This window comes from Collinsella sp. TM05-37 (assembly GCF_003436455.1).
GTDB lineage: Bacteria > Actinomycetota > Coriobacteriia > Coriobacteriales > Coriobacteriaceae > Collinsella.
Window position 1 is genome coordinate 1 of the sequence record NZ_QSPN01000002.1, and the last position, 57671, is coordinate 57671.

At 61.4% G+C, this 57671-nt stretch carries 56 protein-coding genes and 2 pseudogenes (1 of these 58 running past the window's edge); 7 read left to right on the forward strand and 51 right to left on the reverse strand.

The window, feature by feature from the left end:
• The first annotated feature begins 370 nt into the window (after positions 1–370).
• Positions 371–607 carry a DegV family protein gene (locus DXD48_RS01710; protein WP_117563753.1) on the forward strand — a complete coding sequence of 79 codons (237 nt, stop codon included), beginning with the start codon at positions 371–373 and terminating at the stop codon, positions 605–607.
• A gap of 116 nt (positions 608–723) precedes the next feature.
• On the opposite strand, the gene DXD48_RS01715 is transcribed toward DXD48_RS01710, so the two are convergent.
• From DXD48_RS01715 to DXD48_RS01750, 8 genes are all read right to left on the reverse strand, one after another.
• Positions 724–1608, reverse strand: a complete 885-nt coding sequence (locus DXD48_RS01715; protein WP_199407873.1) for an ROK family protein — start codon at positions 1606–1608, stop codon at positions 724–726.
• Positions 1609–1687: 79 nt separating this feature from the next.
• The gene (locus DXD48_RS01720) at positions 1688–2812 is read right to left on the reverse strand and encodes a glycoside hydrolase family 172 protein (protein ID WP_172676343.1); all 1125 of its coding nucleotides are present in this window, start codon (positions 2810–2812) and stop codon (positions 1688–1690) included.
• Positions 2813–2824: 12 nt separating this feature from the next.
• Positions 2825–3223 carry a PTS sugar transporter subunit IIA gene (locus tag DXD48_RS01725; RefSeq protein ID WP_089572475.1) on the reverse strand — a complete coding sequence of 133 codons (399 nt, stop codon included), beginning with the start codon at positions 3221–3223 and terminating at the stop codon, positions 2825–2827.
• Positions 3224–3249: 26 nt separating this feature from the next.
• Positions 3250–4083 (reverse strand): PTS system mannose/fructose/sorbose family transporter subunit IID, encoded by an 834-nt coding sequence (locus tag DXD48_RS01730; protein ID WP_117563754.1) that lies wholly within the window; start codon positions 4081–4083, stop codon positions 3250–3252.
• Positions 4084–4085: 2 nt separating this feature from the next.
• Entirely contained in the window at positions 4086–4871 is a 786-nt protein-coding gene (locus DXD48_RS01735; protein WP_117563755.1) for a PTS sugar transporter subunit IIC, read from the reverse strand.
• Between the two features lie 9 nt (positions 4872–4880).
• Positions 4881–5354 (reverse strand): PTS sugar transporter subunit IIB, encoded by a 474-nt coding sequence (locus tag DXD48_RS01740; RefSeq protein WP_117563756.1) that lies wholly within the window; start codon positions 5352–5354, stop codon positions 4881–4883.
• A 123-nt stretch (positions 5355–5477) separates the two neighbouring features.
• A complete protein-coding gene (locus tag DXD48_RS01745) occupies positions 5478–8219 on the reverse strand; it encodes a PRD domain-containing protein (RefSeq protein ID WP_117563757.1) in 2742 nt (913 codons plus the stop codon).
• Between the two features lie 193 nt (positions 8220–8412).
• Positions 8413–8730, reverse strand: a complete 318-nt coding sequence (locus tag DXD48_RS01750; RefSeq protein ID WP_158548906.1) for a hypothetical protein — start codon at positions 8728–8730, stop codon at positions 8413–8415.
• Here DXD48_RS01750 and DXD48_RS10210 point away from each other — a divergent pair.
• Both DXD48_RS10210 and DXD48_RS10215 read left to right on the forward strand, forming a co-directional pair.
• Positions 8687–8794: pseudogene (locus DXD48_RS10210) on the forward strand (hypothetical protein); the annotation flags it as partial. The gene DXD48_RS01750 and the pseudogene DXD48_RS10210 overlap by 44 nt on opposite strands.
• A gap of 292 nt (positions 8795–9086) precedes the next feature.
• Positions 9087–9188: an IS3 family transposase gene (locus tag DXD48_RS10215; RefSeq protein ID WP_231501554.1), complete on the forward strand. Its 102-nt coding sequence runs from the start codon at positions 9087–9089 to the stop codon at positions 9186–9188.
• 767 nt (positions 9189–9955) lie between these two features.
• Here the strand turns inward: DXD48_RS10215 and rplX are convergent.
• The 25 genes and pseudogenes from rplX to DXD48_RS01880 all read right to left on the reverse strand — a co-directional run bounded on the left by rplX (position 9956) and on the right by DXD48_RS01880 (position 28598).
• Entirely contained in the window at positions 9956–10261 is a 306-nt protein-coding gene (rplX, locus tag DXD48_RS01760) for a 50S ribosomal protein L24 (RefSeq protein WP_006235043.1), read from the reverse strand.
• Between the two features lie 13 nt (positions 10262–10274).
• A complete protein-coding gene (gene rplN / locus DXD48_RS01765) occupies positions 10275–10643 on the reverse strand; it encodes a 50S ribosomal protein L14 (protein ID WP_006235041.1) in 369 nt (122 codons plus the stop codon).
• Positions 10644–10761: 118 nt separating this feature from the next.
• Entirely contained in the window at positions 10762–11022 is a 261-nt protein-coding gene (rpsQ, locus tag DXD48_RS01770; RefSeq protein WP_006235040.1) for a 30S ribosomal protein S17, read from the reverse strand.
• Between the two features lie 16 nt (positions 11023–11038).
• Complete coding sequence (gene rpmC / locus DXD48_RS01775; RefSeq protein ID WP_006235039.1) at positions 11039–11254, reverse strand: 50S ribosomal protein L29; 216 nt, start codon at positions 11252–11254, stop codon at positions 11039–11041.
• A gap of 107 nt (positions 11255–11361) precedes the next feature.
• Positions 11362–11757: pseudogene (gene rplP, locus DXD48_RS01780) on the reverse strand (50S ribosomal protein L16); the annotation flags it as partial.
• Positions 11757–12467, reverse strand: a complete 711-nt coding sequence (gene rpsC, locus DXD48_RS01785) for a 30S ribosomal protein S3 (protein ID WP_006235037.1) — start codon at positions 12465–12467, stop codon at positions 11757–11759. The gene rpsC and the pseudogene rplP, both read right to left, overlap by 1 nt.
• A gap of 6 nt (positions 12468–12473) precedes the next feature.
• Positions 12474–12845 carry a 50S ribosomal protein L22 gene (gene rplV, locus DXD48_RS01790; RefSeq protein WP_006235036.1) on the reverse strand — a complete coding sequence of 124 codons (372 nt, stop codon included), beginning with the start codon at positions 12843–12845 and terminating at the stop codon, positions 12474–12476.
• Between the two features lie 14 nt (positions 12846–12859).
• Positions 12860–13120, reverse strand: a complete 261-nt coding sequence (gene rpsS, locus DXD48_RS01795) for a 30S ribosomal protein S19 (protein ID WP_006235035.1) — start codon at positions 13118–13120, stop codon at positions 12860–12862.
• 32 nt (positions 13121–13152) lie between these two features.
• Complete coding sequence (gene rplB / locus DXD48_RS01800; RefSeq protein ID WP_055250219.1) at positions 13153–13983, reverse strand: 50S ribosomal protein L2; 831 nt, start codon at positions 13981–13983, stop codon at positions 13153–13155.
• 179 nt (positions 13984–14162) lie between these two features.
• Positions 14163–14450, reverse strand: coding sequence for a 50S ribosomal protein L23 (gene rplW, locus DXD48_RS01805; protein WP_022094197.1), 288 nt, complete (start codon positions 14448–14450; stop codon positions 14163–14165).
• A complete protein-coding gene (gene rplD / locus DXD48_RS01810; protein WP_006235032.1) occupies positions 14451–15077 on the reverse strand; it encodes a 50S ribosomal protein L4 in 627 nt (208 codons plus the stop codon).
• A gap of 46 nt (positions 15078–15123) precedes the next feature.
• Complete coding sequence (gene rplC / locus DXD48_RS01815) at positions 15124–15744, reverse strand: 50S ribosomal protein L3 (RefSeq protein WP_035137484.1); 621 nt, start codon at positions 15742–15744, stop codon at positions 15124–15126.
• A 459-nt stretch (positions 15745–16203) separates the two neighbouring features.
• Positions 16204–16824: a histidine phosphatase family protein gene (locus tag DXD48_RS01820; protein ID WP_117563758.1), complete on the reverse strand. Its 621-nt coding sequence runs from the start codon at positions 16822–16824 to the stop codon at positions 16204–16206.
• Between the two features lie 39 nt (positions 16825–16863).
• Positions 16864–18018, reverse strand: a complete 1155-nt coding sequence (locus tag DXD48_RS01825) for a cation diffusion facilitator family transporter (protein WP_233514953.1) — start codon at positions 18016–18018, stop codon at positions 16864–16866.
• Between the two features lie 150 nt (positions 18019–18168).
• On the reverse strand, positions 18169–19383 hold the full coding sequence (locus DXD48_RS01830; RefSeq protein WP_147324128.1) for a PTS transporter subunit EIIC: 1215 nt from the start codon (positions 19381–19383) through the stop codon (positions 18169–18171).
• 40 nt (positions 19384–19423) lie between these two features.
• The gene (accD, locus tag DXD48_RS01835; RefSeq protein WP_117563761.1) at positions 19424–21148 is read right to left on the reverse strand and encodes an acetyl-CoA carboxylase, carboxyltransferase subunit beta; all 1725 of its coding nucleotides are present in this window, start codon (positions 21146–21148) and stop codon (positions 19424–19426) included.
• Positions 21135–22478, reverse strand: coding sequence for an acetyl/propionyl/methylcrotonyl-CoA carboxylase subunit alpha (locus tag DXD48_RS01840; RefSeq protein WP_117563762.1), 1344 nt, complete (start codon positions 22476–22478; stop codon positions 21135–21137). The genes accD and DXD48_RS01840 overlap by 14 nt, the downstream gene beginning before the upstream one ends.
• Positions 22479–22488: 10 nt before the next feature.
• Entirely contained in the window at positions 22489–22911 is a 423-nt protein-coding gene (fabZ, locus tag DXD48_RS01845; RefSeq protein WP_117563763.1) for a 3-hydroxyacyl-ACP dehydratase FabZ, read from the reverse strand.
• Between the two features lie 9 nt (positions 22912–22920).
• A complete protein-coding gene (gene accB, locus DXD48_RS01850; protein WP_117563764.1) occupies positions 22921–23394 on the reverse strand; it encodes an acetyl-CoA carboxylase biotin carboxyl carrier protein in 474 nt (157 codons plus the stop codon).
• Positions 23395–23397: 3 nt separating this feature from the next.
• Positions 23398–24645 carry a beta-ketoacyl-ACP synthase II gene (gene fabF / locus DXD48_RS01855; RefSeq protein WP_117563765.1) on the reverse strand — a complete coding sequence of 416 codons (1248 nt, stop codon included), beginning with the start codon at positions 24643–24645 and terminating at the stop codon, positions 23398–23400.
• 39 nt (positions 24646–24684) lie between these two features.
• A complete protein-coding gene (fabG, locus tag DXD48_RS01860; protein ID WP_117563766.1) occupies positions 24685–25458 on the reverse strand; it encodes a 3-oxoacyl-[acyl-carrier-protein] reductase in 774 nt (257 codons plus the stop codon).
• A 30-nt stretch (positions 25459–25488) separates the two neighbouring features.
• A complete protein-coding gene (locus DXD48_RS01865; RefSeq protein ID WP_117563767.1) occupies positions 25489–26415 on the reverse strand; it encodes an ACP S-malonyltransferase in 927 nt (308 codons plus the stop codon).
• Positions 26403–27347 carry an enoyl-[acyl-carrier-protein] reductase FabK gene (fabK, locus tag DXD48_RS01870; RefSeq protein ID WP_117563768.1) on the reverse strand — a complete coding sequence of 315 codons (945 nt, stop codon included), beginning with the start codon at positions 27345–27347 and terminating at the stop codon, positions 26403–26405. Before fabK ends, DXD48_RS01865 begins: the two co-directional genes overlap by 13 nt.
• 2 nt (positions 27348–27349) lie before the next feature.
• Positions 27350–27586 carry an acyl carrier protein gene (locus DXD48_RS01875; protein ID WP_006235019.1) on the reverse strand — a complete coding sequence of 79 codons (237 nt, stop codon included), beginning with the start codon at positions 27584–27586 and terminating at the stop codon, positions 27350–27352.
• Between the two features lie 52 nt (positions 27587–27638).
• The gene (locus DXD48_RS01880) at positions 27639–28598 is read right to left on the reverse strand and encodes a beta-ketoacyl-ACP synthase III (RefSeq protein ID WP_117563769.1); all 960 of its coding nucleotides are present in this window, start codon (positions 28596–28598) and stop codon (positions 27639–27641) included.
• A 174-nt stretch (positions 28599–28772) separates the two neighbouring features.
• Between DXD48_RS01880 and DXD48_RS01885 the strand changes: the two genes are divergently transcribed.
• The gene (locus tag DXD48_RS01885; RefSeq protein ID WP_117563770.1) at positions 28773–29549 is read left to right on the forward strand and encodes a biotin--[acetyl-CoA-carboxylase] ligase; all 777 of its coding nucleotides are present in this window, start codon (positions 28773–28775) and stop codon (positions 29547–29549) included.
• Positions 29550–29665: 116 nt separating this feature from the next.
• On the opposite strand, the gene rpsJ is transcribed toward DXD48_RS01885, so the two are convergent.
• The 12 genes from rpsJ to DXD48_RS01945 all read right to left on the reverse strand — a co-directional run bounded on the left by rpsJ (position 29666) and on the right by DXD48_RS01945 (position 47331).
• Positions 29666–29974: a 30S ribosomal protein S10 gene (rpsJ, locus tag DXD48_RS01890; protein ID WP_022094184.1), complete on the reverse strand. Its 309-nt coding sequence runs from the start codon at positions 29972–29974 to the stop codon at positions 29666–29668.
• A gap of 61 nt (positions 29975–30035) precedes the next feature.
• Positions 30036–32135 (reverse strand): elongation factor G, encoded by a 2100-nt coding sequence (gene fusA / locus DXD48_RS01895; RefSeq protein ID WP_022094183.1) that lies wholly within the window; start codon positions 32133–32135, stop codon positions 30036–30038.
• Positions 32136–32154: 19 nt separating this feature from the next.
• Entirely contained in the window at positions 32155–32628 is a 474-nt protein-coding gene (gene rpsG / locus DXD48_RS01900) for a 30S ribosomal protein S7 (protein WP_006235013.1), read from the reverse strand.
• A 73-nt stretch (positions 32629–32701) separates the two neighbouring features.
• Positions 32702–33079, reverse strand: coding sequence for a 30S ribosomal protein S12 (rpsL, locus tag DXD48_RS01905; protein WP_006235012.1), 378 nt, complete (start codon positions 33077–33079; stop codon positions 32702–32704).
• A gap of 270 nt (positions 33080–33349) precedes the next feature.
• Positions 33350–34426, reverse strand: coding sequence for a DUF4179 domain-containing protein (locus DXD48_RS01910; RefSeq protein WP_117563771.1), 1077 nt, complete (start codon positions 34424–34426; stop codon positions 33350–33352).
• A complete protein-coding gene (locus DXD48_RS01915) occupies positions 34377–35051 on the reverse strand; it encodes an RNA polymerase sigma factor (RefSeq protein WP_233509083.1) in 675 nt (224 codons plus the stop codon). Before DXD48_RS01915 ends, DXD48_RS01910 begins: the two co-directional genes overlap by 50 nt.
• A 154-nt stretch (positions 35052–35205) precedes the next feature.
• Positions 35206–39681: a DNA-directed RNA polymerase subunit beta' gene (locus DXD48_RS01920; protein WP_187361807.1), complete on the reverse strand. Its 4476-nt coding sequence runs from the start codon at positions 39679–39681 to the stop codon at positions 35206–35208.
• Between the two features lie 6 nt (positions 39682–39687).
• Positions 39688–43116, reverse strand: a complete 3429-nt coding sequence (locus DXD48_RS01925; protein WP_233503781.1) for a DNA-directed RNA polymerase subunit beta — start codon at positions 43114–43116, stop codon at positions 39688–39690.
• A 350-nt stretch (positions 43117–43466) separates the two neighbouring features.
• Positions 43467–44375, reverse strand: a complete 909-nt coding sequence (locus tag DXD48_RS01930; protein WP_055250255.1) for a UTP--glucose-1-phosphate uridylyltransferase — start codon at positions 44373–44375, stop codon at positions 43467–43469.
• 314 nt (positions 44376–44689) lie between these two features.
• Positions 44690–45067, reverse strand: a complete 378-nt coding sequence (gene rplL, locus DXD48_RS01935) for a 50S ribosomal protein L7/L12 (protein ID WP_006235005.1) — start codon at positions 45065–45067, stop codon at positions 44690–44692.
• A 102-nt stretch (positions 45068–45169) separates the two neighbouring features.
• Complete coding sequence (rplJ, locus tag DXD48_RS01940; RefSeq protein ID WP_089572500.1) at positions 45170–45691, reverse strand: 50S ribosomal protein L10; 522 nt, start codon at positions 45689–45691, stop codon at positions 45170–45172.
• Positions 45692–46194: 503 nt separating this feature from the next.
• The gene (locus DXD48_RS01945) at positions 46195–47331 is read right to left on the reverse strand and encodes a pyridoxal phosphate-dependent aminotransferase (RefSeq protein ID WP_117563774.1); all 1137 of its coding nucleotides are present in this window, start codon (positions 47329–47331) and stop codon (positions 46195–46197) included.
• Positions 47332–47424: 93 nt separating this feature from the next.
• Here DXD48_RS01945 and DXD48_RS01950 point away from each other — a divergent pair, with 93 nt between their 5' ends.
• Positions 47425–48087, forward strand: coding sequence for a hypothetical protein (locus DXD48_RS01950; RefSeq protein ID WP_117563775.1), 663 nt, complete (start codon positions 47425–47427; stop codon positions 48085–48087).
• A 1-nt stretch (position 48088) separates the two neighbouring features.
• On the opposite strand, the gene DXD48_RS01955 is transcribed toward DXD48_RS01950, so the two are convergent.
• From DXD48_RS01955 to DXD48_RS01980, 6 genes are all read right to left on the reverse strand, one after another.
• On the reverse strand, positions 48089–48652 hold the full coding sequence (locus DXD48_RS01955) for a uracil-DNA glycosylase family protein (RefSeq protein ID WP_117563776.1): 564 nt from the start codon (positions 48650–48652) through the stop codon (positions 48089–48091).
• A gap of 3 nt (positions 48653–48655) precedes the next feature.
• Complete coding sequence (locus DXD48_RS01960) at positions 48656–50032, reverse strand: alpha-amylase family glycosyl hydrolase (protein WP_117563777.1); 1377 nt, start codon at positions 50030–50032, stop codon at positions 48656–48658.
• A 182-nt stretch (positions 50033–50214) separates the two neighbouring features.
• Positions 50215–51411: an MFS transporter gene (locus tag DXD48_RS01965; protein ID WP_117563778.1), complete on the reverse strand. Its 1197-nt coding sequence runs from the start codon at positions 51409–51411 to the stop codon at positions 50215–50217.
• Between the two features lie 124 nt (positions 51412–51535).
• Complete coding sequence (feoB, locus tag DXD48_RS01970) at positions 51536–53896, reverse strand: ferrous iron transport protein B (protein ID WP_117563779.1); 2361 nt, start codon at positions 53894–53896, stop codon at positions 51536–51538.
• Positions 53897–54017: 121 nt separating this feature from the next.
• The gene (locus tag DXD48_RS01975; protein WP_117563780.1) at positions 54018–54338 is read right to left on the reverse strand and encodes a hypothetical protein; all 321 of its coding nucleotides are present in this window, start codon (positions 54336–54338) and stop codon (positions 54018–54020) included.
• Positions 54339–54385: 47 nt separating this feature from the next.
• The gene (locus DXD48_RS01980) at positions 54386–55285 is read right to left on the reverse strand and encodes an alpha/beta hydrolase (protein WP_117563781.1); all 900 of its coding nucleotides are present in this window, start codon (positions 55283–55285) and stop codon (positions 54386–54388) included.
• 246 nt (positions 55286–55531) lie between these two features.
• Here DXD48_RS01980 and DXD48_RS01985 point away from each other — a divergent pair, with 246 nt between their 5' ends.
• Both DXD48_RS01985 and asnS read left to right on the forward strand, forming a co-directional pair.
• Positions 55532–56095 (forward strand): PTS glucose transporter subunit IIA, encoded by a 564-nt coding sequence (locus tag DXD48_RS01985; protein ID WP_117563782.1) that lies wholly within the window; start codon positions 55532–55534, stop codon positions 56093–56095.
• 180 nt (positions 56096–56275) lie between these two features.
• Positions 56276–57671: the 5' portion of an asparagine--tRNA ligase gene (gene asnS, locus DXD48_RS01990; protein WP_117563868.1), read on the forward strand. Its footprint extends 8 nt past the window's final position; the window shows 1396 of its 1404 coding nt (coding positions 1–1396); it begins with the start codon at positions 56276–56278; its stop codon lies beyond the right edge, outside the window.

Here is a 57671-nt window from a genome sequence, read left to right on the forward strand (position 1 = left end):
CCCGATTTTGCCTCTTGACAATGTCCTGCTCATATTAAAAGGAACGTTCCAAACTGCAGACAGAAAAGAACGTCCCCAGGCGCCGGCATTTCAAGAGCACTCATTTAAGTCTGTCCCCAATGAGTGGGAGTAATCAGAGACCCTTTGCGAGGGAGGCCGGACGTGGCCTTCCTCGTTTTTATTCATGGACTTTAGTCCGTGCCGCGCGGCACGCGCGGCATAGAAAGCCACCCGCTCAGCGGGTGGAGGCCAATTTCCGCTACGCGACAAAAACCTTCCCCCTAGCATGAGGATTGTTCAGGTCATCATACTAGGGGGAGGTGATTGCTGTGGCCCAGAAAGCCAACAGCCTCGCGTACACGAAATGGCTGTGCAAGTACCGCATCGCACCGAGGTCAAGCTCATCGCCGCCATCGTCGAGAAGCACCCCAAGGTGCGCTTTGCCGCGAGCCGCACCTCGGCCCACGCCGACCTCTACGACCGCATGGAGCAGGCCCTGTGCGAGTGCGTGGCCAACGCGGTGGAGGTCGTCCGCTCCGACATCAGCCCCGCGCTTCTTGTCCACACCGGTCCAAACCTCGTGGGTGTGGCGGTCCAGGGACTCTAGCGGAGGCGGGGCGTCCTGCCCCAAAAACAAATGCAAAAGACGAGCACTTCTTGCCGCTCAATTGGCAAGAAGCGCTCGTCTTTTCTTAACGCGTTGTATGGCGGAGAGAGCGCAAGTTACGCGAGCGCCCTTCTTGCCAGCTCGGCCGCGCCGAGGATTCCTTGGTCGCCGCCGCAGCCCGGGGCGCAGATGTAGCTCTCCATGTCCTTAAGCTCGGCGGTCTGGATGTAGCCACCCAGATATTCGAGGGTCTTCTTGCGGACGATGCCGTAGAGCTGCTCCTGGTGCATCACGCCGCCGCCGAGGACGATGCGGCGAGGCGAGTACATGAGCACGAGGTTCGCGCACATCTGCCCCAGATAATCCCCCTCGAGCGCCCACACCTCATCGTTGTCCGCGAGCTCGGCCGCGGGCTTTCCCCAGCGCGCGGCGATGGCGGGGCCGGAGGCGAGCCCCTCGAGACAGCTCGCGTGGCTCGGGCAGACGCAGCGTCCCTCCTCGGTGGGACGGGTCCTTACCAGCATGTGACCGGCCTCGGGGTGCAGCATGCCGTGAAGGAGTCTGCCCGCGCACATGACGCCCGCGCCCACGCCGGTGCCGATGGTCACGTAGACGGCGTCCTCGAGCCCCTTGCAGCAGCCGAAGACCACTTCGCCGAGGCAGGCAACGTTCACGTCCGTGTCGTAGGCCACCGGAATCCCGAGGGCGTCGGCGAACGCGGCGCGAAGACCATGGCCTCGCCACGCGAGCTTGGGCGTCTGGAGAATGGAGCCGTAGCGCTCGTCGTTGGGGTCGACGCAGGTCGGGCCGAAGGCGCCGATGCCCAACGCGTCCACATCGCGGGCGGTGAACCACTCGATCATCTGCGGGACGGTCTCGGCGGGCGTAAGCGTCGGGGTCTCCATACGGTCGAGGACCTCGCCGTCGCCGGACACCACGGCACAGACCATCTTGGTCCCGCCGGCTTCGAGGGCGCCGAGCCTCATTTGCTTTTCGCTCATGTGATCCTCCTTACAAAGGGACGCCCGCAGTCATGGTCAACCGCGGGCGCCCATAACGTTGGCTTGTTTCGAGGCGACCCTACCTGGGCACGCGGTCCTGCCTTGCGGCAAACGGGGCGAGCACGGCGTGCGGCTCGCTTTGGTACCAGTAGGCGACGGTGGAGATGTCGTCCTCGCGCTCGTAGAGCTTGATGTCGTCGTTGCCGAGGTCCTGGAACGTCACACGCAGGTCCTCCTTGAACGAGATCGGGTCGGGAAGGTGCCACCTGTAGAGGCCGTGCCTGGGCAGCGCGTCGTCGTTAGTCGCGAGCATCGGATTCGGGTTCGGCTTGCCCGCGCTGAAGCGGTCGCGCGTGGCGTCGCGCGTCGAGCGGTACGGGTAGCCGGCGAACAGCGTGTTGAAGCACTGCGCCTCGGGCAACGCGTGGGGCGGCCTGTCGAGGAAGGCCCAGGCACCGCCGAAGTAGTCCTCGGCTCCCGTCGAGGTGACCGTGGGGAACTCCTCGTCGCCGTCGAGGAAGAACTTCATCTCGCCCTCGCCCCACCAATAGCGCTCCAGGGCGCACAGGGCCATGTAGGTGCCGACGTAGTAGCCCTTGCCGCGCACGCCGTCGAGCACGGTGTAGTCGACGCCCCTGCGGGTGCTGCGCTCGCGGTTAAAGCGGGCGTGGAAGTACATGGCGTCGTCCGGCACGTCGGTGAGCGCGTAGTTGAACGTGTAGAAGATGTACTTAATGAACCCGGGGTGCTCGCTCGTAAGCGTGACCTTGGCGTGCTTCCTGAAGGGCATCTCGAAGTAGCAGTTCATGCCGCCCGTCGGGTTCACGCAGATGGGCATCGAGTTGACGATGGCGCGCTCACCGAAGCCGTTGCAGAAGAAGTCGCCGACAGGGCACTCGACCGAGGGGGTCTCCTCGTCGTCCCAGTAGAAGCGCAGCACGAGGTCACGCATGACGAAGCTGCCGGCGGCGGTCTTGTCGGGGACGGTCATCCAGATGTGGCGGATGATGCCGGGGCCCTCGATGTCCGCGAGCGTGATGGTCTCGCCGGACTCAAGGGGCACGCAGCACGAGCCCTTGCGGCCGACGCCGAGGTGGCTGGCCGACATGGCGGCGCGGCCCTTCTCGCCCGTGATGTTCTCGGGGGTGATGGCGCGGCTTTCCTCACCGCCGTGCATCCACACGTCCTTAAGGAACTCTCTCATCGTCGACCTCCTCTATTCGTCGTCGTCGCACTCGGCGGAACTGGCACCGTTCACGTAGATGATCTGCTGGCGCGCCTCGTTGACGAGGGCGTCGAAGTCGAGTTTCTCGTCGGGGCGCGCGAGCGCGACCGTCATGGCGAGCGGGAGGTTGACACCCGCGATCACGTGGATCCGGTCGGAGGCGAAGCGGGAAAAGCGCTGGTTCACGCTGCCGCCGTACGCGTCGGTGAGGACGACGACCTCGTCAGTGCCCGAAAGAGCCGCCTCGACCGCCGCGTCGAGCCCCTCGCCGTTGTCGTTCACGTAGGCGCACACGGCGTTGACGGCGTCGCCCTTACCCGTAAGGAACTCGAGGGTGTCCTTGAAGCCCTGGGCGAGAAGGGAATGGCTCGCCACAACTATCTTTCTCATTGATTCACCAATCTCTTGGGTCGAAGCTAGGCGAGGATGCCGGCGGCGGAGGCGACCATCGCGAGGACGATCACCACGAGGATGAGGGCCGTCATGCTCGCGTTCTTCTTGGTAAGAAGGTAATACGCGCTTCCCGTGATGGCGGCGGGGATCATGGCAGGCAGGATCTTGTCGAGCAGCGGCTGAATCTCCATCGCGACGTCGCCGAAGCTGAAGCTAATCGGGCAGGTGACGCCGATGACCGAGGCGATGAGGCAGCCGACCACGGTGAGGCCGAGCACGGAGGCGGCGGCAGTGAGGTTGGGAAGCTTCTCGCTGAAGTCGGTGACGAGCTTCACGCCCTGCTTGTAGCCGAACTCGAGGGCGTGCATGCGGACCCAGAAGATGGCCAGGATGAGCGCGAACCAGATGCCGGCTCCCACGGGGTTGCCCTCGATGGCCATGTAGGCGGCGATGGAGCCCATGATGGTCGGGATCATGGTCATGAGCAGGGAGTCGCCAACGCCGGCGAGCGGTCCCATGGTGCCGATCTTCAGGTCTTGGACGGCGTCCGCCGCCGCTAGGCCGTCGCGCTCCTCCATGGCCACGCAGGCGCCAAGGATGATGGCGGCGAGCCAAGGCTGGGTGTTGTAGTAGCGGAAGTGGTTGTTGAGCGCTTGCTTATAGTCCTCGTCGTTCGTGTAGATCTTCCTCAGGACCGGCGAGAGGGCGTAGGCGACTGAGGCGCCCTGCTGGGTCTGGTAGTTGAAGGTGCACACGCTCATGAGCCAGCGCCAGTTCGCGTTGCGCAGGTCCTTCTTGGTGACCTTGTAGCCGGAGGGCTTGCCCTTGGCGACGGCGGTGATGTTCTCGTTTTCCATGGTTACTCATCCTCTCCGATGAAGGCGTCTGCGGAAGCGTGGGCGGCGAGCTCGGTGTCCCTCTCGGCGCGCTGGTAGAACGCGATCGCGAGGGCAAAGCCGACGATGGCGGCGCCGATGATGGGCACGTTCAGGAAGGCCGAGAGGAAGAAGCCGGCGAGCAGGTACTGGAAGTACTTGCCGGTGGGCATGTAACGCAGCAGCATCGCGATTCCGACGGCCGGGAGCATCTTGCCGGCGAGGGTGAGGCCGGAAAGGAACCACTGGGGCATAACCTCGAGGAGCCAGTTGACGGCGGGCTGGCCGAGGGTCACGGAGACAAAGACGGGCAGGGCGGCGCACAGGCCGAAGAGCACGGGGCAGACCCACAGGATGGCGTTCATCTGCTTGAACTTGCCCTCGTCGCAGAACTTCTGGGACTTCTCGACGACGAAGCCGTTGAGGATCTTGACGATGACGTCGAGCTGGATGCCGAGCATGCCGACCGGCAGGCCGATGGCGAGGCCCGTGTCCGCGCCCAGGGTCACGCCGTAGGCTGTGGCGATGATGGCCATCGTGCCGTAGTCGGGAATCGACGAGCCGCCGAAGCCCGCGACGCCGAGCTGCATGAGCTGGATGGTGCCGCCGATGACGAGGCCGGTCTGCCAGTCGCCCATGACGACACCGGTGATAAGGCCCCAGAAGACGGCATAGTTGACGAAGATCATCGGGATGCCGTAGTAGTCCACGTGCTTGATGAAGGCCAGCAGGGTCAAAAGGACGACCTGCAGGATAGTGAAGTTGACCATGATCCCTCCTTAGATGAGGTCGGCGACGGAGACGGGCTTGTCGGCGGGCACGAACTGTGCCGTCACCTTGACGCCGTGGGCGATGAGCGCCTTGTAGCTCTGGACGTTCTCGGCGGAGGCATAGGCGCGCTGGGTGAGCTGGACGCCGCCCTCCTTGACAAGAGAGCCGCCGACGATCAGCGACGGGAGCTCGATGCCCGACTCGACCAGGTGAAGGATCGTCTCGGGCTCCTTGGCGATGACAAAGACCTTCTCGCGGTCGTACTTGCCCGCCGCGAAGTTCTTGAGCGCGGTCTGCTCGGAGATGATCGAGACGGCCATGCCCGCGGGGCGCGCCATCCTCATGGTGGACTTCAGGACCTCGTCGCCGGCGACCTTGTCGTCGATGACCATGACTCGGGTAGCGCCCGACACCGGGGCCCACTGCGTCACGATGATGCCGTGAAGCAGGCGATTGTCGATTCGTGCCATAACAACACTCATGTTTGCTCCTATCAAATGAAGTTTTACGTTCGGTACTGCCTCGGCGCTATCCGGATTCGCGCCGGGCAAGGGGTTATCGGATTATTGAGGACGCGCGGTCAGCTTGCGGCGGCGCGGGGAAGGTCACTCGTCGAGCAGGAGGTCCGAGGAGCCGAGGCGCTCTTCTCGCGCCGGGGCGGCGCTCACGCTTATGTAGTCGAAGACATATGCGATCTCGCTTACGGGAACCTCTACGCGATAGCGCGTCGAGATGCTCGAGAAGCTCTGCCTGAAGGACTCGATGAAATCGGCGCGTTCCTCCTCGAAGCGGTCCTGGCCAACGTAGGTCTCAATGGGGTTTCTGGTAACAAGGCGCTCGACGAGACAGCAGAGGTGAACGTAGAGCCCAATGATGGCGTTGCTGCCGATCTTCTCGCCTGTCCTGCGCTGAAGCTCGTGCACGGCGCTCTCGATCTCATGGAATAGCCGCTCCGGGTCGAGGATGGTGATGGAGCGGATGACGTTCTGCAGCGTCATGTTCGAGAGCAGCTTCTCGTGGAAAGAAGAGAGCTCGGAAGCGTCAAGCCACCTGCCGAACACGGCATCAACCTTAGAGGCGGACGCCGTCGACATGATGTCCTCGAGGGCGACGAAGGGGACGGAGGCGACCCCGGGGTCTCCCGTGCCGATGACGGCGCAGACGCGGTGCTCGGAGAAAACGGCGTCGTTCGACCCGTTCGCGACGAGCTGCTTGAAGGGCCTCGTGAGCAGGCGCGCGCCTATGGTGCGCGGGAGGCTCTGCGAGACGAGCTGGCGTATCCTCTCCGCGGCGTCGACCCCGGACTCGGAGCAGAAGACGATGGCGTCCTCACGGTTGACGCGCTCGATCACCTTGCAGTGCGTCACGCACGCGGCGGTCGCATCGCCAAGAACCTCGGCGATGGACTTGCCGCCGAGCAGCCCGACCCCGATCTCGAGCGCAAGACCGGTAGAGACGTTGTTCACCACGCCGATAGTGGAGTCGGTAACGTTCTCGAGGGCCTTATAGGCCTCCTCCAAGGAGCCCATGTCGACGAGGAACACGACCCCGGTGCAGTAGGAATGGCGGTCGACGAGGCGCTGGAGCGGACCGACGATGTCCTTCAGCTGCTGGTCGTAGGGCATGTCGACAGCCTCGTACACATGCATGCCGAGCATACGGTTCGCCGCGTCGGCGATGCTCGTCGCCGTTGAGTAGCCGTGGGACAAGATGACGCAGAGCGTCCGAAGGGCCTTCGCATCGCGAGACTCCGATGCGACGCACAGCGTCAGAAGCGTCTTCGTGAAGTGATCGAGCGAGATTCCCAGCGCCCCTTCCACGTCTGCGGCGACCTGATCGGAGACACTCGAGGCAAACGGCAATTCGGAGGTCACGGCACCGAGGAGATGGGAGATTTGCTCCGCACAGGCAGACTTTCGCTTAGCCAGGCCGATACCCGGCCACAACTGCAGGCAAATCTCCTGGGCCAGTAGAAAAGCGACCTTCCTCGAAAGCTCGATGCCATAAGAAGAGCCTGCGTCGGCAAGGACCGCGCCCACGACGCGCTCGAAGGCGCGCGACCTCGAGGAGGCGACGCCGCGGTCGAAGATCAAGTGATCCTCAACGCCGCGCACAGCGGAGACAGCTTGCGAGACAAGCTCGGAGACAGAGAGCTCCCCGGCGCAGAATCGCTCATCGAGGGAGCACAGGGCATCGAGCGCCTGCTCGACCGGCCCTGTGCTCTCGGCGGCATCCAGAGACGCGTCGATCAGAACGCCATCGTCGGGCTGTTGATCGATCTGCGCGGAGGAGAGGAGCCCGCTGGGAAGAAGATACGGGCGAACGACGACGTAGTCGCCCTCGCGATTGAGGAACGCTTTGGCGCAGCAGTTCGTCACGCAGGCGCGCAAGCCGGCGATGTTATCGGAAAAGTCCGCGTTCACGAGGCAACGGTATGCGCCGCGGCTGATCTTCACATCAGAACCGATTCGGCACCCCTCGCTGCGCAGGAAGCTCAAGATGAGATCCTCGCGCTCCTCGGGGGTCCGCTCCTTGAGTGAGGGGACGCGGGCACAGATGGGCATTTTGCTGTAGGCCGAGGAAACCTTCAGGTCATCGGCGGAAAGCGTCGTCGAAAGAACGAGGCGAGCGCGCGGCGCATCCTGGGAGGCATCGAGCCCGAGGGCCGTCGCAAGGCAGTGCTCCATCGCAGAGGGAGAGAGTGCCTCGATGCCGTTGACAAAGACCACACCCCCGCGCGCTTTCGCGATCGACTCGTCAAGAAGCCCGTTGAACGAGGCGGCGTCCGGGACCCCGGCGCAGTCGATGCGCACATAGGAGGAGTCGCGGGACAGCAAGCCCTGGTTCTTGCCGTACTCGTACACAAGGCGAGAAAGGAAAGACTTACCGACACCCACGCCGCCGCTCAAGAGGATGGGCAGGCCAAACGGAGGGTACTGAACCGCAGCCTTGCACTGCTCGACAACGGAGCTGAGGCTCATGTCGAAGCCCACGGCACGCGCGAAGTCGCGGTGATCGGCGATTCCCGTCGCCTGGATGAGGTCGGCGAGCGAGGCGTACTCGCTTGCAGAGAGCTTTACCTGAAAACGCTTCTGGAACGCGCGGCGATGAAAATAACGGACAGGCCTGCCCGCCACCTTAACCACAAGACCGGCGCGAACAAGGTCGTTGAGGTACTGGCTCGCCAGGCTCCTGGAGATGATGAGCGTCTCGGCGATGTCGGAGGTGGACAGACGGGCAAGGTCGTCGAGCGAGACGGCAGAGGTGAGGGCCTCGAGATGCTCGAGAATCCTGTCCCTCATGTCGACGGGTTTCTTTGCCAAGCTGTCCTGTGTGGTCTTGTCCATGACTTCTTACCTCCTCGTACAAGGAGTATAAGGGGAGAACAGAGAACGGAAGGGGGCGCGTGGGGGAATCAACAGCTCCGAGGAAAAGTCCACCACTTGAGGGGCAGAAAACAACGGCCATTGAACATTCAGGGCCGACGCTCAACACTTCGGCTCGACACTTCGCTTTGGAAAGGGCCCCGGCGCGCCGGGCCTAAAGCTTAACCATGCGCGCGGCGATGCGGGCGCAGTCGCAGGCGGCCTTCTTCTCGAAGGTGTTGTAGTCGACGACCCGGCCCTCGGCGCAGGGCTTGTCGCTGATGGCGCGCACGACGACGAGGGGCACGCCGTTGAGATAGGAGGCCTGCGCGATGGTGCAGCCCTCCATCTCGCAGCACAGGTCGCCGAAGGCCGCGAGGATTCGCTCCTTCTGTTCCGCGGGCGAGACGAACTGGTCGCCGGAGACGACGCGGCCCTTGAGGACCTTAATGTCGGGGGCGACGGCGGCCGCGGCGGCGCACGCCGCCAGCAAGGGCCGGAACGGATCGCGCAAGATCAAGGCGTCGCCCGGGAGGTCGGGCGTTACCGTCAGCCGGCGCCGCGTCTGCCGCATCATGAGGAAGAACGGCCTGGCCGGCGCATACGGCAGGAAGAGGTTCAAGGTGCACCCCGGGGCGGTCAACGAGGCCGACGTGTCGAACGTCGTCGCGCGCGGCTTCGGCGGCAGGGCGCCGTGCACCCATATATGCAGCGACTTGGCCTGCGTGCGCGTCGGGGCGTCGTGGAACTACGTCTGCCTGCTCGTCGACCTCTGCAACGGGGAGATCGTCGGCCACTCCGAAGGACCGAGGAGGGACGCGCGAGCTCCGAGCCAAGCTCTTGGATTACGTGCACTGGTACAACAACTTCAGGATCCACTCGACGCTGGGCTACATGTCGCCGGTCGAGTTCAGGGAGGCGGGGCCGTCCCTCCCGGAATCGTCCAAATAAGTGTTGCCAATCCATAGCCAATCCAGCCATCATCTTCGCGAAGGCGGACGTCAGGAAAAGCTCGGCTTGAGCTCGGTCGGACGCGGTCTGTGGGGCATCATTCAGGCTCAGGGGGTCTCCTTGTCTTCTTCGGTCGCAACCTGAATGATAGGGACGGCCCCTTCTCTCTTTCCCCTTCGTTTTCGACGCGTCACCCTCTCGGCGGGCTTAAGGCCCGCGCTCGCGGGTGCAGGGGCTACGCCCAAACCCCAAAAACGTAACGCCGTGCTCGAAGCGTTTCCGGACGTCAGCGTAATCTCAAATCCCGTTCGTCAACTCATGGGCAAGCCACCTGAGACTACTCATTTCTCCTACTGGCAATGAAGACCTGCGACCTGCAGTTTTGCAAACTGCTTGAAAGCCACCTGCGTTGATTCACTTCCTATTGCAGCTGGCGGCTTGCACGCGAAAAGGCATTTAAGTTTCAAAACGGGCGTTTTCGGCGCTATCGAGCCTCCAAAGGCATCCCGCCGCGCCCTTTGGGACAAAAACAAAAACTCAAAGCCCTGAGTTCGAAAATAGTTTTTGGAGTTGTCCCGACTTTTGTCCCCGAAGCCGACGAAACGCGACAGGGTATCACCTGGCGGCACTCGATTCGAGACGGCACCGAAAACTGGATGCAACCGGAATGACGGGACGGCAGAACCGAAGCCATCGAGTGGGGATAGAAAAAGGCCCGGGTGCCGTGGCATCCGGGCCTTTGCTAGCAACTTGATGTTGCGGGCAGCTTAGAACTTGTGGCCGCACTTCTTGCAGACGCGCAGCTTGTTCTTGCCGTCCTTCTCGTGACCGACGCGGGTAACCTTACCGCACTCGGGGCAGACGAGATTGACGTTGGAGGCGTCGATGGGAGCCTCCTGCGAAACGATGCCGCCCTGCTGGTTGGCAGCGTTGGGCTTGACGGCCTTCTTGACGACCGAAACGCCCTCGACAACGACCTTGTTCTCGGCGGGGAGAGCACGCAGGACAACGCCCTGCTTGCCGCGATCCTTACCAGAGAGAACCTGGACCTTATCGCCCTTCTTGATATACATATATCTCCCCTAACTACAGGGTCTCGGGAGCGAGCGAGACGATCTTCATGTACTTCTTGTCACGAAGCTCGCGAGCGACGGGCCCGAAGATACGGGTGCCGACGGGCGAACCATCGTTGTTGATGACAACGCAGGCGTTCTCATCAAAGCGAATGTAGGAGCCATCCTTGCGGCGGATCTCCTTAACGGTGCGAACGACGACGCAACGGACAACGTCCTTCTTCTTGACGTTGGCGCCAGGGGTAGCCTCCTGGACAGCACCGATGAACACATCGCCGATGCCTGCATAACGACGCTTGGAACCGCCAAGCACCTTGATGCAGCGAATCTTGCGAGCGCCGGAGTTGTCGGCGACGTTCAGCATGGTTTGCATCTGAATCATGGTAGATGTTCCTCCGAACTAAGAACCGAAGAGAGGTGCGCAGCCTTTATACGGCCCGTGGTATGCAAGCCAGGCATACGCACATCTTCGGAAACGTACAAGTCGTAAGAGCGACTGCTTATTTAGCGCGCTCGACGACCTCGATGAGGCGCCAACGCTTCATCTTGGACATAGGACGGGTCTCCATAACGCGGACGGTATCGCCCACGCCAGCCGTGCACTCCTCGTCGTGAGCGTGCAGCTTCTTGGAGCTGGTCATCATCTTGCCGTACTTGGGGTGACGCTTGCGCTCGGTGATGGTGACAACAATGGTCTTGGCACCGGAGACGGAGGTAACGACACCCGTACGGACCTTACGCGAGTTACGCGAATCAGTCATGTTCTCTCCTTAGGTCCTACTCGGCGACAGCGGACTTCTCCGCTGCGATCTCGCGGGCGCGCTGCTCCGTGAGGACGCGAGCGATGTCCTTCTTCACGGTGTTGACGCGAGCGGTGTTGTCCAGCTGGCTGGTGGCCATCTGGAAACGAAGGTTAAAGAGCTCGGCGCGCATTTCCTTCAGCTTCTCAACGAGCTGAGCGTCCGAGAGCTCACGAATCTCTGCGGGCTTCATTAGTTCTCCTCCTTGGCGGCGGCGGCGTCCTCAGCAGCCCACTTGGCCTCGAGAGCGGCCTCCTCAGCCATCTCCTTCTCGATGCGCTGCTCAGCGTTCTTGGCAGCAACAATCTTGGTCTTGATGGGAAGCTTGTGCTGTGCAAGACGCAGAGCCTCGCGAGCGACCTCCTCGGGCACGCCCTTGACCTCGAACATGATGCGGCCGGGCTTGACGACGGCCACCCACTCCTCGGGGTTACCCTTACCAGAACCCATGCGAGTCTCGGCAGGCTTCTTGGTGATGGGCTTATCGGGGAAGATCGTGATGTAGACACGACCGCCACGCTTCATGTAGCGGGTCATGGCAATACGAGCGGCCTCGATCTGACGGTTGGTGATCCAATGGGCCTCGAGAGCCTGGATACCAAACTCGCCGAAATGCAGCTCGGTATTACCCTTGGCCTGGCCCTTCATGGAGCCACGCTGCACCTTGCGGTGAAGAATACGCTTAGGGGCAAGCACTACTGACCCCTCCTCTCGGAGTTACGACGACGAGGACGGGAAGAGCCCTCGAGTGCAGGGTTGGGAACAGGCTGGCCCGGGAGCTTCTCGCCCAGGTAGATCCAGACCTTCACGCCGCAAGCGCCCATGGTGGTGCTGGCGACAGCCGTGCCGTAGTCGATCTTGGCACGGAGGGTGTGCAGAGGCACGCGACCCTCGCGGTACCACTCACGACGGCCCATCTCGGCACCGCCGAGACGACCGGAGCACTGGATACGGATGCCCTTAGCGCCGGCCTTGCGGGCGGACTGGACAGCCTTGCGCATAGCGCGACGGAAGGCAACGCGGCCCTCGAGCTGCTCGGCGATAGACTGAGCAACGAGGTTGGCGTCGAGCTCGGGGCGCTTGATCTCGACAACGTCGACGGAGAGCTGGCCCTTGGAGACGCCAGCGACCTTCTCGAGCTCGGTGCGGAGGGTATCGATTTCGGCACCCTTCTTACCGATGACAACGCCGGGGCGAGCGGTGAGGATGATGACCTTCACCTTGTCGCCAGCGCGCTCGATCTCGACGCGGGAGACAGCTGCGCGGGAAAGACGCTTCTCGAGGTACTTGCGGATCTCGAGATCGTTACCGAGGGTCTTAGCGTAATCCTTCTCTGCGAACCAGCGGGAGCGCCAGTTCTCGGTGATGCCAAGACGGAAGCCGGTGGGGTAGACTTTCTGACCCATACAGCTTTACGCCTCCTTTCGAGGAGCAACGACGACGGTGATGTGGGAAGTACGCTTCAGAATGCGAGAAGCGGAACCCTTGGCGCGGGGACGGATGCGCTTAAGCGTCGGACCCTCGTCAACATAGGCAGCGGCGACAACCAGGTTGTCGGCACGCAGACCGTTGTTGTTCTCGGCGTTCGCAACGGCGGAACGGAGAACCTTCTCGACATCCACGGCGACGGCGCGGTCGCAGAAGTGGAGGATGTCGAAGGCCTGAGCGACAGGCTTGCGGCGGATCAGATCGACCACCAGGCGGGCCTTGCTGGGGGAAACACGCACGTACTTAGCGACGGCGCGAACCTCGGTGGCCTCAGTTTCAATAGACTTAGTTGCCATTTACGGTTAACCCCCTATTTGGCCTTGTGGCCACGGAACGTACGAGTCGGCGCGAACTCGCCGAGCTTGTGACCAACCATGGACTCGGTAACATACACGGGCACATGCTTGCGGCCGTCGTGGACGGCGATGGTGTGACCAACCATCTCGGGGAAGATGGTGGACGCGCGGGACCAGGTCTTCACGACGTCCTTCTTGCCAGCCTCGTTCATCGCGGTGATACGCGAGAGAAGGCGAGTCTCCACGAACGGGCCCTTTTTGAGACTTCTGCTCATAAGTGCTTTCTCCTAAAACTCGGTATCCGAAATTACTTCTTACGGCGACGAATGATGTGCTGGTTCGAGACCTTCTTCTTCTTGCGCGTACGAAGGCCCTTCGTCGGCTTACCCCAGGGGGTAACAGAGGGACGACCAGAGGTGTGGTTCTTGCCCTCGCCACCGCCGTGCGGGTGGTCGACAGGGTTCATGACGGTACCGCGGACGGTCGGGCGCACGTTCATGTGACGCTTACGGCCGGCCTTGCCGATGACGATGTTGGCGTGATCGGCGTTGCCGACCTCACCGACGGTGGCGCGGCAGGTAACGAGGATGCGGCGCATCTCGGAGGAAGGCATACGGACGATAGCGTACTTGCCCTCCTTACCCATCAGCTGGCAGGAATTACCGGCGGAACGGGCGATAGCAGCGCCCTTGCCCGGCTGGAACTCGACGGCGTGGATGAGCGTACCGACGGGGATGTCGGCGAGGGGCAGAGCGTTGCCCGGCTTGATGTCGGCGTCAGAACCGGACATGATGGTCTGACCGACCTCGAGGCCCTTGGGGGCCAGGATGTAGCGCTTCTCACCGTCAGCGTAGTGCAGCAGAGCGATGCGAGCGGAACGGTTCGGATCGTACTCGATCGTGGCAACCTTGGCGGGCACGCCGTCCTTGTTGCGCTTGAAGTCGATCACGCGGTAACGACGCTTCACGCCGCCGCCCTGGTGGCGGGTGGTGATGCGGCCGTTGTTGTTACGACCGGCCTTCTTGGGCAGGGGCTCGAGAAGAGACTTCTCGGGCTTGGTGCAGGTGATCTCGGAGAAATCGGAGATCGTCTGCCAACGCCTACCAGCGGAGGTCGGCTTAAGGTGCTTTACAGCCATTACAATCCCTTTCAATAGGAATCCGTTAGCCATCGCAGACAGGGATTCGAGGTTCTGCCTCGGGTGCGATGACACCGGACGTATACACGGTTCCGGGCGTGTCCATTTTATACGCCCGAAACCTTGAGCTCTCGCCTCCCCTATTTGGGAGGCATGAGCTCACTCAACAGCAGCGAGTCTTAGGCCTGGTTGCCAAAGACCTCGATGGTGTCGCCCTCGGCCAGCGTGACGATGGCCTTCTTCCAAGAACGGGTCTTGCCGGCGACATAGCGCACGCGCTTGGTCTTGGGCTTGACCGTCAGGGTGTTCACGCGAACGACCTTGACGCCGAAGATCTCCTCGACAGCGTCCTTGATCTGATACTTGTTAGCATCCTTGGCGACCTCGAACGTGTACTTGTTCAGCTCCATGCCGGAGAAGGAACGCTCGGACACGATCGGACGGATGATGATCTCGTGGGCGGTCATTTATGCAAGCACCTCCCCGAAGTGAGCGGCGATGTCGGCGGGCATCAGCACAGCGTTGTTGTTGACGAGATCGTAGGTGTTGGCCTCGTCGGCAGTGATGATGAACGTCTTGGGAATGTTGCGGAACGACAGGTAGGCGTTGACGTCCTCATCGCGAACGATGATGGTCAGACGCTTGCCCTCAAGGCCGAGAGCCTTGAGCATGGCGACGGCAGCCTTGGTGGAAGGCTTCTCGAAGCCGTAGTCGTCGACGAGCACGAGCTCGCCATCGGCCAGCTTGGCGGACAGCGCGGAGCGCATAGCCAGCTTGACCTCCTTGTTGTTCATACGCTTAGCGTAGGAACGGGGCTTGGGGGCGAAGACAACGCCACCGTGACGCCACTGGGCAGCACGGATGGAACCCTGGCGGGCACGGCCGGTGCCCTTCTGACGCCAAGGCTTCTTGCCGCCACCGGAAACCTCAGAGCGACCCTTAGCAGACTGGGTGCCCTGACGCCAAGAGGCCATCTGGCACTTGACGATGTGGTGCATAACGTGGATGTTCGGCTCGATGCCGTACACCTCAGCGGCGAGCTCGGCCTCGGCGACCTTCTTGCCCTCGCTGTTCTTTACTTCAAACTTTGCCATTTAAGTGTTCTCCTTGGTATGACGCTGGGCTAAATGGGCTGGGCCCTTAGGCCATACGGATGGCGACGAGACCATTCTTGGCACCCGGGACAGCGCCCTTGACCAAGATGAGGTTCTGCTCGGCATCGATGCGGACAACGGAAAGGTTCTTGACGGTAACGCGCTCGTTACCCATGTGACCGGCCATCTTGACGCCCTTGAGGACGCGCGCAGGATAGGCGCACTGACCGATAGAACCGGGGTGACGCTGGAAGTGAGAACCATGCGTCATAGGACCGCGGCGCTGACCCCAGCGCTTGATGCGACCCTGGAAGCCCTTACCCTTGGAGGTACCGATGACGTCGACCTTCTCGACATCAGCGAAATCAGCGACGGTGACGACCTCGCCGACCTTGTGCTCCTCGCCGTTCTCGACGCGGACCTCACGAAGGAAGCGGACAGGCTCGACGCCAGCCTTGGCGAAGTGACCAGCCATGGGCTTGTTCACGTTCTTGGCCTTGATGTCGCCGAAACCGATCTGGACGGCGTCATAGCCGTCGGTTGCCTGAGTTTTAACCTGCGAGACAGCGCAGGGGCCAGCCTGGATGACCGTGACGGGAACGACGTTATCGTCCTCGTCCCAAACCTGGGTCATGCCAATCTTGCGGCCGAGAATCATGCTGATCAAGATATGATCCCAACTCTCGCGTGGTCTTGGGACAATGCGTACACCACCGAGCGTACGCCCCTAGAGGACCACTACTTACACGACGTGCTCCCCAGTCTTGTATTGCGCCCGGACTACCTGACAACCCTATTAAGCAGGCATTTTGTCCAGCCAGAATACTCCCCTGGTTTCACACAGCTGTTTAGTATACACGGCTGCGGGCGTATCCATCGAGATTCATATTTCACTCACATTGTTTACGCAGGTAAAGTGCGTGGCACGTTCCCAGTGTGCGGCGGAGGGGGCGGGCCTGAGACATATTAAGGTTGCTGCTCTACAGTCCTGCTCACGACGGAGAGCACATTAAGTGCTCTCCTGTTCGTGCGGAACTCGCGACAACCTTAATATGTCTCAGGCCCGCCCCCTCCGCCGCACACTGGGAACGCCACGTTGATGTCTGCTAAACCTTGATCGCTCAGGCTAATGACTTTGCTGGGGATCTACAATTTGCTGCAAGGTGAACTTGCATTGGAGCGTATCGTCCTCTTCTCGCGCATCGTCAAAATCGAAGATCATGATGGCGCAGTTGGGGAGTTTTGTTGGGAGCTCGAAGCCCTCTGGGGCTGCAGCCTTGATGAATTGGCGGCTGGCGCTGCCGTGGCTTACTGCTAGGAGGGTTTCGATGCCCTCGGCGCCCATGAGATTGGTGAGGGTGCCCACCATGCGCTCCTGCAGGGCATGGCTTCCTTCTCCGCCAAATGGGATCAGGTCCTCGCCGGGGTCCCAGACGTCGGTGGGTAGGGCGTCGTGGGGGCCTTCTTCGAAGGTGCCGTAGCTGCGCTCGATGATGCCTTCGCAGGGCTCGACTGCTGCATCCCGGCCGAGGAGTTCGGTTGCGACGAGACTTGCCGTGTCCATGGCTCGGCCTAAGGGCGAAGAGACCACTTTGTCGGGAACGACGTTGTGGGCTTTGAGCCACGCGGCTGCCATCCCGGCTTGCTGACGACCCAGGTCGGTCAGCGGTGAATCGCAGCGGCCCTGGACCAGCTTTTTGACGTTAAACTCCGTCTGACCGTGGCGGAGTAGATACAGCTTCTTCATGCTCTCCCCTTCTGCATAACCTGCTTTGCCGGCACAGCCTTACTCGTGGGTATGCCCTACGTAGTCTTCGTCGATCGTGATCTTGGCAATCGACTTGGGATATTCCGATTCGACCCGTTGTGCCAGCGCGTGCTTTAAGTCTTCGGCACTCATCTGCAGATCCGAGGGTCGCACGCAGTCAAAAATCACATTGGTGTGCGTGGGGCCCGGTACGCAACGCAAGTCGTGAATCGAAAGGCGGCTATCAATCTCCTGGGCCATGGCGTTAATGCGTAAACGCATGCTCGCCACCTTGGGATCGTCGGTCACGATGGGGTCGTAATGGAGCGTGACAATCATGCCGTCTTCGTTCCTAAACGCCTGCTCAATATTGTCGAGCGTGTCGTGACTTTCCAGCGGGCTGACCTCGGCTGCCATCTCGGCGTGAGCGCTTGCGAACTTCCTGCCCGGGCCGTAGTCGTGAACCATCAAATCGTGAACGCCCAAAACGCCGGGGTAGCTCATGATCTTGTCTCGAATGTGCTTGACCAGCTTAGGATCGGGCGTCTGGCCCAAAAGCGGGCTCACCGTATCCTGGATGAGTTCAAAACCGCTCCAGCCAATATAGGCGCCAACGGCAAGGCCGACCCATGCATCAAGATTGATATGCGTCACCTGCGAAACAATCGCGCACGCCAGCACGGCGCCCGTAGCAAGAACATCGTTCTTTGAGTCCTGAGCGGTCGCACGCAGCGTCTCGGACTCAATGCGGTCACCGAGCTTTTGGTTGAGGGCCGCCATCCACAGCTTTACGACCATCGAAAGCACTAGAACTGCCACCAGGGCAAGCGAGAACTCGACAGGTTCGGGGTGGATGATGCGCTCAACCGAGGACTTCACCAGCTCAACGCCAATCAGCAGCACGAGCGCCGCCACGACCAGACCCGAGAGATACTCGTAGCGGCCATGTCCGTAAGGATGCTCGGGGTCGGCCGGCTTGCTCGCCAGCCTAAAGCCCAGCACGCTCACGATATTCGAGCTGGCATCGGACAGGTTGTTCATGGCATCCGCCACGATCGAAACCGATCCCGACAGCACGCCAATTACGCCCTTCGCAGCACAAAGCGCAACATTGGCGAGAATACACACCACGCCCGTCAACGTGCCCACGCGCGCACGGTCGCCCTGCGCACGACGAACAATCCACTCGACCATCCTCATCAGTCCCCACGGTACTACCTATATATCTATTGCTCAAACGGATTGTAGTGTAGCCACTTTGTCCTCCAGATACAAAAAGGCCGCAGCCCACACGGGCCGCAGCCTTGGAATATGACAAAGGAATCGTCCTTTTGTCGCACAGATTTATGCGCTTGCTTCAGCAGCGCTCGCCACTGTTTCGAGCGAATCAGCTCCGTCCCCCGTCGTCTGCCCCTTCGCCGGCACCACGCCAAAGCAGTAGCTCAGCGCCGCAGACACCGCAAATGCCACACCGCCGGCAGCACAGCACCACAGCAGGTTCGAGATGCCGCCCGTGGCAAAGCCAATGACCATGAGGACATTCGTCATGCCGATGGTATAGGCCGTAACGTGGCCCACGGCCGCAACAAGGCCTCCGACGGCACCGCCAATGGCCATGCACGTCAGACACCTGCCATATTTAAAGCCGCAACCGTACAGCGCCGGCTCGCTTACGCCGCCAAGAACACCCGAGATTGAATAGCCCAGCATGAGCGCCTTCTCGTCCTTATCCGCAACGCGAAGCGACGCGCCAAAAGGCATGCCCCAAACGGCGAACGTCGCCATCGTCGCGGCAATCAGGATGCACGAATCCGTTCCCACACTCATAAACTGCGCGTACGCAAGCGATAGGACAACGTTGCTGATACCCGCGATCTTAAGAAACTCCCAACCCGCGGCAAGCCCCATGAGCGTGAGCAGCGACACGATGCCACCGGAATTGCCAAGCATAAACATAAGCTGGCCCAACAGCATGCCCAGATAGCTGCCCGCCGGCGCTGTAATACACAGCGAAACCGGAACCATGACGAGCATGGTTGCAAACGGAACGAACGAAAATGCCACGGCCTTAGGGATAACTCGATGAAAGAAACACTCCACTCGCCATAGCACGGGCACCGAGATGAGGACCGGAATAACAGTCGTCGTGTAATCGTTGACCGGCGCGGGAAGCAGACCATACACGGAAGTCATCGATGCCCCCGCCGTCGATGCGGCATCGACGAGCTTAAGCAGATCGGGCGCAATCAATACGCCGCCCAGCATCATGCCCAGTTGTTCCGAGCAACCGAGCTGGCGGGCAGCCGCCCAACCAAGATAGATGGGCAAAAAGTAGTAACCGGCGTTATAGAGCCAACTGTAGAACAGGCGATAGATTTCGGAATCGGCAGGCCACAGGCCCAGCATGCCTTCGCCCATAATGACGGCGACGGTGCGGAACAACGCCGCGCAGACAATAAAGGGCAGCGCCGACATCATGCTTTTGGACAGATAGTCCACCACGGCCATGGCGTTTGATGAAACCGTCGTTGTAAACGAGGTGTTAGAAACTTGTGACATGGAACGCCTTTCCCAATGTGACATGCGGACTGCCCCTTTGTCACATCGTGCGGTACTGACCGATTGCGCGGTACTTTTCGTAGCGGAGGTTTGTGAGGGTCGCGTCGTCGAGCTGCCCAAGCGTATCGAAGGCATCAAATGCCGAGGACATGACGGCACCGGCGATCTCCTCATGCGACAGGCCCCTATCGTCAACAATGCCGTCGATGATGCCGAGCGCCAACAGATCGGGGGCCGTGAGCTTAAGCGCCTCAGCGGCCTCATTCGCGCGGTCGGTATCCTTCCACAGGATCGACGCACAGGCCTCGGGGCTCACGACCGAATAGGCCGAGCTCGAGAGCATCAGGATGCGGTCGGCCACGGATAGCGCCAGCGCGCCACCAGAGCCGCCCTCGCCTGTCACCACCGAGACAATCGGCGTCTTAAGGCCGCTCATCTCCATGAGATTCTGGGCAATCGCCTCGCCCTGGCCGCGTTCCTCGGCACCGATGCCGCAAAACGCGCCCGAAGTATCGACCAGGCACAGAACCGGTCGACCAAACTTTTCGGCCTGGCGCATAAGGCGACGCGCTTTGCGGTAGCCCTCGGGATGTGCCATACCAAAGTTGCGACGCATGCGCTCTTTGGTCGTGGTGCCGCGTTCGATGGCGATGACCGTTACGGGGCATCCGTCTTTCCAGCCAATGCCAGCCACCACAGCAGCGTCGTCGCCAAAGTAGCGGTCGCCGTGCAGCTCCACAAATCCATCCAGGCCCAGCGAGATCATCTCGCCTGCCGTGGCGCGATCTGCCGAGCGGGTCTGCTTAACAATCTCGAGCGCGGTTTTTGGTGCGGCCGAGCGCTTGAACAAGTGTCCCAACTTTTTGCCGCGGCGACCCGTATGCACGATCTCATGCGGTGCCCCCAGGCCGGGCGCGTGCCCTTCGTGCAGCGCCAACAGCTCGCCTACCGTGAGCGCAATCTCGCCACGCGGAACAACGGCATCGCAAAAGCCGTGCTCCAGCAAAAACTCGGAGCGCTGGAATCCCTTGGGCAGGCGCTTGTGCATGTTCTGCTCGATCACGCGCGGGCCGGCAAATGCCGTCAGGGCATCCGGCTCTGCCAGGATAATGTCGCCCTCCATGGCAAAGCTCGCGGTTACGCCTCCGGTCGTGGGGTCGGTGAGCACCGTGATATACAGGCCGCCCACCTCGCTGTGGCGCCTAACTGCCGCAGAAATCTTGGCCATCTGCATAAGCGATGTCACGCCCTCTTGCATGCGCGCACCGCCCGAAACGGTAAAGCCGACAACTGGCAATCCCAGCTCGGTCGCATGCTCAAATGTGCGACAGATCTTCTCGCCCACCACGGAACCCATCGAGCCCATCATAAAGTTGGCATCCATAAAGAAGAGCGCGGTATCGCAACCGCAGATTTTGCCCCTGCCGCACACAACGGCATCGCGCTCGCCCGAACGCTCGCTCACGCTCTTAAGCTTGTCGGCATAACCGGGAAACGAGAGGAAGTCCTCCGACGCCAGATTAGCATCCCATTCCTCAAACGTGCCCTCGTCGACCGTCATGCGCATACGGTCGCGCCCGCTCACGCGAAAGTGCTTGCCGCAACGAGGGCAGACCTCGAGGTTGTCGTGCAGGCGCGCCTCATCGATCACACGGCGGCACTCCGGGCACTTGATAAACACGTGGCGCGCGGGAAACTCGGCGCACGACTCGGTCATCGGCCCCTCGAGGACGTTGACCGTCTTCGCTTTTCTATTCATCAGCATAGAGATGCCCCATCAGATCGGTGTGATACATGCCCGACAAGAACTCGTCGTTTGCCAGCACGTCGAGCTGAAGCTCGCTGTTTTCGCTCACGCCCTCGATCACGAGCTCGCCCAGGGCCGAGCGCATCTTGCGAATGGCGCCGTCACGCGTGGGCGCACACACGATGAGCTTGCCGAGCATGGAGTCGTAGTACGGCGGAACGTTCGCACCGGTAAACATGGCGGAATCCCAGCGCACGCGCGGACCACCCGGCACACGCAATGCGGTGACCGTTCCGCATGACGGCAGAAAGTCCGGCGTTTCGGCATTGATGCGGCACTCCATGGCGTGGTTGCGGACCGGTACGTCCTCCTGCTCAAAGGGCAGGGACTGGCCGGCGGCCACGCGCAGCTGCCACTTGACCAAGTCGGTATCGGTCACAAACTCCGTGACCGGATGCTCAACCTGCAGACGCGTGTTCATTTCCATGAAGTAGAAATTGCCGTCGTCCGAATACAGGAACTCGATGGTGCCGGCGCCCTCATAGCCAACGGCACGAGCCAGGTCGCGCGCGGCCTTGTGCATGCGCGCGCGAATGTCGTCGTGTCCGTCGAGGCACGGCGCGGGGCTCTCCTCGATCAGCTTTTGGTTGCGACGCTGTACCGAGCACTCGCGCTCGCCGAGCGAAAACACATGGCCCTGCTTATCGGCCATAATCTGCACCTCGACATGGTGCGCCGGCGCGACGAACTTCTCCATGTAGCACTCACCGTCGCCAAAAACGGCCTCGCCCTCGGCACGCGCTTCGATAAACGCTTTTGCCGCATCTTCCACGCGCTCGACCTTGCGAATGCCGCGACCGCCGCCACCCGCACGCGCCTTGATGAGCACGGGGCAGCCGATGCGCTCGGCCTCGGCCGTCGCCTCCTCGGGGCTTTTGAGCAAATCGCAGCCCGGTACGATGGGCACGCCCGCCGCGGCAGCCGTTCGACGCGCGGCGTCCTTGTCGCCCATGCTGTCGATCACCTCGGCCGAAGGACCGACAAACGTCAGGCCATACTTGTCGCAGTCGCGCACGAAGCTCGCCTTCTCGGAGAAAAAGCCATACCCGGGATGAATTGCCTTGGCGCCCGACTTTACGGCACAGGTGAGCACGGCATCGTCGTTGAGGTAGCTCTCGGCAAGACGCGGGCCGCCGATGCAATACGCCTCGTCGGCAAGCTGCACGTGTAGCGCGTCCGCATCGGCCGTGGAATAAACGGCGACGGTCTTGATGCCCATATCGCGGCACGCGCGGATAACACGGACCGCGACTTCGCCTCGATTGGCGATGAGCACTTTGTCGAACATGAAGCCTTCCTTAACTTTCGTGCATGAGTGCAAAAGACATATCGGCACGGCAGCAAACCTCACCGTTGACGCTCGCAGTACCCGTCGCAAAGCGGAACGGTCCGCGCGCACGCGTGATGGTGCACACCAGATCAACCGTGTCGCCCGGGCGCACCGGACGCTTAAAGCGCACCTTATCGAGACTCGTATAGAACGGCGTCGCGCCGCGTGCCTCCTCATCGCCCATCAGCAGCACGCAGCAGTTCTGGGCGAGCATCTCGCACTGAATCACGCCGGGGACGACCGGGTTTCCCGGAAAATGCCCCTGCAAAAAGTACTCGTCGCCCGTGATCGTGATCTTGCCGTGGGCCTCGTCGCCCACCAGCTCGGCCTCGTCGAGCAAAAGCATCGGTTCGCGATGCGGCAACAGTTCTTTAAGCTCTTCTTTGTTCATGGATATCACCTATCCGATCCTCATAAGGCAACTGCCGAACTCCACGAGGTCGCCGTCGGCCACGCAGATCTCGAGCACCTCGCCGTCTGCCTCGGCCGTCACCTCGTTGAGAACCTTCATGGCCTCGATGATGCAGAGGGTCTCACCGGCCTTGACCTTGGAGCCCACGTGCACAAACGGCTCGTCGCCCGGCGCCGGGGCAGCATAGAAAACGCCGACCATGGGAGCGGTCACCTCGGTGCCCTTGGGCTCCGGTGCGGCGGCAGGCGCCTGCGCGGCGGGCTCCGGTGCGGCAGGCGCGACTGTGGGAGCTGCAACTTGAGCGGCCACGGCACCCGGCATAGGCACGGGCACGGCAACCGGCTGCGCGGCACTCGCGCGCTCGAGTTCGACCGCGGTGCCATCGGGCTCCTCAACACGTACGCGCGTAAGGCCGCGGTCCTCCATCACATCGGCTATCTCGGCAAGTCTTTTGGAATCCATGCTCTAGCTCCTCGTATATCTACGCAGCGCGATGGCGGCGTTGTGCCCGCCAAAGCCCAGGTTGGTCGAAAGCGCCCAGGTAAGGTCGGCGCGAACCGCTCGATTAGGCGTGTAATCAAGATCGCAGGCGGGATCGGGCGTGTGGTAGTTAATGGTCGGGGGCACCACGCCCTGCTCGAGCGCCATGGCACAGGCCATGACCTCGATGGCACCCGTGGCACCGATCATGTGCCCGGTCATCGACTTGGTCGACGAGACGTGCGCGGCGCGTGCCGCGTCCTCGCCGAGCGCCCGCTTAATGCCTGTCGTCTCGGACGAATCGTTGAGCTTGGTCGAGGTGCCGTGGGCGTTGATGTAGAGACCCTCGGAAGGCTTGACGTCGCCCTCGGCTACCGCCAGCGATATCGCACGGGCAATGCCGGCGGCATCGGGGTCGGGGCTCGTAATGTGATAGGCATCATCGGTGTTGCCGTAGCCCACGACCTCGGCATAAATGTGCGCACCGCGCGCCTGCGCATGCTCCATGCTCTCGAGTACCAGCACGCAGGCGCCCTCACCCATCACAAAGCCATCGCGGTCTGCGTCGAACGGGCGGCAGGCCGTCGCGGGATCGGGGTTGGTGGTCAATGCGCGGCAGGACGTAAAGCCTGCAACAGCATCGGGGATAATGGCCGCCTCGGCACCGCCCGCGAGGATCGCGTCGGCATAGCCGTGCTTGATAGCACGGAACGCCTCGCCCACCGCATGGGCCGAGGTCGCGCACGCAGTCACGACTGGCAGGGTCGGTCCCTTTGCCTTGTGACGGATTGCGATATTGCCCGATGCCATGTTGGGGATCATCATCGCGATCATGTAAGGCGATGCGCGGCGGGGCCCACGGTCGGCAATCGTATGGACGTTGTCGACGAGCGTCTGCATGCCGCCCACGCCCGACCCCACGTAAACGCCCAGGCGCTCGCGATCGATGGCGCCTTCGGCATCAAAGCCCGCATCGTGCATGGCCTCGTCCGAAGCCACCAGCGCAAACTGAACGCAGGGATCGAGATGCTTGGCGTCACGCTTGCCAAAGTACTCGTTGCCGTCAAAGCCCTTGACTTCGGCCGCCACCTTGACGGTAAACGCATCGGTATCGAAGTGCGTGATCGGGCCGATGCCACAGGTCCCGGCGCACATGGCCGCCCAGGTGGCAAGCGCGGTGTTGCCGAGCGGCGATACGGCACCGATGCCGGTGATTGCAACTCTCTGTTCCATCATGGTCTCCTCATCCAAGCCGTTCTTCGGCCCTGGTTTCTACATCGCCATTCCGCCGTCGACGCGCACGACCTCGCCCGTAATGTAGGCAGCCGCATCACTCGCTAAAAAGCGCACCACGCCGGCCACTTCCTCGGGGCGTGCCATGCGCTTAAGGGGAATCTGTTCCTCGGTTGCCGTACGCACCTTCTCCGAGAGCTTTGCCGTCATATCTGTCTCGACAAACCCGGGGGCGACCGCGTTCGCTCGTACGCCACGAGGCGCAAGCTCGCGCGCCACCGCCTTGGTAAGCCCTATCACGCCCGCCTTGGAAGCAGCGTAGTTGGCTTGCCCGGCATTGCCCATCAGGCCCACGACCGAGCTCATGTTGACGACGCAACCGCCGCGCTGGCGCATAAAGGTCTTGGTGAGCGCGCGCGTCATATTGAATGTTCCCTTGAGATTGACATCGAGCACGCGATCGAATGCGTCATCGCCCATGCGCATGAGCAGGCCATCGCGGGTGATGCCGGCATTGTTGACGAGCGCCCAAATGGAACCAAAGTCGTTGAGGACCGCTTCCACACACGCGTTGACGGCAGCGGGATCGGCCACGTCGCATTGATATGCGCGTGCCGTGGCGCCAACCGCCTCACAGGCTTCGCACGTCTCGCGCGCCGCATCGACGCTGCCGGCATAGACGACGGCGATATCAAAGCCGTCCTCCGCCAGACCGACAGCGCAGGCGCGGCCGATACCCCGCGAGCCGCCCGTGACCAGTGCCACGCGACGTGAGTCGTTGCGCTCGAGCGCGCCGTTGTTCAAGTTGCCCATGTCATTCCTTTCGGGTTACAGCCCTGTGGACTATGCGAGCTCGTCGGCAATAGCTGCGACCTGCTCGGCCGTTTCGCACGAATACACGCGAACGTCGCTCAGCGTACGCTTGGCCAGGCCCGACAGCGTTTTGCCAGGGCCGACCTCAATAAACGTGTCGATGCCCTGATTCTGCAGAGCATGCAGCGTGTCGACCCAACGAACGGCATGACTCACCTGATTGGCCAAGACATCCGATGCCGCTCGCGGGTCCGCCGGATAGGGCGCCGCCGTCATGTTTGCCATGACCGGAATCAGCAGCGGTGACGGCGCGTGGCCGGCTTGGATATACGTCGCCAGCCCCTCAGTCGCCTCGGCCATATAGGGGCTATGAAATGCGCCCGACACCGCGACTTTCATAGCGCGGCCGCCAGCCTCTTTTACTAGGACGTCGAGCTCCTGCAGCGCCTCGGGCGGTCCGGCAACAACCGTCTGCTGCGGACTGTTGTAGTTGACCGGCCAGCAGTCCTCGCCGCCCTGTTTTGCCAGGTTCTCGACTTGCGCCGCATCGAGCTTGATGACGGCGCGCATGCCGCCCGGATGGCGCTCGGCAGCCGCGGCCATCAGCGCCGCGCGCTCGCACACGAGCTCAAAGCCCGCTCGCGTATCGAACGCCCCCGCAAAGGTGAGCGCGGCGACCTCGCCAAGCGAAAAACCCGCACAGGCGGCAGGTACCACGCCGCGCTCACGCAGGGCGGCAGCCGCTGCCAGATCGTGAACGAACACGCACGGCTGCGTGTTCTCGGTCTGCGAGAGCTCCTCCTTGGAGGCGCTTCGGCACTGCTCACTGGTCCCCGGGCGCACCTCGTCGGCAATGGCGAACACCTCGGCGGCGGCCGGCGATGCCTCGATCAGGTCGACGCCCATCGCGGGGTGCTGGGCGCCCTGGCCGGCAAACAGAAACGCTACGCCACCCATGCGCACGCACCCTTCAGGACGTGCTCGGCGCCATCGACCAGGTCGTCAACGATTTCACGTGCACTTTGGCGCTCGTTGACCATGCCGGCAATCTGTCCACACAAAAACGAGCCCTCTTCGTAATTGCCGTCCTTGGCGGCCTTGCGAAGGGCGCCCGTGCCCATGGCCCCGAGCTCCTCGACGCTTACGCCCGCCGCCTCGCTCTTGGCGTAGGCGTTGGTGAAGGGGCTCTTGAGGGCACGCACCGGGTGTCCCGTCGAGCGGCCGGTCGCACGCGTCGAGGTGTCGTTGGCCTTCAGGACCATCTCCTTGTACTGCTCCGATACGGTGCACTCATCTGCGATCAGAAAGCGCGTACCCACCTGCACGCCGGCGGCGCCCAGCATAAAGGCGGCCGCCACGCCGCGGCCATCGGCGATACCGCCAGCCGCAACCACGGGAATATCGACCGCATCGACAACCTGCGGCACCAGTGCCATCGTCGAGGTCTCGCCAATATGGCCGCCTGATTCGGTACCCTCGGCAACCACGGCAGTGGCTCCACGACGCGCCACGAGGCGCGCCAGCGCCACCGAGGCAACGACCGGGATGACCTTGATGCCCGCCTCGTTCCACGCCTTCATGTACTTGGTGGGATTGCCGGCACCCGTCACGACGACCGGCACCCGCTCGTCAATCACGACCCGCGCGACCTCGTCGGCAAACGGGCTCATGAGCATGACGTTGACGCCAAAGGGCTTATCCGTCCTGGCGCGCAGCTCATGAATCTGGTCGCGCAGCCAGTTGGCGTCGGCGTTCATGGCCGCGATAATCCCTAAGCCGCCCGCCTCGGACACTGCGGACGCCAGCGAGGCGTCGGCGATCCAGGCCATACCGCCCTGGAACACGGGCTTTTCGATGCCGAGCAGATCGCAGAGAGGAGTCTTGAGCATCTCTACTTCTCCAATGCCGCCTCGACCGTATCGGCGAACTCGCCGACCGTCTTGGGGTTCTCCTCGGTATCGAGCTGGATGCCAAACTCGTCCTCAACGGCGACGAGGATCTCGACGGTGCCCAGACTGTCGAGACCAATCTCCTCGAGCGTGGACTCGGGCTTCATCTCGACGTCGTCAAGACCGGCGGTCTCGCGGATAACATCGCAAACGCGCTCGAAGGTCTTCTGATCTGCCATGGTAGTTCTCCTTTGTTTGTGCCCTAGGGGCGTTTTTATTTCCTATGTGCAACTACTTCCAACGAAGTAGATAGCCACCTATATCCAGACCGGCGCCAAATCCAACGAGGGTGATGGTGTCGCCCGTGTGAAGTGCACCGGCGTTTGCCAGCCGGTCGAGGGCAAGCGGAATGCATGCGCTCGAAATGTTGCCGGTCTCGCGCAGCGTTCGAACCACGCGCTTGTCTGGCACACCGAGGCGCTTGACCGCCTGACTCAGGATTCGTTCGTTAGCCTGATGGAATACAAAATGGTCGATGTCCTCGACCGAAATGCCCGCATCGCTCGCAAGCTTATGGACCGTGTCGCAAATCGCGTTGACGCCGAACTTGAACACGCGGCGGCCATTCATGGACAGCACGCTCTCGCTATCTGCGGAGGCCTTAAACGGCGAGGTGCCGACCAGACCGGGAACGCACAACGTCTCGACGTCGGGCGCCGTCGAAAGCTCAACGGCAAGGGGGCTGTCTCCCCCAGCCTCAATCACCGCGGCGCCTGCCCCATCGCCAAAGAGCACACAGGTGGCGCGGTCGGTCCAGTCGAGCGCGCGCGTCATCTGCTCGGCGGCAACGACAAGCACATGCTTGGCTCGTCCTCGGGCGATATAGCCCTCGGCAACATCGAGCGCAAATACGAAGCCGGCGCAGGCAGCCGAGACATCGAAGGCAGGGCACGTCGCGCCCAGTCGCTCAGCAACGGCACACGCCTCGGCGGGAACAAGGTGGTCACCCGTCGTCGTCGAGCAGACGATCAAATCCAGCTGGCTCGCGTCGATTCCGGACACCTGGAGTGCCCGCTCGCTCGCCGCTACGGCAAGGTCGTCAAGTGACTCGGTGGTGCATACATGGCGGCTCTTGATACCTGTGCGGGTAAAAATCCACTCATCCGAGGTATCGAGGAACTCGGACAGCTCATCATTGGAAACACTGCGCTTAGGAAGCGCCGAGCCCGTTCCAAGAATCGTGAAACCCATCACTAACCTCCTTTGAGTTGTTGACGTGTTTACATCGACCAAGAGAGGATAGCGCATTTCAGTCGTTGTTAACGTGTTAACATTAAATTGTCCAAATGCGACAAAGGCTTCACATTGTGTCTCTCTCGACACCATTGCGTTATTCACTTATTCATTAAGGAGGTAGCAGCCGTTATGGATGCCAAATTAACGATAGTCGACGTAACCGGATCGACCAACGATGACCTGCTCGAAGCAGGAAAACAGGGAGCGCCGCACGGCACAGGACTTGCCGCCCGGGCTCAGACAGCAGGACGCGGCCGGCGCGGCCACAAGTGGGATTCAACCGCCGGCAACCTATTGCTTTCGATTGTCCTGCGTCCATGCGTTAATCCTGCGAAGTACTCTGGTCTTGCTGCCGTCAGCGGCCTAGCGGTGCTCGAGGCGCTCGAAAAACAGGGTCTTGCAAACGAGATTGGCCTCAAATGGCCCAACGACCTGGTCGCGCGTGGACGCAAACTCGGCGGCATTCTGGTCGAGGCCGCACGCGATAACGAAGGCAAACCTTTCGCCGTCTGTGGCATTGGTGTCAATGTGAACTATGCGCCCCAAGAGGTGCCCGATGGCGGCCTGCCGGCAATCGGTCTCTCGGACCTTAACGAGAACGTTCCAGCTGTCGACATGCTCCTCGATGAGGTCTATCACGCAGTTATAGACGCTATAGATGCCTGGGCAGAACGCCTCAACGCCATGGAAGAAAACACCGGACCGCTCGCGCCCGTCCACGGCGAATATGTCGCTCACCTCAATTGGATTGGAAAGCACGTTATCGCCCGCTCCCTTGCCGGTGACGAGCTGGCGCGAGGCATCTTTAAAACGGTCGATGGCTTTGGTCGTGCGTGCATCGAAACAGAAGACGGCTTGCGATCCTTCCATTTTGAGGAAGCGTCATTGCGCCCCTTGAGTGAGTAGGTCGCCACAGCCAGCCGCTCGGCAGCCTTACCCGGCGATCCAAACCCATCATGCAAAACAAAAGGGCCCCGCTACCGTAACGGCAGCGGGGCCCTTTAAGCTATGAGCGATATCGCTTAGAGCTTGATGTCGATGTCGACGCCAGCGGGGAGGTCGAGACGCATAAGCGAATCAACGGTGCCCGAGGTGGGGTCGAGGATGTCGATGAGGCGCTTGTGGGTGCGCATCTCGAACTGCTCACGGGAGTCCTTGTTCACGTGCGGCGAGCGGATAACCGTGTACAGGTTGCGCTCGGTGGGCAGGGGGACAGGACCGGAAACGCGAGCGCCGGTCTTCTGAGCGGTCTCGACGATGAGCTTCGCGGACTGATCGACGACCTCGTGATCATAGCCCTTGAGGCGAATGCGGATCTTCTGGGTAGCCAACTTAAACCTCCAAAGAGTGCGAGAGATGTTCTCGCAGGATTACGTAACAGGGAGCTCGAACTTAGGCGTTCTTGCTCATGACCTCGTCCACGATGGACTTGGGCGCGGGCTCATAAGAGTCGAACTGCATCGTGTAGGATGCACGGCCCTGGGTCTGGGAGCGAAGGTCGGTAGCGTAACCGAACATCTCGCCCAGCGGCACCTTGGCACGGATGAGCTTGCTGTTCTTGCGATCCTCCATGCCCTCGATCTTGCCGCGGCGACCGGAGAGGTTGCCCATAACGTCGCCCATGTACTGCTCGGGGGTCTCGACCTCGACAGCCATGATCGGCTCGAGCAGCTGCGGATCGGACTTCTTGAGGGCGTCCTTGATAGCCATGGAACCGGCGATCTTGAAGGCGGCCTCGGAGGAGTCGACCTCGTGGTAAGAACCGTCGAACAGGGTGACCTTAACGTCGAGGACCGGGAAGCCGGCGATAACACCGGTGTTCAGGGCCTCCTGGATGCCCTTGTCGATGGACGGGATGTACTCCTTGGGCACGACGCCGCCGACGATAGCGTTGACGAACTCGTAGCCGAAGCCCTCCTCCATCTTCTCGAGCTTGATGACGGCGTGGCCGTACTGACCGCGACCGCCGGACTGACGGACGAACTTGCCCTCAGCCTTCTCGACGTCGTGACCAGCGGTCTCGCGGTAGGCAACCTGGGGCTTACCGACGTTAGCGTCAACCTTGAACTCGCGGAGCAGACGGTCGACGATGATCTCGAGGTGCAGCTCGCCCATGCCGGCGATGATGGTCTGGCCGGTCTCGTGGTTGGTGGACACCTGGAAGGTCGGGTCCTCCTCGGCGAGCTTGGTCAGAGCCAGGGACATCTTGTCCTGCTCGGCCTTGGTCTTGGGCTCGATGGCAACGTCGATAACGGGCTTAGCGAACTCGATCTTCTCGAGGACGATCTCCTTGCCCTCGGCGCACAGGGTGTCACCGGTGGTGGAGTTCTTGAATCCGACGCAAGCGACGATGTCGCCGGCGGCAGCGTCGTCACGGTCGATACGCTCGGCGGCGTTCATCTCGAGGATGCGGCCGAGGCGCTCGCGCTGACCGTTGGAAGCGTTGACAACGTAGGAGCCGGACTCGGCGCGGCCGGAGTAAACGCGGACGTAGGTGAGCTTACCGACGAACGGGTCGGTCATGATCTTGAAGACCAGGCCGGAGAAGGGCTCGTCGAAGGAAGGATGACGCTGGATCTCCTCGCCGGTGTCCGGATCGGTACCGGTGACGGCCTCAACGTCGAGCGGGCTGGGCAGGTAGTCGACGACAGCGTCGAGCAGCTCCTGGACGCCCTTGTTCTTGTAGGCGGAGCCCACGAAGACGAGGTTGAGCTCGTTGGCCAGAACGCCCTTACGCAGAGCAGCCTTGAGCTCCTCGACGGTGAAGTCCTCCTCCATGAGGATCTTCTCCATGAGCTCGTCGTCAAAGCTGGCAGCAGCGTCGAGGAGCTCCTCGCGCTTGGTGGCAGCGATGTCGGCGAACTCAGCCGGGATCTCGTCCATCGGCTCGGGGTAGGTCATGCCCTTCTCGTCGGCCTTGAAGTCCCATGCAGTCATGGTGACCAGGTCGATGACGCCCCAGAAGTTGTCCTCGGCGCCCATCGGGACCTGAGCGGCCACGGCGTTAGCGTCGAGACGATCCTTCATGGTCTCGATAGCGTTGAAGAAGTCAGCGCCCACGCGGTCATACTTGTTGATGAAGGCGATGCGGGGAACGTTGAAGGTAGAAGCCTGACGCCAAACGGTCTCAGACTGGGGCTGAACGCCGGCAACGGCGTCGAAGACGGCGACAGCGCCATCGAGGACGCGCAGGCAGCGCTCGACCTCGGCGGTGAAGTCAACGTGGCCCGGGGTGTCGATGATCTGGATGCGGTAGTCCTTGCCGTCCTTGTTCCAGAAGCAGGTGGTAGCAGCGGAGGTAATGGTTACGCCGCGCTCCTGCTCCTGAACCATCCAGTCCATGGTGGCAGCGCCCTCATGGACCTCACCGATCTTGTGGGTCTTACCGGTGTAGTAAAGAATACGCTCGGTCGTGGTGGTCTTACCGGCATCGATGTGGGCCATGATGCCGATGTTACGGGTATCGGAAAGCTTGTACTTAGGCTTAGCCATGTTAGTTCCTTACCTTAACTTACCAACGATAGTGAGAGAACGCGCGGTTGGCCTCGGCCATCTTGAAGACGTCCTCACGCTTCTTGACGGAAGCGCCCAGGCCGTTGGAGGCGTCGAGGATCTCGTTGGCGAGACGCTCGGCCATGGTCTTCTCCTTGCGAGCGCGGGAGAAGTTGACGATCCAGCGGATACCCAGAGCGGTGGAACGACGGGAGTTGACCTCCATCGGGACCTGATAGGTAGCGCCGCCGACACGCTTGGGCTTAACCTCGAGCGTGGGCTTGACGTTGTCCATAGCCTTCTTGAAGGTAGCGAGAGCGTCGCCACCCTCAGACTTCTCGGCAACGATCTCGAAAGCGGTGTAAACGATGCGCTCAGCGGTGGCCTTCTTGCCGTCAAGAAGGACCTTGTTGATGAGCTGAGTCACCAGGCGGTTGTTGTAAACGGCGTCAGGCTGAACCTCACGACGATTAGCTGCTGCACGACGCGGCATGTGAAATCTCCTTAAGTGTCTACCGTGCGGCGCTTAGGCGGCACACGGCGAAAGTATCAAAACGTTATCTGGCTTATTTAGCCTTGGGGCGCTTAGCACCGTACTTGGAACGGGCCTGCATACGGTTCTGGACCGGAGCAGCGTCGTAGGCGCCACGGATGACGTGATAACGGACACCAGGGAGGTCACGGACACGACCGCCGCGGACGAGCACGATGGAGTGCTCCTGCAGGTTGTGGCCCTCACCCGGGATGTAAGCAGTAACTTCGATGCCGTTGACAAGGCGAACACGGGCAACCTTACGAAGAGCCGAGTTCGGCTTCTTGGGGCTCGTGGTGAAGACGCGGGTGCACACGCCGCGCTTCTGGGAGTTGTGCTGCAGAGCAGCGTTCTTGGACTTCTTGGGCACGGAACGACGGCCCTGGCGAACCAGCTGGTTAATAGTAGGCAAAGCGTACTCCTTCTCGAATGATTCCAGCTTTCTGTAAAGTGCAACGGCTTGAATCGAGGGGTCAGCATCCCCCTACGAAACACGCAGTTCGATAGGATACGTGCCGTTAGCTGTGTCGTCAACAGACCACGCCGCCGGGCGTATCCCAAAATAGCTATATTTCCGCAAAGCCTCCATAAAAGGAATCCCCGCCTGTGCGCAAGTGCCCATTCCAGCCGTCCATGTAACGCAAAAATGGCCGCTTCCCCTAGTGGGAAGCGGCCTCAAGTCTTACGAGTAGACGATGGTAAAGGGTACTTCTGTTTCGGTCTCTCCTGTTGATGTGCACCTCGTTCCCTCAAGGGTTACCGATACAACCTGATCGACATTGATGAGCCTTGCCGGAACCCAGATGTTCTCTCCGCTATTGCGCGCCATCGAAACATAGAAATTGTACGCCCCTGCGTCGTCATCTTCGATAATCTGCTCCGATCCATCCTTGTAGCTGACGGTCAGTTTATGATCAACTGCTTCATAGCCCAGATCATCGATGTGCGTCTGGATGGAAAACGGGCTGATCTCGAGAGGCGAGTCGTCGGAGCGGAGCTCCTTTGTATCGACGTGCGCTCCGACGTTAAACTCTGGCGTCGATACCTCGATCGCCTTCGCATCCTCACCTTTGCCCTCCGTCCAACTGATATTCCAGGTGACCGCATGTCGTAAATCTCGATCGCGATTCCAAGATGCAAAGTACATCGTGCCGTTAATGACCGTGTCGCTTGATGTGTCTTTATCAATGGTGCAGCGTGTATCAGCCCATTCCTCGCCGAAGTTCATGCTGGGTGTACTGACGCCCCCTTCTTCTTCACCATAGAGAACAAGTTCGCCAGTCTCTGCTGCCGGCTTGTAGTAGTTAACACCATTTGGATTGGACAACGTAAACGTCACGGCACCGCAACCGTTTTTATCGATAGCCATATCATGAATGTCGAGTGTATAGCCGTTGCCCTCGACGGACAGATTGACCTTCTGTACTGAACCCTCCAAGCTTTGGGGCGCAATGCCGTCACCAAACTCTCTGGTGTAGGTATATTTAGTCCCCGACGAGCCACCTTGAGTCCAGGTAATGGACTCTCCGTTGCCATGGTTTCCCCAGGCAGAGGCAAAATAGCTGGAATTGACGACGGCGTAGGCGACCCCTCCGGTCGCCAGCACTCCGGCAAGGCATCCGATTACGGCAACATAGAGAGGCTTCGCGTGACCCTTTCGGCGAAGCGGCTCGCCAGCAGCGGCATAAAGAACACGGTCGGCAAGATCGCTATCGGCTTGGATGGACTCGAAGGCCTGCTTGATTTGATTGGATTTCACGGTCGCCCTCCTCTAGGATGAATTTGAGCTTCGATCTACCGCGAGCTAAACGCGTTCGAACGGTCGCGGCTGGCACATGCAGTAACTCGGCAATCTCTGAGGTCGAAAAGCCCAGATAGTAATAGAGCACGATGGGGACACGGAATCGCTCCGGAAGTCGCATAACGTCTGACAGGACCGCCTTGGTCTCATCCTGCGCCGCCGAAAGCGAATCGGCCAGGTTCTCAATATCCTCTACACGCCTCCATGGCTTTCGAAAGAGCGATTTACATTCATTGATCGTGACCCGGATAAGCCAGCGGCGAAGATGTTCCCAACTTTCAAAGTGTCCATCGCTTTTAAGCAACTTAAGAAAGACATCTTGGGCAATATCGTCGGCATCGGCGCGATCGCGCAGGTACGTCAAGGCGATTCGAAACACGACATCCCGGTGATCTTCGACCGCCTGTCTAAATGCTTGTTCTTCCATAATCACCTCCCGGTGACGGTAATGATTCTTGATGAGGTCCTCACCATAGATACGCTCTGGCCGGACGAAATGTTTCAAATTCAAGCAGGAAAAACCTACCAAAATAAACCTGTCCCTTTTTGGCAAGGGATCAACGGAACGCAACAGGTTGAGCATACGCAAGCGAGCGGCCCCCAGAGCGTACAAGGTGGCATGAAAAAGGCAGGGCATTGACCTTTTGGTCATGCCCTGCCTTTTGAATGACAGATTGTAGCTCTGGGGGCCGCGCAGCGACGGAGGTCGCCGCCGTTCGTTAGAACGGCGGAACTAATTACTCCTCGTCGTTGTCCTTGGCCTCTTCGGCGTCGTCGGTGTCCACGAGCTGGTTGAGCAGCTCGTCGAGGGAAGCCATGTCCTCGTTGATCGCGCCGTTGGCGGGAGCCTTCTTGTCGTCGATCGGGGCGCCCAGGAGCTCCTCGTCGGCGTCGGCGTGATGCGTCGGAGCGGAGGTACCCAGCAGGATGTCATCCGGACCGTCGGGGCTAAAGACCATCTGCAGCAGCTGCGAGAGGTCTTCCTCGTCGGCAACGTCGTCGTTGTTCTCGAGGATGTAGAGCAGGTCGTGGGCCTCGAGGCCGTCACGGAGCTCCTCGATCGCCTTGGCGCCGATGCCATCGATGCGCAGCAGATCCTCCTCGGACTTGCCAACCAGGTCGCCGACCGTCTCGATGCCAACCTCGCTGAACTTGTTGGTCCAGCGCTGCGACACGCCCAGGTCGTCGAACAGGTACAGACGAGCCTTCTCGGCGGAGATGGTGTGGCCGTTGCGGGTGAACGAACCGTCAGCACCACCGAACTCGTCGTAGCCGGCCCAGTCGAGCTGCTGCGGGAGCTGCTCGTCCAGGTCCTTGAGCTCCACAGGAGCCCACTCGGGCAGCGACTTGGCGTTGGGCGAAGCCGGGCCGTCGATGTCCACGTAGCCGTCGGCCGTGCGATACGTCAGCTTGGCGTTGGCGTACGGCTTGAGGCCGGTACCAGCCGGGATCTTCTTACCGACGATGACGTTGGACTTAAGGTCGAGCAGGTGGTCGACCTTGCCCTCGATGGCAGCCTCGGTAAGGACGCCAGCGGTACGGATGAACGAAGCGCTCGACAGCCAGGAGTCGATGTTGGACGCGACCTTGAGCGTACCCAGGATGACGGGCTCGGCCACGGGAGCCTGACCGCCCAGACGGGCAACGCGCTCGACCTCGTCGGCAAACTCGTAGCGGTCGACGTACTGACCAAGTAGGTACTTGGAGTCGCCGGGGTTGGTGATCTGAACGCGACGCAGCATCTGACGTGCGAGCACCTCGATGTGCTTGTCGTTCAGGTCGACGCCTTGGCTGGTGTAGACGTCCTTGACGCTCTCGACGAAGGTGTGCATCGTCGACTCGATGTCGGTCAGCTTGCGCAGGTTGCGGAAGTTAACGAAGCCCTTGGTGATCTGGTCGCCGGCGCGAACCTCGCAGCCGTCCTCGATCTCGGGCATAAAGCGCACCGAAGCGGGGACGCGACGCTCGTCGAGGACACGGGTGTGATCCTCGGAGTCGGTGAGCGTCAGCACGTACTCGGACTTCTCGGGCTTAATCGAGAGGTGGCCGGAGTACGGAGCCAGCTCGGCCTCGCGACCCAGGATCTTCTCGTTGACGTTGCCGACGATATCGAACATACGGCTGACCGTAGGCAGACCCTGCGTAATATCGTCGACGCCAGCGACGCCGCCGGAGTGAATGGTACGCATCGTAAGCTGCGTACCGGGCTCGCCGATGGACTGGGCGGCAATAATGCCGACCGCGGTACCGATGGCGACCGGACGACGGGTGGAAAGATCCCAGCCGTAGCACTTCTGGCACACGCCGTACTTGGAGCGGCAGGTGAGCAGCGCGCGAAGCTTGACCTTCTTAAGGCCGGCATCGACCATCTTCTGGATGTCAGCGACCTTCTCGATGTAGCCGTCCTGCTCAAAGAGCACGGTGCCATCGGGAGCCACGACGTCCTCAATGAAGCAACGGCCGACGAGGTCGGTGTTGAGGTCGGTGGTGCCGGGGATGATGAGGTTGTAGGTGACGCCCTCGTGCGTACCGCAGTCCTCCTCGCGGACGATGACGTCCTGGGCCACGTCGACCAGACGACGGGTCAGGTAACCAGAGTCTGAGGTGTGGGATGCGGTATCGACCAGGCCCTTACGGGCGCCGTAGGTCGAAATGAAGTACTCGAGCGGCAGCAGGCCCTCGCGGAAGTTCGCCTTAATGGGAAGGTCGATCGTCTCGCCGGACATGTCTGCCATCAGGCCACGCATGCCGCCGAGCTGACGCAGCTGGGTCTTAGAACCACGGGCGCCGGAGTCGGCCATCATGTAGAGCGGGTTCTCCTCGTCGAACAAGTCGAGCATGAGCGCTGCAACCTTATCGGTACAAGCGGTCCACTCGTTAACGACTTCGATGTGGCGCTCCGTCTCGTTGATGAAGCCCTCCTCGAAGTACTCGTTGATCTGGTCGACGTTGGCCTGGGCGCGATCGAGCAGCTCCTGCTTCTCGGCAGGGATGAGAGCGTCCCACACCGAGATGGTGAGGCCGGCGCGGGTAGCGTAGTGGAAGCCGGAGTACTTGATGGCGTCGAGGATCGGGCCGACCTTGGCCTCGGGATAGCGATCGCAGCAGTCCGCAACCAGCTTGGCCACGTCGCCCTTGACCATCTTGTAGTTCATGAACTCGTAGTCTTCGGGCAGGCACTGGCGGTTGAAGATGATGCGGCCGATAGAGGTCTCGAAGCGCGCGGTCTTGTTGCCGGTGACGTCGTAGTCGACAAACTCGTTCTTGCCGTTCTTGACGCGGAAGATACGGGTGCCGTCCTCGTTGATGACATTGGCGTCGGCAGCGGACACGCGGACCTGAATCTTGGCCTGCATGTCGACCTCGGAGCGGCAGTCATAGGCGTGCAGCGCGTCGTCGAAGCTGGCGAACACGTGGTTCTCGCCCGGCAGACCGTCGCGGACCTGGGTCAGGTAGTACACACCGATGATCATGTCCTGCGAGGGGATGTTAACCGGCTTGCCGGATGCCGGCGAGCGCAGGTTGTTCGCAGAGAGCATAAGCACGCGAGCCTCGGCCTGAGCCTGGCTGGACAGCGGCACATGGACAGACATCTGGTCGCCGTCGAAGTCGGCGTTGAAGGGCGAGCAGACCAGCGGATGCAGGTGGATAGCCTTGCCCTCGACCAGCACCGGCTCAAAGGCCTGGATGGACAGACGGTGCAGGGTCGGTGCACGGTTGAGCAGCACGACGCGGCCGTCGATGACCTCTTCGAGGATATCCCACACAAAGGTGGCACCGCGGTCGATAGCGCGCTTGGCGCCCTTGATGTTCTCGACCTTGCCGAGCTCGACCAGGCGCTTCATGACGAAGGGCTTGAAGAGCTCCAGCGCCATGGTCTTGGGCAGACCGCACTGGTGCAGCAGCAACTTGGGGTCGGTAACGATTACCGAACGGCCGGAGTAGTCGACACGCTTGCCCAGCAGGTTCTGACGGAAACGACCCTGCTTGCCCTTGAGGGCCTCGGCGAGCGACTTGAGCGGGCGACCGCCACGGCCAGAGACCGGGCGACCACGACGGCCGTTGTCGAACAGGGCGTCCACGGACTCCTGGAGCATGCGCTTCTCGTTGTTCACGATGATCGCAGGGGCGTCCAGGTCGAGCAGGCGCTTGAGTCGGTTGTTACGGTTGATCACGCGACGATACAGGTCGTTGAGGTCGGACGCGGCAAAGCGACCGCCGTCGAGCTGGACCATCGGGCGCAGATCGGGCGGAATGACCGGGATGACATCCAGGATCATGTTCGCGGGGCTGTTGCCACCCTTCAGGAAGGCGTCAACGACCTCGAGGCGCTTGACGGCCTTCTCGCGCTTCTGCTTCTGGGAATCCTCGTCGGCAATGATGGCCTTGAGCTTCTCGGCCTCGGAAGGAAGGTCGATGGCAGCGAGCAGGTCGCGGACGGCCTCGGCACCCATGCCACCCTTGAAGTACATGGAGTAGTAGCGGGTCATCTCGCGGAACAGCGGCTCATCGGAGATGAGGTCGCGCTCGGTGAGCTTCATGAAGGCGTTGAAGGCGTCCGTGCGGAGCTGCTTCTCGTCCTTGCACTCTTCCTCGATGTCGACGATGCCAGAGGCGATCTCCTCGGGGGTCAGCGGCTCCTCGTCGGAGAACTCGTCAAAGTTCTCGGGGTCGCCCTGCTCCTTGAGGGACTCGATCTGGCGGGCGCACTCGGCATCGATCTCTTCCAGATCGGCGGCGAGCTCCTCGCGCAGGTCGTCAGCGTCGGCCTCGCGAGCCTCGTAGTCAACCTCGGTGATGATGTAGCTGGCAAAGTACAGAACCTTCTCGAGGTCCTTGGACTTGATGTCGAGCATACGGCTCATCGGGAAGCTCGTGGGGCTCTTGAAGTACCAGATGTGGGACACGGGAGCGGCGAGCTCGATGTGGCCCATGCGGTCGCGACGCACCTTGGCCGAGGTGACCTCGACGCCGCAGCGCTCGCAGACGATGCCCTTAAAGCGGATGCCCTTGTACTTGCCGCAGGAGCACTCCCAGTCCTTGGCGGGACCGAAGATCTTCTCGCAGAACAGGCCGTCCTTCTCGGGCTTGAGGGTACGGTAATTGATGGTCTCCGGCTTCTTGACCTCACCGTGCGACCAGGAACGGATCTGGTCGGCGGAGGCAAGGGAGATCTTTACCGAGTCAAAATCAGTAGCTTCGAAATCTGCCACAGTCAACTACTCCTTATCAGTGGTCGTGGCGGCGACAGCCTCGGGTGCCTCGGCGGTCTCGGCATCCTCGGCCTCGACGTCGGTGTCAACGCCGGCGAGCGCAGCCAGGTCGTCGAGAGCAGAGGTCTCCTCGGCGGTCACAGGGGCGGAGGCGTCCTCGTCGGCATCGTGCATGGGCTCGATGTCCAGCGCGAGGGAGCGGATCTCCTTGACGAGAACCTTGAAGGACTCGGGGATACCCGGGACAGGAACGTTCTCGCCCTTGACGATGGACTCGTAGGTCTTGACGCGGCCCACGGTATCGTCGGACTTGACGGTCAGGATCTCCTGCAGGACGTTGGAAGCGCCGTAAGCGTACAGTGCCCAAACTTCCATCTCGCCGAAGCGCTGGCCGCCGAACTGGGCCTTGCCGCCCAGAGGCTGCTGGGTAACCAGGCTGTAAGGGCCAGTCGAACGGGCGTGGATCTTGTCGTCGACCATGTGGCCGAGCTTGAGGATGTAGGACGTACCCACGGTAATGGGCTCGCGGAACTCCTCGCCGGTACGGCCGTCGAACAGACGGGTCTTGCCGCGCTCGTCAAGCTGGGTGACGAACTCGGGGCGCATGTGATCGCCAAAGGCAGCGGTGGCCTTGTTGAGCATGTTCTTGTTGGCACGACGGATGACCTCGGCGATCTCGTCCTCCTTGGCGCCGTCGAAGACGGGCGTCGCGGTGAAGAACGGACCGGGGACGTACTTGTCGGAGTCGGCCTGCTCGGTATCCCAACCGCAGGCAGCAGCCCAGCCAAGGTGGCACTCGAGCAGCTGGCCGACGTTCATACGCGAAGGAACGCCCAGCGGGTTGAGGATAACGTCGATCGGGGTACCGTCAGCCATGTAGGGCATGTCCTCGACCGGCAGAACGTTACAGATAACACCCTTGTTGCCGTGGCGGCCGGCGATCTTATCGCCCTGCTGGATCTTACGACGCTGGGCGACGTAGACGCGCACCTGCTCGTTGACGCCGGGGGCCAGGTCGTCGCCGTTCTCGCGGCTAAAGCGGACGACGTCGATGACGCGGCCGTAAGCGCCGTGAGGCATCTTAAGGGAGGTGTCACGGACATCGTGGGCCTTGGCACCGAAGATGGCGCGCAGCAGGCGCTCCTCGGCGGTCAGAGCGCTCTCGCCCTTAGGCGTGACCTTACCGACCAGGATGTCGCCAGGGCCGACCTCGGCGCCGATGCGGATGATGCCGTCCTCGTCGAGGTTGGCAAGCATGTCCTCGGAGAGGTTCGGGATCTCGCGGGTGATCTCCTCGGGGCCGAGCTTGGTGTCGCGGGCGTCGATCTCGTGACGGGTGATGTTGATGGTCGTCAGCAGGTCCTCGGCCACCAGGCGCTCGGACACGACGATACCGTCCTCGTAGTTAAAGCCTTCCCACGGCATGTAGGCCACGGTGAGGTTCTGGCCCAGTGCGAGCTCGCCGTGATCGGTCGAAGGACCGTCGGCCAGGGGCTCGCCCTGCTCAACGGTGTCACCGACGCGCACGAGCGGACGGTGGTTGATGCAGGTGGACTGGTTGGAGCGCTGGTACTTGGCCAGGTGATACTCGTCCATGCCGCCGGCATGCTTGACGATGATCTTGGCGGCGTCGGCAAAGATGACCTCGCCGGCGTTCTTGGCCAGGGTGACCTCGCCGGAGTCCAGAGCGGCGCGACGCTCCATGCCGGTACCGACATAGGGAGCGGCGGGGTGAACCAGCGGCACGGCCTGACGCTGCATGTTAGCGCCCATCAGCGTACGCTTGGCGTCGTCGTGCTCAAGGAACGGAATCAGCGTGGCTGCGACGGACAGCATCTGACGCGGCGAGACATCCATGTAGTCGACGTCCTCGACAGGCACGTCGGCGGGAGCGCCGAAGGAGCCGTCGAAGTCGCGGGTACGGGCGATCACGGTGTGCGGACGGACGATCTTGCCCTCGGCATCGGTCGTGATGAACTCGTTGGTCTTGGGATCGAGCGGCGTGTTGGCCGGCGCGATGACGTGCTTCTCTTCCTCGTCAGCGGTCATCCAGTCGATCTGGTCGGTGGCAACGCCGTTCTCGACGCGACGGAACGGGGCCTCGATGAAGCCATACTCGTTGACGCGGGCGTAGAGGGCGAGCGAGCCGATCAGGCCGATGTTGGGGCCTTCGGGGGTCTCGATCGGGCACATGCGGCTGTAGTGCGAGTTGTGAACGTCGCGGACGGCCGTCGGCACGTTGGTGCGGCGGCTGGAGCCGGACTTGTGGCCGGCAAGACCACCAGGGCCGAGTGCGGACAGACGGCGCTTGTGGGTCAGACCGGTCAGGGGGTTCGCCTGGTCCATGAACTGCGAGAGCTGCGAGGAACCGAAGAACTCCTTGATGGAGGCCACGATCGGGCGGATGTTGATGAGCGACTGCGGGGTGATCTCGTCGATGTCCTGGGAGCTCATGCGCTCACGGACGACGCGCTCCATACGGCTCATGCCGATACGGAACTGGTTGGCGACGAGCTCGCCGACGGTGCGGATGCGGCGGTTGCCGAAGTGGTCGATGTCGTCGACCTTGAAGCCCTGCTCGCCGGCAGCGAGGGACAGGAGGTAGCGCAGCGTCGCGACGATATCCTCGTCGGTGAGCACCGTGACCTCTTCTTCGGTGGTGAGGTTGAGTTTCTTGTTGACCTTGTAACGACCGACGCGGGCCAGATCGTAGCGCTGCGGGTTAAAGAGCAGGCCCTCGAGCAGGCTGCGGGAAGCGTCCACGGTGGGAGGCTCGCCCGGGCGCAGGCGACGGTAGATCTCGATGAGGGCGTCCTCGCGGGTAAGGGCGGTGTCGCGCTCCAGGGTGCGCTTGATCACATCGGAGTTGCCGAGCAGCTCGATGATGTCGTCGTTGGTGACGGCGATGCCAAGGGCGCGCAGGAACATCGTGGCGCTCTGCTTGCGCTTACGGTCGATGGAGACCATGAGCTGGTCGCGCTTGTCGACCTCAAACTCAAGCCAGGCACCGCGGGACGGGATGATCTGGGCCTTGTAGATCTGCTTGCCCGAATCCATCTCGGAGCTGTAGTACACGCCCGGGGAGCGGACGAGCTGCGAGACGACGATACGCTCGGTACCGTTGATGATGAAGGTGCCCTGATCGGTCATCATGGGGAAGTCGCCCATAAAGACGAGCTGCTCCTTGATCTCGCCGGTCTCCTTGTTGGTGAGACGGACGTCGGTCAGAAGCGGAGCCTGATAGGTCATATCCTTCTCGCGGCACTCCTCGACGGTGTGCGCGGGGTCGCCGAACTGATGCTCGCCGAAGGTAACCTCGAGAACATGGTTCTGGCTCTGGATGGGGCTGGATTCCTTGAACGCCTCACGAAGGCCCTCGTCCTTAAAACGCTCAAAGGATTCCCTTTGAACAGAGATAAGGTTGGGGAGCTCCATGGCCTCCGGGATTTTCCCGAAGCTGACGCGCTTGCGCTCAGTGGCAGTGTATGCGTAGGTCACCAGGTTTTTCCTCCTTCACGGAAATGCTCGGTGGGTTGGCGAGGCATAGCTTCGCCAGTTATCGCAACCTAATAGTTTATCAGGTACCGACCGTTGGGCAAGAAAAGCCTTGACGCGATTGAGTTTTTGGAGTAGCAAAGATTTCCGACAGAAAACACGCAGGTAGATATATGTGTATCGAACATCTGTTCATATATTTTCTGTGAACAGAGAGCCGGCAATCGCAGCTCTTATAAAAAACGGGCGCGAACCGAAGTCCGCGCCCGTAAATGTCGATGCCCGAAGGCTTACTTGCGCATCAATCCGCCGCGCTCGTCGATAGCGTCCCAGAAGGCATCGGCAAAGCGGGGGTCGCTTGCAGCCATGAGGGCGTTGGTGGCCATCCAGCCAGAGGGAGTGCCGGTGTCGTAGCCCGACAGCGGGTCGATGACGACCGCATACATGGCCTCGCGGTCGAGCGAACGGGCCATGGCGTCGGTGAGCTGGATCTCGCCGCCCTTGCCGGCCTGCTGATCTGCCAGCAGGTCCATGACCAGCGGGCTCAGCAGGTAGCGACCGACGATGTACAGGTTGGACGGAGCAGCCTCGGGAGCGGGCTTCTCAACCAGACCGCCGATACGCCAGACAGCGCCCGGCTCGGCATCGGCAACGTCCTCGGCGCCCTCGAGCGAACCGACGCGCTCGCCGGCGATAACGCCGTAGCGGCTGACTTCCTCGGGCGAGCAAGCAGCGACGGCGATAACCGAAGCGCCACCGTGCTCCTTGGAAACGGCGAGCATCTTGTCGCAGATATCGCGGTTAGGCACAACGTAGTCGCCCAGAAGAACCAGGAAGTTCTCCCCTGCCACGGCGTCGGCAGCAGAGCGAATAGCATGGCCGAGGCCCTTGGGCTCGTACTGATAACGGAAGTCGACCGGCATACCGCCAGCGTGGGCGACGGCATCGGCATAGGCGTTCTTGCCGCGCTCGCGCAGCAGGTTCTCGAGCGAACGGTCGGGCTGGAAGTAGTTCAGCAGCTCGGGCTTGCCGGGAGAAGTAACGATGATGGCGTCGTCGACCTCCTCGGGGTCGAGTGCCTCCTCGACGACGTACTGAATGACGGGCTTGTCGAGCACCGGCAGCATCTCTTTGGGCGTGCACTTGGTGCCAGGCAGAAAACGCGTGCCAAGACCGGCGGCGGGGATGATTGCCTTCATGTTATTCAAAGATCCTTTCGCAGGCGCAAAAGCGCCCCATGCGTGCGGCACACAGCCGCAGACCAAATTGCGATACCCAAGCATCTTACCGCTGGAACTATATGTCGCTACAAGGCAGAGACAATTCTTCAGCAGGTCAACGCAAATTATTGCTCGAATGGTGCAATTTTATTGCCCAACGGCAGGGCACCCGATACGACGCAAATCACAGAACATGGCAGTTTGAGCAACCGATGCCGAGGGACCGAAAAACAAAAAAGACAGGGCTCGCAATGCGAACCCCGTCTGCAAAGAAATCTGGCGAGAAAGCCTGATTACTTGAGGGTGACAGCAGCGCCAGCAGCCTCGAGCTTCTCCTTGGCAGCCTCGGCGTCCTCCTTCTTGGCACCCTCGAGAACAGCCTTGGGAGCGCCCTCGACGACCTCCTTGGCCTCCTTCAGGCCAAGGTTGGTGAGCTCACGGACGGCCTTGATGACCTGGATCTTGTTGTCGCCGAAGCCCTCGAGCACGACGTCAAACTCGGTCTTCTCCTCGGCCTCAGCAGCGCCAGCAGCGGGAGCGGCGACAACAGCGGCAGGAGCAGCGGCGGAAACGCCGAAGGTGTCCTCGATAGCCTTGACGAGCTCGGAAGCCTCGAGAAGGGTCATTTCCTTAAGAGCATCGATGATCTCATCGGTGGTAAGCTTAGCCATTTCTAAGTCCTTTCGGTTTCCGTGCGGATGCACGGAGATCAGTTAAAACACGGCGCGAATGCGCCTGGGGTGCGGCGTTGCCGCCGCGGGTGAAAACAGCGACTAGGCTGCCTTCTGCTCGGAGACCTGCTGGATCGAACGAGCGAGACCAGAGGAAACGCCGTTGACGCAGACAGCGATGTCGCGAGCGAAACCGGAGATGAGACCGGCGATCTGGCCGAGAAGCTGATCCTTGGTGGGCAGCTCGGCGATAGCCTTAACATCATCAGCGGAAACGGCCTTGCCGTCGGAGATACCGCCCTTGATCTCAAGGACGCCCTTGGACTTAGCAGAGAAGTCCTTGAGGGCCTTAGCGGCCTCGACCGGCTCGGTCTCGTAGAACACATAAGCGACGGGGCCGGCGAGGATCTCGTCGAGCTCGGGCTGCTCCTGGTTCTTGAGAGCGATCTTGACCAGGTTGTTCTTGTAGACCTTCATCTCGGCGCCGCACTCGCGAAGCTGATGACGCAGCTCCTGAGCCTGCTTAACCGTCAGACCGTTGTAGTTGACGACGAACAGACCGGCGTTCTCGGCGATACGGGACTCGATCTCTGCAACCTTGTCGATTTTGTACTGCTGGGGCATGAATTACACCTCCTCGAATTCTTTCCGGGCACGGTCCGCCACAAGGACGTGACGGGGGCATGTCCAAAAAGAAAGCCCCCGCGCTGCATGAGCGACGGGGGCGAGAAGACATATCTACTCGACCACCTCGGCTGGCGGGATATCCCATTAAGCTCGCGGGCGATGCCCGTTTGCACCGGCTGTCTCTGGCAGCGGATTCGTGCGTGAACCGAAAGTATTATGGCGGGGACCCCGGCGTCGGTCAACGGGCGCGAGGATTCGTACACAAACCCTGCATACGCTCCGGTCCGAGGGGCCGGGTTGAGATTTTCGCTCGGTCAAGTCCTGGCTCGCACGAAGAGCACATTAAGTGCTCTTCGGCTCGTGCGGAATCTACGATAATCTCAACCCGGCCCCTCGGACCGGAGCTGCGGTAACTTTGCTGCGAATCCTCGTGTCCGTTGAGCGACGTGCCCCACTCATAATGCTTGGGTCGGTGGGCTGATGTGTTGCATCCCTGAGGGCTAAAAGGTTGAAATGAAGGTGGACAGGCGGTGGAGGCCTTCGTCTAGGTCTTTGTCGGAGACGCAGTAGCTTAGGCGGATATGACCTTCGGTGCCGAAGCAGTCGCCCGGGACTAGGGCTACGTTTGCCTCTTCGATGGCTTTGATGCAGAAGTCTTCGCTTGTTAGGCCGAACTTTTTGATGCTCGGGAAAGTGTAGAAGGCTCCTGCGGGCTCTACTACGTCGAGGCCCATGGCGTATAAGGCTGCGAGGACGCGTTCGCGGCGGGCTCGGTAGACTTTGAGCATGGGGGTTGGGTCGACGGTCAGGGCTCGGGCTGCGGCGTCCATTTCGAAGGAGACGGCGCTCGATACTAAGTATTGGTGAGCCTTTGCGATCTCGGCGATGACGGGGGCTGCCGCTGCGAGCCAGCCCAAGCGCCAGCCGGTCATGGCCCAGGGCTTGGAGAAGCTCTCGATGACCACCGTCTGGTCGCGCAGCTCCGGGTGGCGCTGGGCAAAGCGCTCGTAGCCATCCACATAGACCAGACGGTTGTATACGTCGTCGCAGACTACGTAGATGCCCGCCTGCTCTGCCACGCGCGCCACGGCGTCGAGCGATGCCGTGTCGAGGATGCAACCCGTGGGATTGTTGGGCGAGCAGATGACGATGGCCTTGGTCGCCGGGGTCACACAGGCGCGAAGCGCATCCTCGTCAATCTGGAATTGCGCAGGCTCCGTATCCAAAAAGACAGCCTTGGCGTGATTGGCCACGACGATGCTCTCGTACAGGCCAAAGGCCGGCGTGGGGATGATGACCTCGTCGCCGGGGTTGAGCATAGCCATAAATGTTGCCGACAGTGCCTCGGTCGCGCCGTCGGTCAGGATGACCTCATCGGCGGAAAACGCCAGGCCCGCGTCATCCATATATTCGGACAGTGCATCACGCAGGGCGGGGCGACCGTTGTTGGGCGGATAGTGCGTGTCACCGCGGTCCAGCGCGGCGGTCACCTCGGCGCTAATCACATCGGGCGTGGGAAAATCGGGCTCGCCGAGCGCGAGCGCGATACACCCCGGATGCTGGGCGGCGAGCGCGTTAATCCGGCGGATACCGGAGGGCTTGAGCATGGCAAGCGAGGTATTCATGGGCAGACGCATGGCGTTCCTTTCGTAAGGGTTGCACTAGGATAGCGCGGCGGGGCGCCACCAGACGGTGTAACCTAAACGGAAACGAGCCGGAAAGGAGATGGCATGGAGACGACCGCGCGCGGCGACTTACCAAAAACACTGCACACCATTGCGTATATCAGTATTCCCAATAGCGCCGATCTTGATTTTTTGCTCTGGGACCTGCAGGATGCCATCGCCGCCTATGCTCAACTTTCCGGCACCGCACTCCCCCGCCCGGTCGACTTGAAGGCAAATGACGCCGGCAGCGTTGCCGATGGCATCGTGCTGGCCATTGAAGATGTGGCTGACGATGAGACGTTGACTGCTATCGAGCAGGCGCTTGAGCGCTTTGGCGGTACGGGAACGCGCGTCTATGCCGCGATTCGAGCCGCACAAGAGGGCACTGAGCAGGCGCGTGGGACCGCCGTTCGCCTGCACAAGGCATGTGAGCGCCATGACCAATTGTGGTGTGGCGGCGTTGCCATCTGCGCCGGCAGCGGCATCGCAGCGCTTCGCCATTCCCCGCGCATGGGACTCTTGCGGCGACCGTTTTCGGAGGCCATGGACAAGCTCGTGGGCGCCGTGCGCATGGGCTGCTCCGTCGAGCATGCACAGCGACTTGGCGGCGGCAATGCCGCCAACGTCGACGCCGACGGCATGGTTTGCGCCGAGCCAGCCGTGCCCGCGCCGATCTGGCGAGGCGTTCTGAAACGTCTGGGCGCCCACGCTCAAACAAAAATCTAAATTAAATAACAGCCCAGTCAACGGCTTCGTGCCAACGCTCGACAAGACGCTCCAGTCGCCAGGCGGCATTGGCAGGACTTGTCGAGGGTAGGACGACGGCGGGCAACCCCGTCCGATCTTGCAAGTAGCGTTTGTAGAGTCGCCCTGCCGTACCGCCGTTACAGACAACGACCTCGATCGGCGCGGCATCGGTAATGCGCTCGATATGTGCCGGCACAACGTTGCGAATGCTCGCGTCGCTCGAGCCCTTAATGTCGCAACTCTCGATCACATCCCACAGGCCCACGCCGCCGTTCAGCAGCATAGATCGCTTGGCAGCAATGGAGGCATCGAGCGTCGCGGGCTCACCGCTTGCCAAAGGATCGCCCTCGTTGGGCGGCACAGGCACACCGAGGCACGCAGCCATCACACGCCAAAAGCGATTCTGAGGGTTGCCGTAATAAAAGGCATTTGCACGCGAGAGCACCGAGGGAAACGACCCCAGCACCAAAACGCGCGAGCGCTGGTCGAACACAGGCTCAAACCCATGCTCAATATGTTGATAGTCCTCGTCAGACACGGCCATGGGCTAGGCTCTCAACAGATAGCGCACCTCGTAGGGTGCAAGCTCAAGGGTACCCGTCAGCTCGACCGTGGGCGCATCGTCGGCAAGCAGGTCGACAAAGGACCCGTTGAGCTCGCCGGCGCCAAAGGTGTAAGGCTCGCCCACGGCGTTCACCGCCACGAGCACCGTCGCGTCATCACAGGCGCGCTCGAACAGCAGCTGCTTGTTCTGGATCACCACGTTGCGATAGGCACCGTAGTTGAGAGCACAGGCCGCCGCGTCATCGGCCGAGCGAAGGTGCGCAAGCTGCGTGATGAACGCCGTCAGCTCGTTGGGCGCAGGCTCATCGAGCGCAGGTCGCAGCGCCCAGTCACCATCGGGGCCGCCCTTTTCGCCGGCAATCCCCCACTCGCTGCCATAGTAGACGCACGGAATGCCCGGCATGCCAAAGAGCATGCCATAGACGGGACGCAGGCACGACTTGTCGGTGAGGATGCTTGCCAGGCGCGGCACGTCGTGGTTGTCGACAAACGACAGCAGGTGCTTGCCGCGGTAGATGCACCACGGATCGCCGCCAAACTGGCGATGCAGCGAATGCGCGATCTCGAACATATTGACCGAGTTAAAGCTGGAGTACAGGCCCTTGTAGCACTCGTAGTTGGTGCAGGAGTCGAGCATCTCGTCGTTGACGATCTGGTTGTAGTCACCGTGAAGCGTCTCGCCGATCAGCACAAAGTCGGGCTTGAGCTCACGGGTAAAGGCGTGCAGGCGACGCATAAAGTCGCGGTCGAGCATATAGGCAACGTCCAGGCGCAGGCCGTCGACGCCAAAGACCTCGGCCCAGCGGCGCACGGACTCGAGCAGGTAATCGACCACGGCGGGGTTTTGCAGGTTGAGCTTCACGAGCTCAAAATGGCCTTCCCAGCCCTCGTACCAAAAGCCGTCGCCATAGCAGGAATCGCCGTCAAAGCTGATGTGGAACCAATCCTTGTACGGCGAGTCCCACTTACGCTCCTGCACATCGCGGAAGGCCCAAAAGCCACGGCCCACATGGTTGAAGACGGCATCGAGCACCACGCGGATGCCATGGGCGTGCAGCGTCTCGCATACGGCGGCAAAATCGGCATCCCCGCCCAGGCGGCGGTCGATATGGCGCAGGCTGCGCGTATCGTAGCCGTGGCTATCAGACTCGAGCGGCGGGTTAATCAGCACAGCGCCAATACCGAGTTTTTGCAGGTAGTCGGCCCATTGGGCGATCTTCATGATGGGCGCATCGGGGTTGGGCGCAGCGTTGGCAGCCTGGGCGAGCTCATCCTCGGCAACGGGCGCGGCGTTTTCGCGCGGAGCTCCGCAAAAGCCCAGCGGATAGATCTGATAGAACGTCGTCTCGTATGCCCACATAGCAACCTCCCGGCAAGCTCAACACAACGACATCCATTGTATGCCCAGCAGGGTAGCTATTTTGGGACGGGGCTCTTTTAGCTACCCCAGCCCCTTTCTAAGTTGCGGTGAAATACGGACTGTTTGCCGGGTTTATTGGGCTCAGCAGTCCGTATTTCACCGCAACTGATGAGGAGACGTGATTAGGCGACAGGCTTTGCGCGGTGTATGGCCGGGAATAGCACCGTGATAGCGAGAATGACACCCACGACGGCAATCGCCCCGCCCGCACAACCGATCCAGGCGATGCCGGGACCCGACACCACGGCGCCGCCGACCGCGGTGCCCGTGCCGATACCGAGGTTAAACAGGCCCGAGAAGATCGACATGGCGACGGCCGACGAGTCTGCCGGCGTGTACTTGATGAGCTCGGCCTGGAACGCCACGTTAAAGGCCGTGGAGCAGCAGCCCCATAGCGCGCAGACGGCAAGCACTGCTACGAGCGACGATGCGACCGGACCCACGAGCAGCAGAGCCACCGGCACGCCGGAGAGCGTGATAGCCAAGAACGGGAAGCGATGCCCATCGAACAGGCGGCCAAACAGCCAGCTTCCGAGCAGACCAGAACAGCCAAACGCCGTCAGCGTCATGGTAATAGCGCTTGCGTCGACGTGCGCGACCTGCGCCAGGAACGGCTCGATATAGCTGTAACCCGCATAATAGCCGGTCGCCATAAAGACCGTGACCGCGTAGAGCGCTATCAGGAACGGGTTCTTGAGCAGCTCGGGCAGCTGTTTGACGGTAAAGCGCTCGCCCGCCGGCATGGCCGGGAGCACCGCGGCCTGGTAGACAACCGCGACAGCCGAGAGGGCCCCGACCACGGCGAATGTCATGCGCCAGCCCACGGCCAGTCCGATGGCGCGGCCGATCGGCAGGCCAAAGATCTGCGCGATGGACGAGCCCGTGGCAATCATGCTGATGGCGAGCGCCCCGTGGCGGGTATCGACCAGGCGCGAGGCCATAATCGAGGCGACCGACCAGAACACGGCATGCGCGCAGGCGACCACCAGGCGCGCGCAGACCAAAATAGGATAGGTGGGCGCCACGGCGGACAGGAACTGGCCCAGCGAAAACACGGCAAGCACGCCCAACAGCATCCGTTTGAACTCAAAACGTGAGGCAAACACCATGAGCGGCAGCGACAGCAGCATGACGCCCCAAGCATAGACCGAGATCATGATGCCTGCCTGGGCCTCGGTGAGCGAGAACGATGCGGCAATATCAATCAGAAGGCCAATGGGCATGAATTCCGACGTGTTGAATACGAACGCGCAACAGGCGAGCCCGATAAGCGGGAGCCACTGCCTGAGCGTGATGCCGTCTTGCCTTGCCTGAGTCATACAAAGAACCTCTCCGATTCGTTTTGAGCGGGGGCGATTATATAGCAACGGCCCCGCATCCGTCAGCAACAGATGCGAGGCCGAAATCAACTCGATGCGCAGAGGTTACGCCATCAATAAATAGCTAAGCCAACCCCAGCAATATACCCGCCGAATGCACGACAAACGCGACAATCCAGGCGACTGCCACCTGAAACGCGAACACGGCAACGGCATAGCGCGCGCCCAGCTCGCTCTTGACGGCGCCGATGGACGCCACGCAGGGCGGGTACAGCAGCGTAAAGACCAGGAACACGTAAGCGGTAAACGGCGAAAACATGGTTGACAGCACCGCGGGCGACGTTGCGCCCAAAAGCACCGTGAGGGTCGAAATGACGCTCTCCTTGGCGATAAGTCCGGTGACGAGCGCCGTCGAGGCGCGCCAGTCGCCGAAGCCGAGCGGCGCCAGCAGCGGAGCGATAATGCTGCCCAGACCGGCAAGCAGACTCTGCGACTGATCGGCGACCACATTAAAGCGGATGTCGAACGTCTGAAGGAACCAAATGACCACCGTAGCGGCAAAGATAATGGTGAAGGCCTTGGTGATGAAGTCCTTGGCCTTATCCCATGCCAGCATCACCGTCGTCTTAACGCTCGGCAGGCGGTAATTGGGGAGCTCCATGATAAACGGCACCGGGTCGCCCTTAAATGCCGTGCGGTTGAGCACCAAAGCCGCTATGCATCCGACCGTAATGCCAATCAGATAGAGCGAGACCATGGCGGGAACTGTCGCCTGCGAGAAAAACGCCCCGCACAGCAGACCGTAGACCGGCAACTTGGCCGAACAGCTCATGAACGGCGTGAGCATGACCGTCATCTTGCGGTCGTGCTCGGATGGGAGCGTACGGGTCGACATGATAGCCGGCACGGTGCAGCCAAAACCGACGAGCATGGGCACAAAGCTGCGGCCCGACAGGCCAAAGCGACGCAATACCTTATCCATGACAAAGGCCACGCGCGCCATGTAGCCCGAGTCTTCCAGAATGGAGAGGAACAAGAAGAGCACGACGATGATCGGCAGGAAGGTCAGCACGCTGCCCACGCCCGTGAGAACACCGTCGACGGCCAGCGAGCGCACCACGTCGTTGGTGCCGAACGCCTTGAGACCCGCATCGGTCGAGGCGATGATGGCAGCGATGCCGTCCTCCATAAGTCCCTGCAACGCCGCGCCGATCACGCCAAACGTCAGCCAAAAGACGAGGCCCATGATCACCAGGAACGCCGGAATGGCTGTGTAACGACCTGTCAGGATGCGGTCAATCTTGACGGAGCGCACGTGCTCGCGGCTCTCGTGCGGCTTTACGACGCAGCGCCCGCACACGTCGCCGATAAAGCCGAAGCGCATGTCGGCCAGCGCAGATAGACGGTCGGTGCCGGCCTCGCCCTCCATCTGGGTAATGATGTGCTCGATGGCGTCAAGCTCGTTGCGATCCAGATGAAGTGCCTCGGTCACCAGCTCGTCGCCCTCAACCAGCTTGGTCGCCGCAAAACGCACGGGAATGTGCGCCGTCGCGGCATGGTCCTCGATCAGGTTGGCAATGCCGTGGATGCAGCGATGCAGTGCACCGCCGTCTGGACCATCGGGCGCACAGAAGTCCAGGCGACCGGGGCGCTCACGGAACCGCGCCACGTGCAAGGCATGATCCACCAGCTCGCCGATACCCTCGTTGCGGGCAGCGCTAATGGGGACAACGGGCACGCCCAACAGGCTCTCGAGCAGGTTGACGTCCACGGCGCCGCCGTTGGCCGTCACCTCGTCCATCATGTTGAGCGCGATGACCATGGGACGATCGAGCTCCATAAGCTGCAGCGTCAGGTACAGGTTACGCTCGATGTTGGTGGCGTCGATGATGTCGATGATGGCGTCGGGGTCTTCGTCCAAGATGAATTGGCGGCTGACGATTTCTTCGCCCGTGTACGGCGACAACGAGTAAATACCGGGCAAGTCGGTAACGCTCGCCTCGGGGTGGTTACGGATAGTGCCGTCCTTGCGGTCGACCGTCACGCCGGGAAAGTTACCGACATGCTGGTTGGAGCCCGTCAGCTGGTTGAATAACGTGGTCTTGCCGCAGTTTTGGTTGCCGGCGAGGGCAAAGTGCAGCGGCGCGCCCTCGGGCACGGCCGTCTTTGCCGCACGGGGCGAATACGTCCCCTCGCCCAGGGCCGGATGCTCCGTCGTGCCGATTGCAGCGTTAGCGCGCGGACCCGTATCGGTGTCGTGAATACCCACAAGCTCGATGCGAGCGGCATCGTCCTTGCGCAGTGTCAACTCGTAGCCACGCAGGCGGATCTCGAGCGGGTCGCCCATGGGGGCGCACTTCATCATGGTGACTTCGGTGCCCGGCGTTAGGCCCATGTCCAAAATATGCTGTCGGAGTGCCTGATCGTCCGATGCCACCGATGCGACAACGGCGTCCTTTCCAATCTCGAGTGTATCGAGCTTCACGCGCTCATCCTTTCGTTAGACGCGGTTAACCGTTTACCGGGGCTAACCAACTCGTAACGACAAATGATAGCGCTCTGAACTATTTTATAAAGTCAAATACCGATGTTTACCTGCGCAAACTTTATGCGGTGCGCCCCGAAAGCTCTTTGCGCATACCGCTCAGCGAGATCGAAATGGAACCCGACCGCGCGGTAGCAGTGAGTCGATCACCCTCAACCGACCCCGTGCATGTAAAGGGCGCCTTGCCCATCAAGACGTGGGAGATAGTACCCGAGAGCTCAAAGAAATCGCCCTCAGCGCGGGCACCCGAGAGAGCGATATTGAGACCCCTGACGTTTAGTACTGCCCTGAGCGCGCCGTTCACCCCATGTGAAAACGTCACCTCGCCGCGTTTGCTCCCCACCGGCGTCTGGGCCAAAACCACATACGTACCCTCAAGCATGGCTCCTCCTCTAAGCAGACTTTTTGAAACGGGCAAGTAGTCTACTTTTACATATGGCGCTCCAGGAAGCGGAAGGCCAGGCGGATCCAAGGACGGACTGCCACTTGCTTGTCCTCGTTGTCGACCGCGGTATTGGCGTTGCCGAGCGAAAGGCCGTGGCCACCCTGGTCAAAGACGTGCATCTCGCATGCGACCCCTTCCTCGGCCATGCGCTGCGCAAACGGATAGACCTGCGCAATCGGCGCCGTCTTGTCGTCCGAAACGCCCCACACAAAGGTCGGGGGCATCTGGCGCGAAACGTGCGTGGTAGGGCAAATGTCGGCCAGGTGCTCATCGGTCGCCTCGCCGCCCGTCACCATCGACAGATAGTCGTTGAGCAAATCGCGCCCCGTCTTGCCACCCGTCTTGGGCACGCGCAGGTCGATGCGCGGGTCGCGCGTCTGCATATCGCGCACATAGGCAAGGTCGAGCAACGGATAGCCCAGCACCACGGCGTCGGGACGAATATCCTCCGGACGAGCCCCGGCAAGGCCCGCGAAAGGTCCGGTCTTCCACTGCGTTGCCAACGAGGCGCAGATCATGCCGCCCGCCGAGAAACCCACGATGCACACGCGCTTGGGATCGACATGCCACTCGTCGGCGTTGGCGCGCACGGTAGCGACCATCTTGGCGAGGTCCGCCTGCGGGTGCGGAAAGCTCACGTCGCCCGTGGCGCTCGTCACATAGTTGAGCACAAAGGCCTGGTAGCCGCGGTCCAAAAACGCAAACGCCACCGGGTCCTGCTCGTGCGGAGCGATATGCGTAAACCCGCCTCCGCCGCAGATGATCACCGCGGGGCGGCGGCCATTGGGCTTGTCGGGCAGCGGCTCGGCACCCAGATACGTAAACGTCGCCGGATAATCCTCGGTCGGCTCCTCGCCCCACAGCGCATGGTTCTCAATAATCATAGGTGCTCCCCCCGTGCGATTCGTGCGCACTCGTTTTTCGCACCTTAGCGTACCCCACTTGAGCCCGCGGCGCAGAAACACCCCCGCAATAAGTTGGCCTTCAACTGATATATCACAAAATCGCTGTTCAGAGGTATCGTTGGACAGCGTAAAATAGGAGCGCTGACCGTGCTGGGAAACACGTACGAAACGTTTCCGGCAAACCACACGCGTGCAACATGCGCGCCTGATACGTTGGAGGCATCTATGGGTCTGCTCGATTCGCTCAAGTCCACGTTCACTTCGTCGGGCGAGGCGTCCGTTCCGCCCGCAGCAAGCTTCGCCACCCGCGAAGGCGTCATCTACGCTCCTGTCAACGGCGTGCTCGTCAATCTGGGTGAGGTTCCCGACGAGACCATCGCCTCGGGCATGCTCGGCCAGGGCTACGGCATCGAGCCCATTACCGGCACCATTTACGCCCCCGCTAACGGCCGTATCGGCGCCACCACCGTCACCAACCACTCCATCGGCATGATCACCGAGGACGGTCTTCGCGTGTTCATCCATGTTGGCCTGGGCACCGTGGAAATGAACGGCAAGGGTTTTGCCCGCTTTGTCGAGATGGGTGACACGGTCAAGGCCGGCCAGCCGCTCATCAGCTTCGATCGCGAGGCCATCAAGGCCGCCGGCCACGAGGACATCGTGACCGTCATCATCTCCGAGCTCGATCGTCTTAAGAGCATCGACCATGTCGGCGAGTCCGGAACGCTTATCGGCGGCAACCCGCTCGTCAAGCTGGGCGACCCGCTGCTGGTAGCCAAGACCAAGTAGCCAGGCCCCGCGCCACACAGCCAAAAGGCAACACGAAAAGCGCCCACGAGCATTTGCCGTGGGCGCTTTTCGTTTGAAAAACCATCCCGCCAATGCCTTATCTGTATAGCCCAAATGAGCCGAGCTGCTAGAATATCGAACTGTATGGATAACTATCATTCAACCGTTATGGGAGGATACGTGAACCGCACCAAAATCGCGCAGCTTTACGCCGATGCCGAGTCGCTTGGCGGCCAGACCGTCACCGTCGCCGGCTGGGTCAAGTCCATCCGCGACATGAAGAACTTTGGCTTTGTTACGCTCAACGACGGCAGCTGCTTCCGCGACCTGCAGGTCGTCATGAACCGCGAGGCACTCGACAACTACGACGAGATCGCCCATCAAAACGTCTCGGCCGCACTCATTTGCACCGGCACCGTCAAGCTGACCCCCGATGCGCCCCAACCTTTCGAGCTTTCTGCCACCTCCATCGAGGTCGAGGGCGTCAGCGCCCCGGATTACCCGCTGCAGAAGAAGCGCGCAACCGTCGAGTTCCTGCGCACCCAGCAGCACCTGCGCCCGCGCACTAACCTGTTCCGCGCCGTGTTCCGCATCCGCTCTGTCGCGGCTGCCGCCATCCACCGCTTCTTCCAGGAGCAAGGCTTTGTCTACGTCAACACCCCCATCATCACCACGAGTGACTGCGAGGGTGCCGGCGAGATGTTCCGCGTGACCACGCTTGACCCCAAAAACCCGCCCCTCACCGAGTCCGGCGAGGTCGACTGGAGCCAGGACTTCTTTGGCAAGCACGCGAGCCTTACCGTGTCCGGCCAGCTCAATGCCGAGAACTTTGCCATGGCCTTTGGCGACGTGTACACCTTTGGCCCCACCTTCCGCGCCGAAAACTCCAACACCACGCGCCACGCCGCCGAGTTTTGGATGATCGAGCCCGAGATGGCCTTTGCCGACCTGAACGACTACATGGATAACGCCGAGGCCATGCTCAAGTACGTCCTTAAGGACGTTATGGCCACCTGCCCCGACGAGCTCAATATGCTCAACAAGTTTGTGGACAAGGGCCTGATCGAGCGCCTGGACCATGTGGCAAACTCCGACTTTGCCCGCGTTACCTACACCGAGGCTGTCGAAATCCTGGAGCAGGCAGTCGCTGCTGGCCACCAGTTTGATTACCCCGTCAGCTGGGGCATCGACCTGCAGACCGAGCACGAGCGCTTCCTGACCGAGGAGCACTTTAAGCGACCGACTTTTGTGACCGACTACCCGGCCGAGATCAAGGCGTTCTACATGCGCATGAACGAGGACGGCAAGACCGTCGCCGCCGCCGACTGCCTGGTGCCGGGCATCGGCGAGATTATCGGCGGCTCCCAGCGCGAGGAGCGCCTGGATCTGCTCGAGGCCCGCATCAAGGATCTGGGTATGAATCCCGAGCAGTACAAGTACTACCTTGACCTGCGCCGCTACGGTTCCTGCAAGCACGCCGGCTACGGTCTGGGCTTCGAGCGCTTGGTCATGTATCTGACCGGTGTGGGCAACATCCGCGACGTCCTGCCGCACCCGCGCACCGTGGGCAACGCCG

Coding starts and splice junctions, on each gene's coding strand:
- DXD48_RS01825 (WP_233514953.1), bottom strand. CDS start 18,018: ATGGTCGAGTGGATTGTTCGTCGTGCGCAGGGCGACCGTGCGCGCGTG.
- fabG (WP_117563766.1), bottom strand. CDS start 25,458: ATGGGCAACTTGAACAACGGCGCGCTCGAGCGCAACGACTCACGTCGC.
- DXD48_RS01875 (WP_006235019.1), bottom strand. CDS start 27,586: ATGGCAGATCAGAAGACCTTCGAGCGCGTTTGCGATGTTATCCGCGAG.
- rplV (WP_006235036.1), bottom strand. CDS start 12,845: ATGGCAACTAAGTCTATTGAAACTGAGGCCACCGAGGTTCGCGCCGTC.
- DXD48_RS01730 (WP_117563754.1), bottom strand. CDS start 4,083: ATGGAAAACGAGAACATCACCGCCGTCGCCAAGGGCAAGCCCTCCGGC.
- accB (WP_117563764.1), bottom strand. CDS start 23,394: ATGGATTCCAAAAGACTTGCCGAGATAGCCGATGTGATGGAGGACCGC.
- DXD48_RS01830 (WP_147324128.1), bottom strand. CDS start 19,383: ATGTCACAAGTTTCTAACACCTCGTTTACAACGACGGTTTCATCAAAC.
- DXD48_RS01985 (WP_117563782.1), top strand. CDS start 55,532: ATGGGTCTGCTCGATTCGCTCAAGTCCACGTTCACTTCGTCGGGCGAG.
- accD (WP_117563761.1), bottom strand. CDS start 21,148: ATGCTGATGAATAGAAAAGCGAAGACGGTCAACGTCCTCGAGGGGCCG.
- DXD48_RS01955 (WP_117563776.1), bottom strand. CDS start 48,652: ATGGCCGTGTCTGACGAGGACTATCAACATATTGAGCATGGGTTTGAG.
- rplX (WP_006235043.1), bottom strand. CDS start 10,261: ATGTATATCAAGAAGGGCGATAAGGTCCAGGTTCTCTCTGGTAAGGAT.
- DXD48_RS01980 (WP_117563781.1), bottom strand. CDS start 55,285: ATGATTATTGAGAACCATGCGCTGTGGGGCGAGGAGCCGACCGAGGAT.
- DXD48_RS01975 (WP_117563780.1), bottom strand. CDS start 54,338: ATGCTTGAGGGTACGTATGTGGTTTTGGCCCAGACGCCGGTGGGGAGC.
- DXD48_RS01740 (WP_117563756.1), bottom strand. CDS start 5,354: ATGAGTGTTGTTATGGCACGAATCGACAATCGCCTGCTTCACGGCATC.
- DXD48_RS01950 (WP_117563775.1), top strand. CDS start 47,425: ATGGAGACGACCGCGCGCGGCGACTTACCAAAAACACTGCACACCATT.
- fusA (WP_022094183.1), bottom strand. CDS start 32,135: ATGGCTAAGCCTAAGTACAAGCTTTCCGATACCCGTAACATCGGCATC.
- rpsS (WP_006235035.1), bottom strand. CDS start 13,120: ATGAGCAGAAGTCTCAAAAAGGGCCCGTTCGTGGAGACTCGCCTTCTC.
- DXD48_RS01965 (WP_117563778.1), bottom strand. CDS start 51,411: ATGACTCAGGCAAGGCAAGACGGCATCACGCTCAGGCAGTGGCTCCCG.
- rplJ (WP_089572500.1), bottom strand. CDS start 45,691: ATGCCCCAGCAGTACAAAATCGACAAGGTTGCAGAGATCGAGTCCCGT.
- fabK (WP_117563768.1), bottom strand. CDS start 27,347: ATGCTCAAGACTCCTCTCTGCGATCTGCTCGGCATCGAAAAGCCCGTG.
- DXD48_RS01725 (WP_089572475.1), bottom strand. CDS start 3,223: ATGAGAAAGATAGTTGTGGCGAGCCATTCCCTTCTCGCCCAGGGCTTC.
- DXD48_RS01820 (WP_117563758.1), bottom strand. CDS start 16,824: ATGAAGAAGCTGTATCTACTCCGCCACGGTCAGACGGAGTTTAACGTC.
- DXD48_RS01930 (WP_055250255.1), bottom strand. CDS start 44,375: ATGAAGGCAATCATCCCCGCCGCCGGTCTTGGCACGCGTTTTCTGCCT.
- DXD48_RS01880 (WP_117563769.1), bottom strand. CDS start 28,598: ATGGGTTTCACGATTCTTGGAACGGGCTCGGCGCTTCCTAAGCGCAGT.
- rplD (WP_006235032.1), bottom strand. CDS start 15,077: ATGGCAAAGTTTGAAGTAAAGAACAGCGAGGGCAAGAAGGTCGCCGAG.
- rpmC (WP_006235039.1), bottom strand. CDS start 11,254: ATGAAGCCCGCAGAGATTCGTGAGCTCTCGGACGCTCAGCTCGTTGAG.
- DXD48_RS01840 (WP_117563762.1), bottom strand. CDS start 22,478: ATGTTCGACAAAGTGCTCATCGCCAATCGAGGCGAAGTCGCGGTCCGT.
- DXD48_RS01735 (WP_117563755.1), bottom strand. CDS start 4,871: ATGGTCAACTTCACTATCCTGCAGGTCGTCCTTTTGACCCTGCTGGCC.
- DXD48_RS01745 (WP_117563757.1), bottom strand. CDS start 8,219: ATGGACAAGACCACACAGGACAGCTTGGCAAAGAAACCCGTCGACATG.
- DXD48_RS01720 (WP_172676343.1), bottom strand. CDS start 2,812: ATGAGAGAGTTCCTTAAGGACGTGTGGATGCACGGCGGTGAGGAAAGC.
- DXD48_RS01915 (WP_233509083.1), bottom strand. CDS start 35,051: ATGCTCAACCTGTTGCGTTCCGTTGATCCCTTGCCAAAAAGGGACAGG.
- DXD48_RS01865 (WP_117563767.1), bottom strand. CDS start 26,415: ATGGGTGGCGTAGCGTTTCTGTTTGCCGGCCAGGGCGCCCAGCACCCC.
- DXD48_RS01945 (WP_117563774.1), bottom strand. CDS start 47,331: ATGCGTCTGCCCATGAATACCTCGCTTGCCATGCTCAAGCCCTCCGGT.
- rplL (WP_006235005.1), bottom strand. CDS start 45,067: ATGGCTAAGCTTACCACCGATGAGATCATCGATGCTCTTAAGGAAATG.
- rplB (WP_055250219.1), bottom strand. CDS start 13,983: ATGGCTGTAAAGCACCTTAAGCCGACCTCCGCTGGTAGGCGTTGGCAG.
- rpsC (WP_006235037.1), bottom strand. CDS start 12,467: ATGGGTCAGAAAGTCTACCCCACCGGCTTCCGTCTTGGCATCACCGAG.
- rpsQ (WP_006235040.1), bottom strand. CDS start 11,022: ATGACTGATTCGCGTAACTCGCGTAAGGTCCGTACGGGTGTCGTTACC.
- DXD48_RS01885 (WP_117563770.1), top strand. CDS start 28,773: ATGGATGCCAAATTAACGATAGTCGACGTAACCGGATCGACCAACGAT.
- fabF (WP_117563765.1), bottom strand. CDS start 24,645: ATGGAACAGAGAGTTGCAATCACCGGCATCGGTGCCGTATCGCCGCTC.
- fabZ (WP_117563763.1), bottom strand. CDS start 22,911: ATGAACAAAGAAGAGCTTAAAGAACTGTTGCCGCATCGCGAACCGATG.
- rplN (WP_006235041.1), bottom strand. CDS start 10,643: ATGATTCAGATGCAAACCATGCTGAACGTCGCCGACAACTCCGGCGCT.
- rpsG (WP_006235013.1), bottom strand. CDS start 32,628: ATGCCGCGTCGTGCAGCAGCTAATCGTCGTGAGGTTCAGCCTGACGCC.
- rplW (WP_022094197.1), bottom strand. CDS start 14,450: ATGACCGCCCACGAGATCATCATCCGTCCGATCGTGTCCGAGCGTTCC.
- DXD48_RS01960 (WP_117563777.1), bottom strand. CDS start 50,032: ATGTGGGCATACGAGACGACGTTCTATCAGATCTATCCGCTGGGCTTT.
- DXD48_RS01715 (WP_199407873.1), bottom strand. CDS start 1,608: ATGAGCGAAAAGCAAATGAGGCTCGGCGCCCTCGAAGCCGGCGGGACC.
- DXD48_RS01925 (WP_233503781.1), bottom strand. CDS start 43,116: ATGGAGCTCCCCAACCTTATCTCTGTTCAAAGGGAATCCTTTGAGCGT.